This window comes from Sphingomonas sp. DMC8, from assembly GCF_056314185.1.
This window is the reverse complement of the sequence record NZ_JBQUYV010000002.1, coordinates 1-57,671: the sequence shown is the minus strand read 5'-3', so window position 1 is coordinate 57,671 and position 57,671 is coordinate 1. Positions and strand designations below refer to the sequence as shown.

Sequence of the window (57,671 nt, the reverse complement as noted above, 5' to 3'; positions counted from 1 at the left end):
CAAAGCCGTCGAAATGCCACTCGTCGCGCAACACGGTGCGCATCAGCCAGGGATTGCCGGTCGAAGGAACGCCCGAAATTTCGTTGAACGAGGCCATGAACGACCCCACCCCGGCATCGACCGCCGCCTTGAACGGCGGCAGATATACTTCGCGCAGCGTCCGCTCCGACACGTCGACGGTGTTGTAATCCAGACCGCCCTCGCCCGCACCATAGGCCGCGAAGTGCTTGGCGCAGGCCAGTACCGCGTCCGAAGCCTTCAGATCCTTGCCCTGGAATCCGCGCACGCGCGCGGCGGCGAAAATCTCGCCGACCAGAATGTCCTCGCCCGCGCCTTCGACGCCGCGCCCCCAGCGCTGGTCGCGCGCGATGTCGACCATGGGCGCGAAGGTCCAATCGATCCCGGCCGCAGCGGCTTCAAATGCGGCCATCCGCGCAGTGCGCTCGGCCAGGTCGGGTTCGAAGCTGGCGGCCTCACCCAGCGGCACCGGGAAGATGGTGCGGTGGCCGTGGATCACGTCCCCGGCAAAGATCAGCGGCACCTTGAGGCGCGACTGCATCGCCGCGCTCTGCATCCGCCGGGCCATCTCCGCGCCATTGCCGTTGAACACGCCGGTGATGCGGCCCTGCCGGACTTCCTCGAGCTGCGCATCGAAGCTCGGCCCGGCGGTGGGCGGGTTCAGCGCGGTCGCCGCGCCGCCGCCCCAGGCACTCGGCATCAGCGTCAACTGCCCCGCCTTTTCGGCGAGCGTCATGCGGGAAACCAGCGAATCGACAAAGGCAGGCACCGGCAGTGCACCCGCGCGCCACAGCATCGCGCGCGCCGGACTGTGCATCCAGGCAGCGATCGCCCCCGCGCCGAGCAGCGCGGCACGCCGCGAAATCCTGGTATCGACCATCCTGTTCAACCCTCTCCGTCCCGCCAGTGCCTTACCCCGGCGCTGGTTTGCTCTCTCCCGGCCGTGGCTTTCGCCAGGCCTGCGTAACCGGTTACATAGCCGCGGGGGTACAGGGATTGCAATCGCCGATGCGGCCTGAAACAGTCGATCGCGCGCGTATCGGGGGGAGTAAGTACATCATGGGCGAAGCCACGATTCGGGATGTCGCCAGCCTCGCCCAGGTTTCGGTTGCCACGGTCTCCCGGGCTTTGAATGGCCTGGACAATGTGCACCCGGATACCCGCGATCGCATCCTCGCGGCAGCGGCGACGCTCGGCTATGTGCCGCATGCTGCGGCGCGCAGCCTCAGCATGGCGCGCGCCAACGCGATCGGCGTGGTGCTGCCCGATCTGCATGGCGAATTCTTCTCGGAATGCGTGCGCGGCATGGATCGCGAAGCCAGTCGACACGGCTATCTGCTGTTGCTTTCCAACATGCATGACGACCGCGATCAGGCGATGAGTGCCATACGCGCCATGCGCGGCCGCGTCGACGGGCTGCTGGTCATGGCGCCGCGCCTGTCGCTCGAGGTGCTGGCCCAGGCGTTGCCCCCAACCCAGCCTGTCGTGTTGATGAACTGCACGGCGGCGCCGCCGGGGCGGACCAGCTTCCGGCTGGATAACAGCGGCGGGGCCGAGGCCGTGGTCGCGCACCTGGCTGCGCGAGGCTATCGTCACATCCTCCATATTGCGGGGCCGATCGGCAATGTGGACGCGCGCGAGCGCTCCGAGGGCTATTGCCGGGCGATGGAACAGTATCTGCCGGGCATCGAACCGCGCATTCTCCAGGGCGACTTCAACGAGGACAGCGGCGAGGAAGCGGCCCGGGACATCCTCTCCCGCAACCTCCCCTGCGATGCGATTTTCGCTGCCAACGACATGATGGCGCTGGGCTGCATGCATGGGTTGCGTGGCGCCGGGCTGGCCGTGCCGGGCGACATTGCGATCGCCGGTTTCGATGACGTGCCGCTGGCCCGCTATCTCGACCTCACCACCGTGCAGGTACGGATCGCCGAGATGGGCGCCCGCGCGGTGGGCCGCCTGATCGATCAGCTGGAGGGGGAACGAGCCGCCCCCGAAACGATCCGGATCGCGCCCGATCTGGTCGTCCGCAGCACAACGCCCCTGCGAACCGATGCGGCGGCCCTGCATGCCCGACCGACGGAATAAGGTTGCCCCGCATTTCCCCTTATTTGTTTAAGGTCCGAAATGGCCCCATCTCTCAGACATGGTGCGGCCGGTAACCAGGCCGGGCACTTCGGGATGGGGGCAAAACCGGCGGGTGCGACAAAAACCTCTCCAAACACGAGTAACTTTCCTTTCAATCAAAAGGACTAGCTGATGGTGGGCAGGCTTTTTCCCGGATTGGATCGCAATGGTTAGCCCCCATCGATCACCGCGGGCGGACGGCAGCATTGTTGCGATTCACGGATCAATATCTTGCAAAGGATCGCCGCCCTCCTGTACGGCCGCCTCTCGACCGTCCCCGGCCGGGCGGTGCGGAATTGCCGATGAGGTTCACGCCGGGTTCATTTGAAAAGGCATGATTTTGCCGGAAAAAAGATCGATGGCAGATCCGCGATTTCTTATTTCGGGCACGTGACAACCTTTTAGCAAATCGAACGTTGCCAAGGGTCTACAAGGGGAAAAGGCCGCATATGAAATTGCTCGCTGAGGCTGAGCCGCTGGAAAGTGAAGCGGTGGTGCTGCGTGGACGCGAGGTGGTGCGTATCGAGCGGGAGGCGCTTGGACGGCTCGAGGAATGCCTCGACGAGAGCTTTGTCGCCGCATGCTCCCTTATCCTGAACGCGACGCGTCAGATCGTCATCACCGGCATGGGAAAATCGGGTCATGTTGCCCGTAAGATAGCGGCCACCTTTGCAGCTACCGGCACCCCGGCGATCTATGTCCATCCCAGCGAGGCCGGTCACGGCGATCTGGGGATGCTCGCGCGCGGCGACGTGCTGCTGGTGCTTTCCAACTCCGGCGCCACGCCTGAACTGCGGCCGATCATCCAATATGCCAAGCGAACTGGAATTCCCGTCATCGGTGTCGCATCTCGCAAGAAGTCGATCGTGATGGATCAGGCCGAAGTCGGCATTCTTCTTCCCGACGTGCGTGAGGCCTGCTCCGCCAATGTCGCCCCCACCGCGTCGACCGCGATGCAGCTTGCGTTGGGCGATGCGCTGGCGATGACGGTGATGGACATGCGCGGCGTGTCGAAAAATCACCTCCGCAAGCTGCATCCGGCCGGCAATATCGGCCTGGCGCTAACCCCGGTTTCGGACATCATGCACGGGCCGGACGAAATGCCCCTGGTCGACATGCGTGCGCGCATGCCGGAGGTAATTTCTGTGATGACGTCGGGCCGCTTCGGCCTGGCCGGCGTCATCGATGGCACCGGAGCATTGCTGGGCATCATCACCGACGGCGACTTGCGGCGCCATTTCGACGTACTCGCAACGGCCTGCGCGCACGAGGTGATGACGCGGGGGCCCAAGGTAATCGTCGGCGAGATTGCAGCGGCGGACGCGCTCTTGTTCCTCAACGAAAACGTCATCACCGCCGCCTTCGTCGTCGATGACCCGACCGTAAGCCAGCCCCGTCCCGTCGGCATCGTCCATATCCACGACCTGCTTCGTCACGGCCTGAGCTGATCGGGTCATGACCGATTTCGCTGTTATCATCCCGGCGCGGTTCGCGTCGCAACGCTATCCGGGCAAACCGCTGGCGCTGCTTCGTGGCGCCGACGGCGAGCCGCGCAGCCTGATCCAGCGCACCTGGGAAGCTGCCCGGACCATCACCACGACGGACCATGTCTGGGTCGCCACTGACGATGCACGGATTGCCGAGGCCGTTCAGGTCTTTGACGGCCAGGTGGTGATGACACCTGCCGAATGCCGCAACGGCACCGAACGTTGCGCTGCGGCGCTGGATATTCTGGGCGACGTCGCCCCCGTGATTGTCAACCTCCAGGGCGATGCGCCGCTGACGCCAGCCTTTGTCGTTAATGATCTGGTCGCCGCGCTGGCCAGCGATGCCGATGCGGCAATGGCGACACCGGCGGTACGCTGTTCCCCAACGCTGTACCGCCATCTCGTCACCGATCAGGCTGAAGGCCGCGTTGGCGGCACCACGGTCGTGTTCAACCACGAGCGCCGCGCCCTGTATTTCTCGAAGCGCGTGCTCCCCTATGTCGATGCCGAAGTGGCCGATGCGCATCGGCATGTGCACTTGCATCTTGGAGTCTACGCGTATCGCCCGGCCGCCCTGCGGGCCTATGCGGCCACCCCGCCGTCGCCGCTCGAGGCGCTGGAAGGGCTCGAACAACTGCGTTTCCTCGATACGGACGCGCCGATCCGCATGGTGCCGTTCGAACCGCTCGACTGGGATTGCATAGAACTCAACAATCCTGAAGACGTCCCCGCTATCGAAGCGGTTTTACGCGAAAGGGGAATGCGCTAGGCGCGCCCGATGCACAGCTCCGTTACCCTGGAAGCAGGTATTCGCTTCGCCAATGACGCGCCTTTGGCACTGGTCGGCGGCATGAATGTCATCGAGGATCGTGAAACCTTGCATGAGGTTGCGGCGCATATGGTGCGGGTGACAAACGCGCTTGGCATTCCCTATGTTTTCAAGGCCAGTTTCGACAAGGCCAACCGTTCCTCCGTTCATTCCTTTCGTGGGCCAGGCTTGGGGGAAGGATTGAAGGCCCTTGCCGAGATCAAGGAGCGGTTCGGCGTCCCCATTCTGACCGATGTGCACGAACCCGATCAGGCAGCACCTGCTGCAGAAGTCGCCGACATTCTGCAATTGCCTGCCTTTCTGGCGCGCCAGACGGATCTGGTGCTGGCGCTGGCGCGCACCGGCCGGGTCATCAACGTCAAGAAGCCGCAGTTCCTTGCACCGCAGGAAATGCGCCATATCCTCACCAAATTCCATGAGGCAGGCAACGACCGCATCCTGTTGTGCGAGCGCGGCACCAGCTTCGGCTACAACAATCTGGTCGTCGACATGCTGGGCATCGACCTGATGAAGCCGATGGCGCCGGTGCTGTTCGACGTTACGCATGCGTTGCAAAAACCCGGTGCCCGCCCCGACAGCGCCGACGGGCGCGGCGAGCAGGCGGCGGCGCTAGCCCGCGCCGGCGTGGCGGTCGGCATTGCCGGCTTGTTTCTGGAAGCCCATCCCGATCCCGCCAAGGCCAAGTGCGACGGCCCCAGCGCGCTGCCGCTGGCCGAGCTGGAGCCGTTCTTGCGCCAGCTTTTGGCCATCGACACAGCCGTCAAGGCCTGACCCGTGGCGGCACCGCCTGCCCTCCCTTTCCTGCGCATCCCGCCCTTCCCAGGGCATCGCGCTGCTCCCCTCGCTCGCCCCGGAACGACGACGGTGGACGCGGAGCAGATTGCGGACGCGCTGGTGCAAGAGCGAGTCGGCGGCAGCTTCTGGGGTGCCCAACCGGACTTGCCCGCAGGCTGTACCCTGTTGCTAGCCCCAGACAGCAATGCTCAGCTTCACGAAATGCTGGCTGCTGCCAAAACGGAACAGCCTATTCTCCTCGCAGCAAAGGGCATTCGCGCGCCATCGGGCATCCCTAGCATCGGCGGCGATGTCGATCCGTGGCACCTCGCGAACGCAGCGCCCGCGATCTGGGCTGGCGCGGGCCAGGAACTCGCGCTGATAGTGGCGCTCGCCGGCAAGGCGGTGCGCGTGTTCGGGGAAGGCGCCTTTTCCGGTTGCGATACCGACCCCGCCGCAACACTCGCTCGCGTCGTAGGAGCCTGCCGCTACGCCGACCCGTTTCACGACAACGAATGGTCCGTCGCAGCGGCAATCGCCCAACTTGGGGCGTGGCGCCGCCTGATCGACAGCAATCGCAGCGTCGACACAGTATATGGCGTCGCCGGCTGGAAGCGCATTACGCTGGATCCTCTGCTCTGGAACGGGCAAGGACCAGTCCCGCATCGCCGCACCCAAATCGGAAGTAAGGCGCCGCCACGCAACGCTTTGGCGTGGAAATCGCGCACTTCACCGGACCTGCTGAACGCGCTTGAAATTCGACAGGTACCGCTCGGCGAGATCGAGGACGGTTTCATCCGCTCGGTGGGCCTTGGTGCAAATTGCGTTCCGCCGCTTTCGGCCATTGTTGACCATGCCGGCGTCTATTTCGACCCGGCGAAGCCGAGCGATCTAGAAAATATATTGCAATATAGCGAAATTGACGACGACCTTTGCCGGCGGGCGCGCGGGCTTCGCGAGCAAATCGTTTCGGGCGCAATAAGCAAGTACGCCCAGGGCACTGTGACATTTGAACGACAGGTTAACAAAAAAAGACAGATTCTTGTCACCGGCCAGGTCGAAGATGACCGCTCGATTCTTAGCGGCGGCGGAAATGTAAGCAATATACGCCTTCTTTCGCAGGTGCGACATCTAGAAGGCGACGCTTGGATCATCTATAAGCCGCATCCGGATGTGGAAGCAGGTCACCGCAAGGGCCATGTGCCAGAAGTCGAAGCGCTTCGTTTTGCCGATGAGGTTCAGCGTGATGTTCCCATCACCGCGCTCATCGACGCCGTTGACGCGGTCCATGTCATCACCTCGCTCGCCGGATTCGAGTCTCTCTTGCGGGGAAAGCCTGTGACCACGCATGGCGTACCCTTCTATGCGGGCTGGGGCCTGACGCGCGACTTGGGCCAGGTGCCGGCACGCCGCACCCGACGACGCTCGCTCGAAGAGTTAGTGGCAGCCACCTTGCTGCTCTATCCCCGCTATATTGATCCGGTGACGCACCTTCCCTGCCCCGCCGAAATCCTGGTTGAACGCATGGCTGCGGGTGCAGCTGCAATTTCCTCGCCACTGGTGCGCCTGCGCACCTGGCAAGGCCGGCTCAACGCGCTCCTGCACCGTTCGGTGAACCGATAATGCTGCATACGCCGCAAACTTTCCGTCGCGAGTTTCTGTTCCTCCAGGGGCCACCGGGACCGTTCTTCCGGGCACTGGCGACGGCGCTTCGCGAACGCGGCGTAGGCGTGCACCGCATCCACCTGTGTGGCGGCGACCGGTATGACTGGCCCGGCGAAGGGATCGACTACCGCGGCCCCATGGGCAAATGGCCGATCTTTTTCGACCGGTTCGTGCGCAACCATGGGATCACCGATCTTGTCCTGTTCGGCGATTGCCGGCCGATGCACAAGACTGCCGTTCGGCTCGCACAGCTGCGCGGCATCCACATCCATGTGTTCGAAGAGGGCTATATCCGGCCCGATTGGATGACGCTGGAACGCGACGGCGTGAACGGCCATTCGCCGATGGAACGCGATCCGGAAGTGATCCGGGCCATGGCGCGATGGCTGCCGGACGTGCCGAAGCTCCCTCCCATCACGGCAGACTTCAAACGCCGCGCCCGCGATAGCTATTGGCATTATCACTATGTGGTGACGGGCAAGCTACGCTTCCCCTACTATTCCAGCCACCGCCAGGGATCGCTGATGCTCGACGGCATCGGCTGGGCTTTCAAATTCCTGCGTCGCGGGCTCCGGGAGCGGCAGGCCAAGGCGACATTGGCAGCCATCGCGAACCGCAACTACTTCCTGTTCCCGCTGCAGCTTACGGGCGATTACCAGATCCGGGCGCATTCCCCCTTCGGATCGATGGCTGTCGCGGTTGAATATGTGCTTGAGAGCTTCGCCCATTTCGCGCCCGAGGACGCAATTCTGGTCGTGAAGGAGCACCCCCTCGACAGCTCCTATCGGAGCTGGCGCGCGCGCATTGTACGGATGGCGCGGCGGCTCGGCATCGCCGATCGCGTACTGCACATCGATGGCGGCGACCTTGTCAGCCTCGCCAAAGACGCCCTGGGTATGGTGTGCGTCAACTCCACGTCCGGAACCCTCGCACTCGAAGTGGGCACGCCGGTAGTGGTGCTGGGAGAGGCCGTATATGACGTGCGCGGCGTTACCCATCAGGCCGGGCTGGACAGCTTCTGGCAGTGGCCCGAAAAGCCCGACCTTGAACTATATGCGGCGTTCAAGCGCATGCTGCACGCGAAATGCTTGGTCCGCGGTGGCCTTGCCAGTCAGTCGGGCGTCGAGATTCTTGTTCGCAACAGCGTTGACCGGCTGCTGTCCGAAGATGAGGGCGCGCTGAGCCGGCGGGCCGCGATGCTCGCCCAGATTGGGGCGGTCAGGGCGAGGGAATAAGACCTGCGTCAATGAGCTTCCCGCGCGCGCGAAGGTAGCGAAAGAGGCGATTTACCAAAGGGTTGGACCAGCCACAATTGGTAGCGAAATCGCGTTGCAATGTGTCGTGGTGGATTTGATGAGCGGCCGGCGTCATCAATAGCCCGATACGGCGCATGCCGCGGATATACCAAGGGTTGTTGCGGCGATGGAGCTCGCCGTGGAAATACTGTGCAAAGCCACCCCCGATCAGGAACGCGGCCAGCCCCGCCATCATCCAGCCGGGCACCAGATCGAACCCGCCGGCGATGTTGCCGACGATCGACAGCGGCAAGGCCGCGATGATGACCGTCGATCCGATCAGCCGCCACAGGGGCCGGCGCCCCAGCGCGTCGGGCCGGGGATGGTGGTTCTTGAAGTCATAGGAGATGCGCTCGAACGGCCCGATACTCGCCATGCGCGCGCGGAACATCGCCAGATATTCGTCCGACTCGCGCGAGCCTTCGTAGAAGAACAGGTCGCTCAACCGCTTGCCGGGCGTGCACGGGCGGTAATCCATGTACATATGGATCAGCCCCGACATCAGATCGGCGAGATACCAGGCGAGCAGCATCGCCGGGATCGCCAGCCAATGCGGGTGTCGCAGGGCAAACCAGGCATTTGCCGCAACCGACAGCAGAAATACCGTCAGGATCGCGCGCTGGCGAAGCATCGTGCCACTCCTCGTCCGAAGCCGGCGGCAGCCCGGCCGACACTATAGCCCGCTGCCTCACTCGCTCAAGCGATGCTTGTCAAGCCGCCGGCAATGCCGCATGGCCGCGCCTCAATGTCCACCCGCCCCTTCCTGTTCGACGTCAGCCGGCTGATCTGGCGGATCTGGAGCGGCCGATTACCCACCGGAATCGACCGCGTCTGCCTGGCCTATATGGAGCATTACGGCCCGCGTGCGCTGGCGTTTGTGCAACGCGGTGAGCACCGGATCGTCCTGAATGCGCGTTCGAGCGACCGCCTGTTCGCGCTGCTGGCAGCCGGCCCGAACGGATTTCGCCCCCGGTTCCTGCGGCTTATGGCCGGCGCGCTGCTGCAACGGCAGCCGAAGCTGAAGCCGGGCATGCTCTATCTCAACATCGGCCATACAGGCCTCAACGCAGCCGGACTTCCCGCCTGGCTGCATCGGCACGCACTGCGCCCGATCTACCTGATCCACGATCTGATTCCGATCACCCACCCGCAATATTGCCGCCCGGGCGAAGCGGAACGCCATGCCGACCGGATGCGTAATGTGCTGGCCAGCGCCGCAGGCATTATCGGCAATTCCGCAGCGACACTGGACGCACTGGCAGCGTTTGCACGGGCAAACGGATATCCGGCGCCGCCACCTGCCGTCACTGCCTGGCTGGCAGCGAGCCACCCCGCCGAACCCGCGCCGGTCGACCGGCCGCAGAACCCCTATTTCGTCGTGATCGGTACGATCGAAGCGCGCAAGAACCACCTGCTGCTGTTGCGTCTTTGGGAAAAGCTGGTCGACGAGCGCGGGGCCGAGGCGCCGGTGCTGCTGCTGATCGGCCAGCGCGGCTGGGAAGCGAACGACGTGTTCGCGATACTCGACCATGCCAGCCCGGCGATGAAGCGGCATGTCATCGAACTCGGGCGGTGCAGCGACGGTGAAATGGTCGGCTATCTGGATGGCGCCCGCGCGCTGCTTATGCCCAGCTTCGTCGAAGGCTTCGGCCTGCCGGTGATCGAGGCATTGCAACGCCGGATACCGGTGATCGCCAGCGACCTGCCCGTCTATCGCGAGATCGCCGGGGAGATACCGCTCTATCTGGGTGCAGACGATCTGCCTGCCTGGGAACATGCGGTGCTGGACTATTGCACCGATTCCCCCGGACGGGCCCGGCAGATTGCGGCCGCGGCGGACTTTCACGAACACGAATGGCCGGAGCATTTCGCCATCGTCGACACCTGGCTCGCCGAACACTTCCCGGGCGCTTAAGGACGGTACCGGAACCTGTATTCCTGCTAGCAATCTCCGGGCCAAATGCTTATGTACCGCTCGTTATGAAAACCGCAGCCTGTACCGTGTCGAAGGGCCGCCCCCGTGAGTTTGACGTCGACGAGGCGTTAACCGCTGCGCTCCGCGTATTCTGGAGCAAGGGCTATGAAGGCGCCTCGCTGACCGACCTTACCGAGGCAATGGGCATCACCCGGCCCAGCCTCTATGCCGCCTTCGGCAACAAGGAAGCCTTGTTTTGCAAGGCGCTGGACCTCTATGAGCGCGAGAAGCTCTGTTATATTGGCCGCGCGCTCCAAGCGCCCACAGCACGCGGCGTTGCCGAAAATCTGCTCCGCGGCGCGCTGGAGCGGCAACGCGACAGCAGTGACCCCAAGGGCTGCATGGGCGTTATCAACTCGGTCGCCTGTGGCGTCGAAGCCGAGTCGATCCGCGAGGAAGTGCTCAAGCGTGGCGAATCCGCCAAACGCGCGCTCGTAGCCCGCTTCGAGCGGGCCAAAGCCGAAGGCGATCTGCCAGACCATATCGATGCGGAGGGCCTGACGGCTTATCTGGTCGCGCTGATGCAGGGAATCGCGCTGCAGGGCGGTGCCGGTACCTGCTGCGGCGAGTTGGAGCGGCTTGTGCAAACCAGCCTTTCCCTCTGGCCGACCCGGTAAACTGCGCAAACACGCAATTAAAACGGGCTCTTGCGCACAAAAATACCGCCCGGTATAAAAAAGACCGTTGACGCGCCGCAGCACGACTTATATACCAATCGGTACGAAACATGCGCCGAAGGAGACAGTCGCATGGCAAGGTCAGCTTTCAGTCCGGAGTTTGTCTGTCGCTAGGCTGCGGGTGAGCCCCACCCCTAGCCCGCGGTAAACGCCCGCAACCATTTCCACGCAGTCGCACGACGCTGCATTCGCAGCGGTGGCGTCGTGCGCCCTGAAGACACCGAACCGGCAACCGCAGGCGACAGGCGCCGCGCGGAAGGGCGGAGCTTTGCTCCCCGCCGGCACCAACAGAGGGAGAACGATCATGGCCTATCTTGATCTCACCGAAATGCAGCACAACGCCGTGGTGCTGCCGATCGTCGCCCGCGTCGAGACCGCTGACGAGGGCAAACTCTCCGCGCTCGAATGGCAGGTGGTGGCGATTGCCCAGCATGATCGCCTGTCGTCGCTCGAAGCGCCGAGCCGCCTGTCGATTGCGCTTGGCGTGATTTTCGGGGGTGAGCGGCCCAATCCGCGGCTCGCGGACCCGAGGCTCGAAGCGCTTCGCCGCGTGGCGGTGATTGCCTGGCATCGCGGCTATCGCGTGCCGCAATCCGAAATCCGCGCCTTTCATGAGGCGGGCTACTCACCCGCCCAGCTCGAGACGCTGCTTGCCAGCATCAGCCGCGGTCGCGCGGCACTGAATCAGGGGAAGTTTCATGAACATGCACGCGCCCATTGAGGGCGATACCGCGGCACGCCGCCGCACCACCCGGCTGCAAGGCTGGCAAAAGGCCGCGCTGGTCGCCGTGCCGCTGGGCGCCGTCGCGATCGGCTTCGGCATCAGCGGTCGCAACACGCCTGCCCATGCCGCGCCGCCGCCGCCCGTCGTCACCGTAGCCACGCCACTGGCCCGTGAAGTGAATGAATGGGATGATTATGTCGGCCGCTTCGAGGCGAGCCGCACGGTGGAAGTGCGCCCGCGCGTCTCGGGCGCTGTGACGGCCATCCACTTCAAGGACGGCGCCGTGGTGAAGCAGGGCCAGCTTCTCTTCACCATCGATCCCCGCCCCTTCACCGCAGCTCTGGCCGAGGCCAAGGCCGGACTGGCCAGCGCCCAGAGCGATCTGGCGCTGGCTCGTTCCGACCTCGACCGCGCGCAGCGGCTGGTAAGTGTCGAGGCCGTTTCGAAGAGCGATGTCGAGCGGCTGCAGGCCCGCGTCCGCGCCGCGACTGCGGCGGTGGCGGCAGCACAGGCACGGGTTCGCGCCCGGGCGCTCGATGTCGAATTCACCCAGGTGCGCGCGCCGATTTCGGGCCGCATCTCCGACCGTCGCGTCGACCCGGGCAATCTGGTTGCCGCCGGTGAAGGCCAGGGCGGCACGTTGCTGACCACGATCAACGCGCTCGACCCGATCTATTTCACTTTCGACGGATCGGAGGCGCTGTTCCTCAAGGCCAAGCGCGCTGCGGGATCGGCGGCCAGCCCCGTAGAAATCCGGCTGCAGGACGAAACCGATTATCGCTGGCAGGGGCATATCGACTTCACCGATAACGGGCTGGACCCCAAGTCGGGTACGATCCGCGGCCGTGCGGTGCTGTCGAACCCCGACATGTTCCTGACGCCGGGGATGTTCGGCAACATGCGGCTGGCAGCCGGCGGCAAGGCCCGCGCGCTGCTGGTGCCCGACGCTGCCGTGCAGACGGACCAGGCACGCAAGCTGGTGATGACGGTCAATGCGGACGGAACGGTGGTGCCCAAGCCGGTGGTGCTCGGTCCGGTCGTTGACGGGCTGCGCATCGTCCGCTCCGGCATCGGCCCGAACGACCGCGTGGTCATCGCCGGGACGCAAATGGCACAGCCCGGCGCCAAGGTGCAGCCGAAGCCCGGCAGCATCACGCCGACCGCTTCGTCCGGCACCCCCGTGGTTTCCGCTCCGGTTACGGGCCAGGCAACCTTCGCCCGCTGACCGAACTGCCGCCGGGCTCCCCCATCCCCCCAAAGCCCGGCGGCAGGCAGTTTTCGCTCGGCCCGCCCGCGTGGTCCCACGCGGGCGCGACTGGCCGCGTCCGCTCGTAAGAAGGAGAAGGCCATGCGCCTCTCGCGCTTTTTCATCACCCGCCCGATTTTCGCGGCAGTGATCGCGATCATCATCACGATCCTGGGCGGCATCGCCTATTTCGCGCTGCCCATATCGCAATATCCCGACATTGTGCCGCCCACTGTCACGGTGACGGCCAGCTATCCCGGTGCGTCGGCGGAGACCGTCGCGGAAACCGTCGCGGCGCCGATCGAACAGGAAATCAACGGCGTCGACGACATGCTCTACCAGTCGTCGCAATCAACCGGCGACGGCAATGTCACCATCACCGTCACCTTCAAGTCCGGCACCAACCTCGATGCCGCGCAGGTGCTGGTGCAGAACCGCGTCGCGGTTGCGATCCCGCGCCTGCCCGAGGAGGTGCAGCGCCTCGGCGTCGTCACGCGCAAGACCAGCCCCGACTTCCTGATGGTCGTCAACCTGATCTCGCCGGACAACTCGATCGACCGCAGCTACATTTCCAACTACGCCCTGACGCAGGTGAAGGATCGCCTCGCCCGTCTGGAAGGCGTCGGCGACGTGCGCATGTTCGGTGCGCGCGACTATGCGATGCGGGTGTGGATCGATCCCGGCCGTGCCGCCGCGCTGAACCTCACCGCCGGCGATATCGTCCAGGCGCTGCGCGGGCAGAATATCCAGGTCGCGGCGGGCTCGCTCGGCCAGCCGGGCTCGCAGCACAGCGGCAATGCCTTCCAGCTCAATGTCGAGACGCAAGGGCGCCTGAAGACCCCGGCGGAATTCGGCCGCGTCGTGATCCGCACCGATGCGCAAGGCCGTCAGGTGCGCGTGAGCGACGTGGCGCGCGTCGAACTGGGCGCCGCCGATTATTCCTCCAACACCTATCTTTCGAACCAGCCCACCGTCATCCTGGCCGCGTTCCAGCGCCCGGGCTCCAATGCCCTCGCCGCCGCCGAACGGATCAAGGCGGAGATGGACACGATCTCCAAGACCTTCCCCAAGGGCCTGGAATATCGCGTGATCTACAACCCCACCGCCTTCATCGCCCAATCGATCGACGCGGTGTACCATACGCTGGGCGAAGCCGTGCTCCTCGTCGTCCTCGTCGTGATCGTATTCCTTCAGAAATGGCGAGCGGCGATCATCCCGGTCGTGGCGATCCCCGTTTCGCTGATCGGCACCATGGCGGTGCTGCTGCCGCTGGGCTATTCGCTCAACAACCTGTCGCTGTTCGGGCTGGTGCTCGCCATCGGCATCGTCGTCGACGACGCGATCGTCGTGGTCGAGAATGTCGAACGCAACCTGGCGCATGGCATGACGCCGCTTCAGGCCGCGCGCACCTCGATGGACGAAGTGTCGGGCGCGCTGGTCGCGATCGTGCTGGTACTGTTCGCGGTGTTCCTGCCGACCCTGTTCCTCAACGGGCTGTCGGGCGCCTTCTACAAGCAGTTCGCGGTAACGATCTCGGTCGCGACCGCGATTTCGCTGCTCGTCTCGCTGACGCTGTCGCCGGCACTGGCCGCGCTGCTGCTCAAACACCATGCTGGCGAGGCAAAGGGCGGTATTGGGCGCTGGCTCGGGCGGGCTGCCAATGGCTTCAACCGCGGCTTTGAGCGGATGAGCAACGGCTATGCCCGCCTCACCCGCAAGCTGGTGACGCGGCCGAAGCGGATGATGCTCACCTATGCCGGGCTGATCGCGGCGACCGTCGCGACCTTCTGGGTGACGCCGGTGGGCTTCATCCCGGCACAGGACCAGGGCTATTTCCTCACCGTGATCCAGTTGCCGCCGGGCTCCTCGCTCGAACGTACCGACGCGGTGATGCGCGAGGTGGTGGCGCGAATCCTGCCGATCCCGGGTGTCAAAGGCTCGGTGATGCTGGCCGGCTTTGACGGTCCTTCGCAGACGCTCGCCCCCAACAGCGCCGCCGCCTATGTGCCGCTGCAAAGCTTTGAGGAGCGGCAGAAGCTGGGCGTCAGTCTGGCCAGCATCATGGCCGAGGCCCGCAAGCGCACCGCCGACATCAACGAGGCCATGCTATTGGTGGTGCCGCCGCCGCTCATCCAGGGCATCGGTTCGGCCGGCGGTTATCGCCTGATGGTCGAGGATCGCGGCGAGCATGGCTATGACGCGCTCGGCAAGACGGCCTTCGGGCTGATCGGCCAGGCGAACCAGACGCCCGGGCTCGCCCAGGTCTATACCTTCTTCAACACCGCCACGCCGCGCGTTTTCGCCGATATCGACCGGCGCAAGGCGGAGATGCTAGGCGTGCCGTCGGAGCGGGTGTTCGAGGCGCTGAACGTCTATCTCGGTTCCACCTTCGTCAACGACTTCAACATGCTGGGCCGTACCTATCGGGTGACAGCGCAGGCCGATGCGCCGTTCCGGGCAACCGAGGCGGACATCGCCAATCTGAAGACGCGGTCCGACAGCGGCGCCATGGTGCCGATCGGCTCGGTCGCGACGTTCGAGAACAAGACCGGGCCGTATCGCGTCACGCGCTACAACCTGTTCCCGGCGGTGGAAGTCGATGGCGATACAGCCCCGGGCTACAGCTCCGGTGCGTCGCTGGCGGCGATGGAGAAGCTCGCCGCGCAGTTGCCGGCCGGATATGACGCCGAATGGACCGGCATCGCCTTCCAGCAGAAGATGGCGGGCAGCACGGCGGGGCTGGTGTTCGCGCTGGCGGTGCTGTTCGTCTTCCTGGTGCTGGCGGCGCAGTATGAAAGCCTGACGCTGCCGCTGGCGATCATCCTGATCGTGCCGATGTGCCTGCTGGCGGCGATGGCGGGCGTGAACCTGCGCGGCATGGACAACAATGTCCTGACGCAGATCGGGCTGGTCGTGCTGATTGCGCTCGCCGCGAAGAACGCGATCCTGGTGGTCGAGTTCGCCCATCAGGCGGAAGTCCGCGATGGCCTGTCGCCCGTCGACGCCGCCGTGCGGGCGGCGCAGGACCGGTTGCGGCCGATCCTGATGACCAGCTTCGCCTTCATCCTCGGCGCAGTCCCGCTGCTGATCGCCAGCGGCGCCGGTGCGGAGCTGCGCCAGGCGCTGGGCACGGCGGTGTTCTTCGGGATGATGGGCGTCACTGGCTTCGGCCTGCTGTTCACGCCGACCTTCTACGTGGTGTGCCGCGCACTGGGCGCGCGGCTTGCCGCACGGCGGAGCGAGGGCGGTCTTTCGCCGCAGCTTCAGCCCGCCGAATAACGAGCAGGAGATTACGCATGCAACGCATTGCATCCATGATGGCCGCAGTCTCGGCGCTGGCGCTTTCCGCCTGCGCCGCCGGCCCGAACTATACCGCCCCCGCCCGCCCGCAAAGCGCGGCAGGTGCGTTCCTCTCCACCAGCCCGGCCGTCACCACCGCGCCGGTGGAGGGAGACTGGTGGCGGCTCTACAACGATCCCGTGCTCGACCGGCTGGTCGCAAAGGCACTGGCCGCCAATACCGACATCCGCGTCGCCGTCGCCCGCATCGAGCGCGCCCGGGCAGCACTGCGCGGCGCCACGGCCGATCGTCTGCCCCAGGTCGATGCGAGCGCCGGCGCCAATTATGGCCGCGTGCCGGCAAGCCAGCGCCCGGTCGGTGCCCCGATGGACGACTGGCAGGTCGATACCGGACTGAGCGTCAACTATGAGGTCGATCTGTTCGGCCGCGTCCGCCGCAATGTCGAGGCGGCGCGCGGCGATGTCGCCGCCGCCCAGGCCGATGCCGATGCCGTGCGGGTGATCGTCGCCGCCGATACCGCGCGCGCCTATGCCGATGCCGTCTCCGCTGCCGAGCGGCTGGCCGTGGCGGAGCACATCGTCGCGCTGCTCGACCAGTCGATCGACCTGACCCAGCGCCGCCGCAATGTCGGGCTGGCGACCCGGCTCGATGTCGCGCGCATCGCGGCACTGCGCAACCAGCGCCAGGCCGACGTGCCCGCCTTCGCCGCCGCACGCGACGCGGCGCTGTTCCGCCTCGCCACGCTGATCGGCAAGACCCCCGCCGAGCTGCCGCCGGAAGCCCGCGAGCGCCGCACGACACTGCGGCTCGACCAGCCGATTCCCGTGGGGGACGGCGCGACCTTGCTTGCCCGCCGTCCCGACATCCGTGCCGCCGAACGCCGGCTTGCCGCCGCCACGGCCAGGATCGGCGTCGCCACGGCCGATCTCTATCCGCGGATCACGTTGGGAGGCTCGGGCGGATCGACCGGCAACGATTTCGGCAACATCTTCGGCGCAGGTCCGCTACGCTGGCTGCTGGGCGGACTGATCAGTTGGTCGGTCAATCCCGCCCCTGCCCGTGCCCGCATCGCCGCCGCGCAGGCGGACACGCAGGTCGCGCTCGCGACCTTCGACGGCACGATGCTGACAGCGCTGCAGGAAACCGAGACGGCGCTGTCTGCCTATGCGCGCGCGCTCGAACGACGCACTGCGCTGCAAGCGGCGCTGAATGAGGCGGAAGCGGCCGTGCGCATCGCCCGCGCGCGGCAGGCAGAGGGCGACATCAACTCGCTCGACCTGCTCGATGCCGAACGCACCTTCGCTGATGCCCAGGCTTCGCTGGCAGCCGCAGATGCGGCGATTGCCGAAACCCAGGTCGACCTGTTCCGCGCACTCGGCGGCGGCTGGCAGGCGCGAGCGTGAAATAGGGAAGATGCCCCACTCTCTTCAGTAGCAGGACATGCTTTCGCATCTTTCGCTCCCCTCCCTGCAAGGGAGGGGAAGCGATTTTCAGTCCGCGCGGGACAAGCCCCCTCTACAGCGACCGGATGATCGCCGAAAAGTCCAGGCCCCCCTGCCCGGCCGCTGCGAAGGCTTCGTAGAGTTCGCGGGCGCGGGTGCCCATCGGCACCTGCGCACCGACATCGGCGGCGGCTTCGGTCGCCAGCGTCAGATCCTTGAGCATCAGCGCCGCCGCGAACCCGCCCTGATAGCCATTGTCGGCCGGCGATTGCGGGCCGACACCGGGTACCGGGCAATAGCTGGTCATCGACCAGGACTGGCCCGACGCCTTGCTGGAAATGTCGAAAAAGGTCTGCAGGTCCAGCCCCAGCTTTTCGGCCAGCGCAAACGCCTCGCACGTCGCGATCATCGTAGCGCCGAGGATCATGTTGTTGCAGATCTTGGCCGCCTGCCCTGCCCCGCTGGCACCGGCATGGATCACCGCCTTGCCCATCGCCGACAGGATGGGTTCGGCCCGGTCAAAGGCCTGGGCGGAGCCGCCGACCATGAAGGTGAGCGTACCCCCGTTGGCCGCGGCAATCCCGCCGGAAACGGGCGCATCGACCATCGCATGCCCCGCCACCTGCGCCGCCTCCGCCACGCGCCGTGCGGTGGCGACATCGATGGTCGAGCAGTCCAGCAGCAGCGCATGGGCCGGCGCATGGCCGATCACCTCTTCGGTATAGACCCGCTCGACGATCGCACCATTGGGCAGCATCGAGACCACTGCCTCCGCATCCACAACCGCTTCGCGCACCGATGCGTGCGTCGCGCAACCATTGGCGCCGGCGCGGTCCAGCGCTTCTGCGGACAGGTCGAAGGCATGAACGTCATGCCCGGCCTTGGCCAGGTTCGCGGCCATGCCGCCGCCCATATTGCCCAGCCCGACGAACGCGATCCTCATACGGCCATCCTTCCAGTAACCCGACCGCTTACAGCGGCTTCCATTTTTCCTGCGCGGGCAGCGGCGCGAAAATCGCGTCGATCTGCTCGGCCGTAACCGCCTCCGGCGTCGCCGGATCCCAGCGAGGGGCATTGTCCTTGTCGAGGATCACCGCACGGACCCCCTCGGCGAAATCGGGCAGACGGCAGACGCGGGTGGCGACGGCATATTCCTGCGCCATCTCGGCCGCGAAATCAGGCATGGCACGCCCTTCGCGTACGATACGCAGCGACACCTTGCAGGCCTGGGGTGATTTCGTGCGCAGCGTGGCAAGGGTGGCGGTGGCCCATTCGCCGCCATCCGATTCCAGCGCGGCGAAGATCGCCTCTACCGTCTCGTCGGCGAACAGCCGGTCAATCGCCGGCTGTTGATCGAGGATTTTTGCCGCAGGCGCCTGCGCGGACAGCCCGGTCAGGATCGACTCCACCTGTTCGGGATCGGCGAGGATGGCGGCTTTGGCCGTCTCCAGCGCCTCTGCCGGCAGAAAATGCGTCGCCAGCCCCAGCGCAAGACATTCGGCACCGTCAAGCCGGTGGCCGGTCAGTGCCAGATACTCACCCATATGGCCTGGCAGGCGCGACAGATACCAGCCGCCGCCCACATCCGGGAACAGGCCGATGCCGGTTTCCGGCATGGCGAACTTCGTGTTCTCGGTGGCGATGCGACAGCGGGCGGGCTGCGAAATCCCCACGCCGCCGCCCATCACGATACCGTCGGCAAAGGCGACGATCGGCTTGGGATAGGTGAACAGCCGGTGGTTGAGGCGATATTCGGTGTGGAAGAAGTGCGCGGCCGCCGCGCCGTCGCCCGCACCGCTCTCCGCGATCAGCCGGATGTCACCGCCGGCGCAGAAACCGCGGCCTTCGGCATGGTCGAGCAGGACGATGCGGATCGCCGGGTCATGCTCCCACGCATCGAGCGCATCGAGCATCGCCTGGCACATCGCGGTGTTGAGCGCGTGCAGCGCCTTCGGGCGGTTGAGGCGGATACGCCCGGCCGCGCCGTCGGTTTGGGTGAGGAGGTCAGTCATTTCAGTATCTCACGCGAAGGCGCGAAGGCACAAAGAAGAAGGAAGTGGTTCGCTCCGAAGCGAAGCCCCTCCGCCGCGCCAGCGGCGTAAGATCTAGGTCTGATAGGCGGCCGCCGCCGCCCCGAGTTCCAACATCTCTGCGTCCTCTGCGCCTCTGCGCGAACGAAATCTTCGTGCCTTCGCGCCTTCGCGTGAAAACCAAAGCTCCCCCCGCTCATTCGCGCACCAGATCGCGGCCGACGATCATCCGCATCACCTGATTGGTGCCCTCCAGAATCGAATGCACGCGCAGGTCGCGCCAGAAGCGCTCGATCGGATAATCCATCAAATAGCCGTATCCGCCATGCAACTGCAGCGCGCGGTCGACCACCGACGAACCGGTGTCGGTCGCCAGCCGCTTGGCCATCGCGGCGAAGCGAGTCTTGTCCGGCGTGCCCGCCGTTACCTTGGCAGCAGCGAAATAGAGCAGCGCCCGGGCGGCCTCCAGCTCGGTCGCCATGTCGGCGAGCGTGAACTGGGTGTTCTGGAAATCGGCGATCGCCTTGCCGAACTGCTTGCGCTCCTGCGTGTAGCGGATCGCCTCGTCGAGGCAGCGCTGCGCGCCGCCCAGCGAGCAGGCGCCGATGTTCAGCCGCCCGCCGTCGAGACCCATCATCGCGATGCGGAAACCTTCCCCCTCGGCGCCGACCAGATTCTCCACCGGCACCCGAACGTTATCGAGGATGACCTGCGCGGTCGGCTGCGAGTGCCAACCGAGCTTGCGCTCCTGCGCACCGAAGCTGACGCCGGGCATGTCCTTTTCGATCGCCAGACAGGAAATGCCCTTCGACCCGTCCTCCCCGGTGCGAACCATGGTGAGGTACAGGTCGTTCTCGCCGCCGCCCGAGATGAACTGCTTCGAGCCGGTCACCACATAGTGATCGCCGTCGCGGACCGCGCGCGTCTTGAGCGCTGCCGCGTCCGAGCCCGAGCCCGGTTCGGTAAGGCAGTAGCTGGCAAGCCGGTCCATGGTGACGAGGCTGGGGAGATATTTGTCCTTCACCGCCTGCGCGCCGAACCGGTCGATCATCCAGGCGGCCATGTTGTGGATCGAGATGAACGCGCTGGTCGACGGGCAGCCATAGGCCATCGCCTCGAAGATCAGCGCCGATTCCAGTCGGCCCAGCCCGATGCCGCCCGATTCCTCCGAGACATAGATCGCCGCGAAGCCGAGCTCGGCCGCCGCCTTGATCGTCTCGCGCGGGAAGATGTGCTTCTCGTCCCACTCGGCCGCGTGCGGGGTGATCGCATCAGCGGTGAACTTCTGCGCCATCTCCTGGATCTGGCGCTGGTCGTCGGTGAGGTCGAACTGGTGGGTCATCGTGCCTGTTGTCTCAAGCTGTCATCCCGACGAAAGTCGGGATCCATTGGGGGTGCCGACGCGGCTCTTGCTGCGACCGAGTGGCGAATGGATCCCGGCTTTCGCCGGCATGACGGTGGAGGGAGGAATGGAAAAGTTGCCCTGCGTCTACATCCTCGCGAGCAGACGCCATGGCACGCTCTATACGGGAATCACGTCGGACCTGATGGGCCGCATCCACCAGCATCGCACGGGTGCCATCCCCGGCTTTACCAAGCGCAACGACGTCAAACGGCTGGTGTGGTACGAAGTCGGCGGCGATATGACGGCAGCAATCCGACGCGAGAAACAAATCAAAGAATGGAAGCGCGACTGGAAGGTGGCGTTGATCGAGAAGGCAAACCCGTTCTGGGAAGACCTCGCCATCAGCCTTGGCTTTCCGCCGCTGAATGCCATTGAACCTTGAGGCGTCATCCGAGCGAAAGCCGGGATCCATTCGCCACTCCGCCGGGGCTGGCGCCGCTACGGCGACCCCAATGGATCCCGGCTTTCGCCGGGATGACAGACATGGAGAGAGGGACGCCGCCACCCCCCGTCACCCCATCGTCGGGATTACGAAGGCGTTGCTGCCGTCGCCGGCACCATCGGGCCAGCGGGCGGTGACGGTCTTCACCTTGGTCCAGAACTTCACGCCTTCCATCCCGTGCTGGTTGGTATCGCCGAATGCCGAGCGCTTCCAGCCGCCGAAGGTGTGATAGGCGACCGGCACCGGGATCGGCACGTTGATGCCCACCATGCCGACATTCACGCGCGCCGCAAATTCGCGCGCGGCATGGCCGTTGCGGGTGAAGATCGCGACGCCATTGCCATATTGGTGCTTGCTCGGCAGCGTCAGCGCTTCCTCGAAATCCTTGGCCCGCACCATCTGCAGCACCGGCCCGAAAATCTCGTTGCGATAACTGTCCATGTCCGGCGTCACATGGTCGAACAGCGTCGGGCCGACAAAGAAGCCGTTCTCATGCCCTTGCAGTGTGAAGCCGCGCCCGTCGACGACCAGCTCGCCACCCTCGTCGACGCAGGTCTGGATCCAGCGTTCGATATTCGCCTTTTGCTGTGCCGTCACCACCGGGCCGTAATGGGCCTGCGGATCGGTCGAGGTGCCGACCTTCAGCGCCTCGATCGCGGGGATCAGCTTGGCCTTCAGCCGCTCTGCTGTCTCGTCGCCCACCGGCACCACCACAGGCAGCGCCATGCAGCGCTCGCCCGCCGAACCGAACGCCGCGCCCGACAGGTCGTTGACCACCTGGTCGAGGTCCGCGTCGGGCATGACGATGCCGTGGTTCTTGGCCCCGCCCATCGCCTGAACGCGCTTCCCCGCCGCAACACCACGCTGGTAGACATAATGGGCGATGTCGGACGAGCCGACGAAACTCACCGCGCCGATCGCGGGATGGTCGAGGATCGCGTCGACCATTTCCTTGTCGCCGTGGACGACCTGGAAAATCCCCTCGGGCAGCCCCGCCTCCAGCCACAGTTCGGCCAGTCGGTTGGGCAGCGACGGGTCACGCTCGCTGGGCTTCAGGATGAAGGCATTACCCGTCGCCATCGCCACCGCGCCCATCCACAGCGGGATCATCGCCGGGAAGTTGAACGGCGTGATGCCGGCGCCGATGCCGATCGGCTGGCGCATCGAATAGACGTCGATGCCCGGCCCTGCCCCTTGCGTATATTCGCCCTTCAGCGCGTGCGGGATGCCGCAGCAGAATTCGACCACTTCCAGACCGCGCTGGATGTCGCCCCGGGCATCGGCGAACACCTTGCCATGCTCGATCGAGAGCATGTGCGCCAGCGCATCCATGTTCGCTTCAACCAGCGCCTTGAAGGCGAACATCACCCGCGCGCGGCGCTGCGGGTTGGTCGCCGCCCAGCCCGGCTGCGCAGCCTGGGCCGCCGCGACGGCACGGTCGAGCGCGTCCTGTCCACCCAGCACCACCTCGGCCTGCACAGCGCCGGTATTGGGATCGAACACCGGCGCCTTGCGGCTTGCGGCCAGTCCGGCAGTGCCGCCGACGATGACGTGATCGACGATATGCATGGCAATCCTCTCCAAAAACCCGCCTTGCTTTGCCCGATTGTAGGAATATGCATTTTCGCTCGCAATGACGAAGAATGCAGGGAGCATCTGCAAAAATGCAGGCAATGGACTGGCGCGATCTGCAAACCTTCCTGGCGCTGGCGCGCACCGGCCAGATGGGCCGCGCCGGCAAGGTGATGGGCGTCAACGCCACCACGATCGCGCGACGCCTTCGCCGGCTGGAGGCAACGCTGGGCGCGACGCTGTTCGAGCAAACGCGCGAAGGCCAGATACTCACCGAGGCGGGCGAGGCCCTGCTGGCACGCGCCGAGACGATCGCCCTCGCGGCAAACGAGATCGAGGCCCATCGCGGCGATCGCTTTCCCGGCATATCGGGCACGTTGCGGATCAGCGCGCCAGAAGGATTCGGCAGTCGCCTGCTCGCCGGGCAGGCCGCCGCCTTCAGCGCGCTCCATCCCCGCCTGACGCTCGACCTTGTCGCGAACAGCGGCTTTCTTTCTCCCTCGAGGCGCGAGGCGGACATTGCCGTCATGCTATCCCGCCCGCGTGCGGGGCCAGTGATCGCGCAGAAACTGTCGGACTATGCGCTGCAGCTGTTCGCAACGACCGCCTATCTGGAGACATTCGGCACCCCCCGCATGCCGGCGGACCTGCGCGAGGGGCATCGCTTTGTCGGTTATATTCCCGACCTGATCTATGCGCCCGAGCTCCATTATCTCGACGAATTCTGCGAGGGGCTGACGCCGCACCTGCGCTCCTCGAGCATCAATGCACAGTATCGGATGGTCAGCACCGGGGTCGCGATCGGCGTGCTCCCGGCCTTTATCGGCAGGGCGGATCCGGCGCTGGTGCCGGTGCTGCCCGAGCGCCGCATCCTGCGCTCCTTCTGGCAGGTGACGCACAAGGATTCGCACCAGCTCGCCCGCGTCCGCGCCGGACGCGAGTGGCTGGCGGAGGCCGTGCAGACCTATCGCACGCTGCTCCTGCCGCCCGAATGAAGGGCTGCGCGGGTTCGCATCCGTCCTGATCGCAGTTCGCGCTGGTCCAAGACGATCGGCCGATACGCCGCTAGCCTCCCCGTCAAGCGCCAAAAGGTGCAGTTCACAAGGGGAGAGGATATGCGCATTCGTTTCGCAACGGTCTTGCTTGCGTCCACGGCATGGGCCGCGCCCGCATTCGCCCAGTCGACCGAGCAGCCTGCCGCGCCGGCACCGGCAGCCCAGTCGGACAGCGGCATCGCCGAAATCGTCGTCACCGCGCAGAAGCGCGCGGAAAATGTTCAGGACGTGCCGATCGCCATTTCGGCCTTCAGCGCCAACACGCTGCAGGAACGCGCGGTGGGCAGCGTCGCCCAGCTTTCGGCCATCGCACCCAACGTCAATCTCGATGCCGGCACGCCCTTTTCGGGCTCCCCCGCGGTACTTTCGGCCTATATCCGCGGCATCGGATCGGATGACTTCGCGTTCAACATCGACCCGGGCGTCGGCCTCTATCTCGACGGCGTCTATCTGGCCCGCACCGTCGGCGCCAACCAGGATCTGATGGACGTTTCGCGTGTCGAAGTGCTCAAGGGCCCGCAGGGCACGCTGTTCGGCCGCAATACCATCGGCGGCGCGATCTCGATCGTCACGCGCGATCCCGGCAAGGAGTTCCGGGTGCAGGGCGATGTGACGACGGGCAGCTACAACCTGCTCCAGGCCCGCGGCGCGGTCGACATTCCCATTGCCGAGGGGCTGGGTTCGATCCTCAGCTTCGGCGTCAAGACGCGCGACGGCTTCCTGCAGCGCATCCCCTATCCCGATCCCCGGGCGAATAATTCGCCGTCCTACACGGGGTTTGCCGCAGCCGGCTATGGCAACAGCAGTCGCGAAGGCGGCAACGACAACTGGAACCTGCGCGGCAAGCTGAAGTGGAACCATGGGGGACCGCTCACCCTGACGCTGTCAGGCGACTATAGCCGCGACAAGGGCACCAGCGCCAACAAGCTGCTTGGCACGGCAGAGACGGTGCCCGGCAATTTCGCCGGCACAGCGGACCTGCCCGGCACGGCATTCGATCCCACCGGCACCACCGGATTCCTGTTCGCCGGACTGTACAATTTCTGCATCGGTGCGACGCAGCAACAGATCGCCGCGCGCAATGCCCAGGCGCTGTGCGGCGTGTCGGGCACGCAGTTCAACCCGCGCTGGCGCCTTCCCAGCTATGCCGGGGTGAATGTCGACAACAATCCTAACAATGATCGCCTGCCCTGGGACAGCCGCTACCTGATCGCCGATCCGGACAAGAGCTATGCCACCGGCAACAGCTTTTCGGACCTGAAGAACTGGGGCTTTTCCGGCGTCCTCGACTATGATCTGGGCAAGTCGATTTCGCTGAAGTCGATCACGGCCTATCGCGAACTGAAATGGGCGGCCGGGCTCGATGCCGATGGTTCCCCTTTGAACTTCCTGCAGCTCAGCTTCACCATGCGCCAGTGGCAGTTCAGCCAGGAAGTGCAGCTGCTGGGCAAGGCGCTGGACAACAAGCTGAACTACGTCCTTGGCGGCTATTATTTCAAGGAAGCCGGCAATCTGCACGACTATGTCACCTTCGCCGAAGGACTGGTGCAGGTGGACGGCCCGAACCGGCTGGAGACCGAGAATTTCGCGGCGTTCGGGCAGATCGATTATCGCCCGATCGACCTGGTCGGCATCACTGTCGGCGGCCGCTACACCAATGAGAAGAAGCAGTTCGAAGGCGGCCAGCAGGAACTGAACGGCTTCAACTACAAGCTGTTCGGCTGCACCGACGCCAATGGTAACATCACCCCGAACGGCCCCTTCCCGCTCGCGCCCGTGACGTGCCAGACCGGGCTCGGCTATCCCGATCCCAACAATCCGGTGCGGGTCTATGTGCCCGGCGTGAACCACAAGAGCTTCAGCAATTTCTCGCCGAAGCTGGGCCTGCAATTGCATCCGCAGGACAATGTGATGCTCTATGCAAGCTGGTCGAAGGGCTACAAGACCGGCGGCTGGACGACCCGCCTGACCAACCCGCAAGGCGCCGTAGCGCCGGACTTCAACGAGGAAAAGGCAACCACCTGGGAAGCCGGCATCAAGTCGACCCTGCTCGACCGCAAGCTGCAGCTCAACGCCGCCGCCTTCACCACCGATTACAAGGACATCCAGCTCAACATCCAGATCGGCACCTCGCCGACCATCGCCAATGCCGGTGACGCCCGCATCCGCGGGTTCGAAGTGGAGGCCGTGGCAGCCCCGGTGCGCGGGCTGACGATCAATGCCTCGCTCGGCTATATCGACGCCTATTACACCCGGGTATCGGCCACGGCGGCGGCGGTGAGCGGCCCCAGCCCCTTCCAGGCCGGCGCGGCGGTCGGTGCGCCGCTCCCCAAGACGCCCAACTGGAAGACCAGCGTCAGCCCCCGCTACGAAACACGGCTGGCCAATGGCGGATCGGTGATCCTGCTGGCCGACTGGAGCCATGCCAGCGGCGTCTGGAACGACACCGCGCGAACCTATCTGCTGTACCGTCCCGCCTCCGATCAGGTGAATGCCAGCGTCGGCTATGAGGAGCCGAATGGCCGCTGGACGCTGACGGTGGGCGGCACCAACCTTACCGACAATCGCTACCTGACCTCCGGCAATTCCAATGTCTCGGTCGGCGCGTTCTTCGGCACCTATAACCGCCCGCGCGAATGGTATGCGCGGTTCGGCTTCAAATTCTGAGGAGCCTTTTTATGGAAATCGCAGCAGCCGTCACCGAACAAGCGGGCGGCCCCTTCCGGATCGAACGGTTGCGGATCGATCCACCGGGAGGCGACCAGGTGCTGGTGCGGATCGTGGCATGCGGCGTGTGCCACACCGATATGGTGATGCGCGACGGCGCGCTCCCGGTGCCCTTCCCTGCTGTATTCGGGCATGAAGGCGCCGGCGTGGTCGAAGCGGTGGGGCCGGCAGTTGCCGGCCTCGCCCCCGGCGACCGGGTGCTGCTCAGCTTCGACAGCTGCGGCACCTGCCCCGCCTGCCACGATCACCAGCCCGGCTATTGCCCGGAATTTTTCCCGCGCAATTTCCTCGGTGCGTTAGGCCCCAATCAAGGCGGCCTGTGGCGCGGCCAGGCGCGGGTCGGCAGCAATATCTTCGGCCAGTCGGCCTTCGCCACGCATGCCCTGGCGCATCAGCGCAACGTGGTGAAGGTGGATGCAGACCTGCCGCTGCACCTGCTGGCACCGCTCGGCTGCGGCATCCAGACGGGCGCGGGCACAGTGCTGGAAACGCTGAAGGTCCAGCCGGGGCAGGCGATCGCGATCTTCGGGGCGGGCGCCGTCGGTCTCGCCGCGGTAATGGCGGCCGTTATTGCGGGCGCGGGCCGCATCGTGCTGCTCGATCGGCATCAGCATCGGCTGGCACTGGGCGAAGCGCTGGGGGCCACGGAATCTGCAACCAGCCTCGATGCGCTGGCAGGGCCGTTAGATTATATCGTCGACACAACCGGCGTTCCCGCCTTGCTTGCGCCCGCCATCGACCTGCTCGCCGGGCGCGGCACGCTGGCACTGGTCGGCGCCTATCCCTCCGATCCGAAGCTCGCCATTGATGCCTCGGCCATCATGAGCATGGGTCGCCGCATCGTCGGCGTGGTGGAGGGAGGCATCGATCCGCAGCGCTTCGTGCCCGAACTCATCGCACACTATCGGGCCGGGCGACTGCCGATGGAACTGCTGGTCAAGACCTACCCGTTCGCAGACATCGAGCAGGCGGTGCACGACTCCGAGACCGGCGCCGTCATCAAGCCGGTATTGCTGATGGAAAACGAAGGCTGAGCAGCGCAGGGCTGCCCGGCCGTTACCGCGACCGGGCAGGCCGCAACAGAATGGCCCCATCCTGGCGCTGCGCCTCCAGCCCGAACAGCGCGCCGATCAGCGCGGCGCTTTGTTCGGGCGTATCCAGCCGGAAACGGCCGCTGAAGCGGCTAGCGCCCCGCGCGGGATCGGCGAGGCGGATCGGAACGGCACTGTACCGGCCGATCCGCTCCAGCGCGGCGTCGAGCCGCATCTGGTCTGCGTTCAGCCAATAGTCGCTCCAGCTGTCGTCGCTCTTCGCGTCGAAGTGCGCAATCCGCGCCGGGGTGGACCCGATGCGAAGCCATTCGCCGCCCGTTACGACCAGCGGCGCGCGCCCCGCCTGATCGACCCGCACCCGCCCGCGATAGACGTGCAGTTCCACAGCATCGGCAAGCGTATCGACGCTGAAATTGGTGCCGAGCGCAGTGAAGCTTGCGCGCGAAGTCGCCACCGAAAAGGGGCGGCTGGCATCGTGCGCAACTTCGAACCGCGCCGCACCTTTCTCCAGCGTAACCGGGCGGGCACCGGCCGCGAAAGCGACCTGCACGGCCGAAACCGCGTCAAGCGTCATGGTCGACCCATCCGAAAGGCGGATCACTTCACGCTTGCCCACTGCACTGGCAAAGCGCGAGACTGCAGCGACCGGAGCCGATGGCGGCGTCGCTTCCCGCAGCAGCACCGGCACGGCAATTGCCGCAGCCAGCCCCGCCGCCACCGCCGCGACACGCACCCCGCGGACACGGCGCAGCACCGGCCGGAGCCGACGGTCGCGCGCCGATCGCGGCGCCACCGGTTCCGGCAAGGGCGCGGGCGCCATCGACACGCGCCTTTCAGCCTCCAGCACCTCCAGCACCTCCAGCAAGGCCGGGTCCTGCAACACGGTGCACATGCGCGAAAACGCCTGAAGGTGCGCCTCGGACTGGTTGAGCCAGCCGATCAGCGCGCGGCGTTCGGCCGCATCCAGCTCAGGGAGACGATCCGCCCAGTCGGCGGCCGTTTCCAGCACCTCTTCTTCAACCATGTCCGACATCCTCTCCGGCCACGTCTTCGTTCAGGGCGACGTAATCCGAAAGGTCGACCATCGCGCGTACCAGATGTTTTTTAACTGCTTCCAGGCTCAACCCCAGGTCATCGGCAATTTCGGCGCGCGATTTGCCGTCGAGATGGCGCTGGACGAATACCGCGCGGCGCAGGGGCGGCAGCGACGCCAGCCTTGCCTCGAACCGCGACAGGCGGCGGCGATAGTCCAGCACTTCCTCCGGCAGCGGCAGCGTACAGGCGATTTCGGGATCGAGCGGCTCGGTCGGCCGCGCTCCCTTGCGGGCGCCGGCATAGACGATCGAATCCGCCACTCGAAAGGCATAGGCGAGCGGCTGGTCGATCTGCTGCCGCCGCTCCTGTTCCACCACGCGCACAAACGTCTCCTGCACGATGTCGTCCGCCTGCTCCGGATCACGAAGCCGCCTGCGGACATAGGCCGTCAGGCGCAACCGATGTTCGGCGAGCGTTTCTGCCGCCCCCATCAATCGCATCTTTCCGGCAACACCGTCACCTGAGGGAAGAGTGCGCGCAGACGGGAACGGGGACAATCAGCGGCGCCCCTTCCCGTTTGGCAGTCAAAAGGCATAGCGAATCCCCGCACTCACCACCCGTCCGCTATGGGTATAGGCGAGCAGCCGGCGCGCGTCGCGATCGGCATATTGGATCACCGGCGCGTTGGTCAGATTCTGCCCCTCCAGCACCAGCTTTGCGCGACGCCCGAGCGCGATATGCGCGGCGGCGTCCAGTGTGGCGCTGGGGGCGATCCACTCGCCGATATTGCCGCTATTGCCGATCGCGGTGCGATAGCGGTCGCGATAGGCGAGCGAGGCGCGGACGTCCCAGCCGTGCCCGGTGTAATAGAGCGTGGCGTTGCCTTGCCAGCGCGACAGATCAATCAGCGTCAGCCGCACCGGCACGGCGCCATAGACCACGTCGGACCGGCCATCGGCATAGGTGCCGTTCAGTTGCACACCCAGCCGGTCGAGCGGCGCCGGCAGAAACCGCAGTTCGCGCTGCACCGTCAGTTCGGTCCCCACTATCGATGCGCCGCCACCATTGAACGGCCGGATGACGTTGAACAGCGTACCGGCGCTTTGCCCCGGGAACAGAAAGGCGAGCGGATAGCCGGTATCGGCATAGCGCTGCACCGTCGTCACCGAGGTAATGAACGAATCCATATGCTTGTAGAACAGTCCGAGCGCGATCAGCCCGCCGCCGCCATACTGTTCCAGCGCGAAGTCGAGCGACTGGGCGCGGAACGGCTTCAGGTCCGGATTGCCGGTCGTGATGGTACCGCCAAAGGGCGATACCGAGACCACTGCTGCGGCCGCCAGATCGCCGACATCGGGCCGATTGACATTCTGGCTGGCCGCCAGCCGCAACAACAGGTCGCGGCGAAGCCCCAGCCGCACCTCCAGCGAAGGCAGCCAGGCGCGGCTGATGCTCCGGCGCGAAATGGGCGCTGCCAGCGCATCGCTGCTGGCGGTGCCGGTCGACCGCGTCAGCACGGCCTCATACCGCAGTCCGGCGCGCACCCGCAGCGGCATCGCGCCCGCCTCCCCGTCCCAGTCGAGCAGCGCAAAGGCCCCGCCATTCTCCTCGCGCAGGCGGTAATCGGTGCCCGGAACATTGTCGCTGGCATTCAGATCGCGACGCTGGCCGGTCGCGGCATAGGTCGCATCGACATCGGCGACGATATAGGGCGCCAGCGTCGGCCCGCTGAACAGGGTCGTTACCGCTGCCCCTCCATCGGGATAATCGACGCGCGTTCGCCGCTGATAACCGCCGTTTTCGAACCGGCGCCAGCTGCCGCCGGCCCGCAAGCTGAGCCCGGGTGCAAGCGTCCGCTCGAGTGTCAGCCGTGCCTGGGCATTGCTGTTGTCGATCGCGTCCTCGCGCGCATCGGCCCGCATCAGCCCCCATACCCCCGGATCGGCGGGATCGAAGCCGTACCAGTTGCGCGGCGTCGCGCCGGTCGAAACGGTCGCAAAGTCCCGATTTTTCGACTGGAGAAACACCTTGTCGAACACCGGGCCGCGGAACGCCGAGTGATTATAGCCGGCCAGCAATTCCACCACCGTCGCCGCGCCCAGCGGCTTGCGCAGCGACAAGGTCGCCTGGTCGAACTGCGTCCGGTCCTCGCTCCGCTTCGCTTCGGTGCGCAGGTCGACGCCCGAATAGCGGGCGGCGGCCAGTGTGTTACCGACAATCGTTGCCGATAGCAGCCGCTGGGTACCGACGACATCGCCGCTCAGGCCGTTCGCGCCTGCCGCCGCCAGCGAATATTCGTGCCGATGGTCCGCCAGCGCCGCATGGACCCAGTCCAGCGCCACGGCAAAGCCATCGTCGCCCCGATACTGGACGGCACCGACCAGGTTGAGGCGTTCCAGCCGGTTGATCCAGCTCGAATAGGTCGCAGCACGGGGACCGTATACCGGAGCGCCGGCGGTGCCGGTCAGCCGCGCGCGCTGGTCGGCTGGAATGTCCGGCCCGATATTGGCCGCACCGAAGGTGATCGGCGCCCAGTCCCAATTGCGATAGCCATATTCGGCAACAGCGTTGCTGCTGTAGGATAGTGCCGCCAGCACGCCCCAATGATCGCCGCGCCGCGACACTTCCGCCGTGGCTTGCGGCGTGATCGCCATGCCATTGCCGCCGGCGCGCGCGCGCAACGACACTAGGGTTTCGCCGCCGGGCCGGTCGAACGGCCGCACCGTCTGCAGGGCGACCGTGCCGCCGATGCCGCCCGCGTCCGCATCGGCCGCCCAGCTTTTCTCCACCACGGTCTGCGACAACAGGCTGGCCTCGAACACCGAATAGTCGAAGCGGCGCTCGCGGCTGACCGATCCGCGATTGTCGAGGCCGGACGCCGTGGTAGCGAGCGCATCGATGCCGTTCAGCGTGGTGCGCGTGAAAAGCGGCCCCAGCCCGCGCAGCGAGACCTGGCGCCCCTCGCCATTGTCACGGCTGATCGCGACGCCGGGCAGGCGCTGCAGCGCATCGGCAACGTTGCGGTCGGGAAAATCGGCAATATCCTCGGCGCGGGTCGCCTCGCGCACCCCGACGCCGCGGCGCTTGAGCGCAATCGACTGGTGCACCGCATCGCGATAGCCGGTGACGACGATCAGCTGCGGCTCGGCCGGTTCAGATGGGACAGCGGGTATTGGCGGCGGCGCTATGGGGGCCGCCAGCACGATATAGCCGTTGCCTGCGGCCCGCATGGCAAGCGGCAAACCGGCAATGGCGCGGGAGATCGCCGCCGCCGCCGACATCCGGCCCCGGATCGGCCGGACGACACGAAGCGTTGTCCCCTGGGTAGTGACGATCTGGATGCCCGCTTGCCGCGAAATGGCGCGCAGCACGTCCGGCAAGGGGCCGGGTGCGATGTCGAAGCGGATGGAAACGCGCCCAGCGGCGATCCGCGTCTGGCACGGCGCCGCAACGGGTGAAAGCGATCCGACGATCAGCGCCACCCCCGAAATCCACCGGTACGGTTGCCGACACCCGCGCAGACCTTTTGCCTCCGCAGGCGCGGCTATCAGCGCAACATGACAGAATGTTGAAACGAACCCGGGTGGGGAGGAACGGCCGCACCGTTCCTCCCCCGGTGAAGTTTAGAAGGAGATGCGGACGCCACCCATCACCGTCGTGCCCGAACGGGTGACGACATAAAGGCGCTGGGTGCTGTCCGAATATTGCTTCTCGCGCTGGTTGGTCAGGTTGATCGCGTCGAAGGTCAGCTGGATCTTGTCGGTCAGGTTGTAATGCGCCGACGCATCGACATAGGTGGTCGGCGCATAACCGGTCAGGTCCTGATCCTTGCCGAGGCTCGTCGAAACCGGCGAGGCGCTATAGACATAGCCGCTGCGATAATTGACCGAGACGCGCGCGTCGAACTTGCGGTCCTGGTAATAGAGCGTCGCATTGGCGTTGACATGGCTGAGGCCTTCCAGCGTCGTGCGGGTCGCGTCCGGGCCATAGATCTTGGTGTAATCATATTTGGCGTCGAGATAGGTGAAGTTGCCGCTCGCGCCGAAATGGTCGAACGGGGCCGGCAGGAAGGTGAAGTCCGCCTGACCGGCCAGCTCCATTCCCACCAGATCGGTGCCGTCGAGGTTCACCGGGATCGAATAGCTGGTGATGATGGTGTTCGGCGTCAGGTTCGGCGCCAGCGTGGTCGGCTGACCGGTGACGCTGTACGGCACGTTCGACAGCGTCTTGGTGGCGATGAAGCCGTCGAGATGCTTGTAGAAGCCGCCCAGCGCGACATAGCCGACCCGGCCGAAATAGCGTTCGAGCGACAGGTTGAGGTCGGTCGACTTGTACGGCTTCAGCGCCGGGTTGCCCACCGAGACGCTATAGGTGCCATCGTCATTGAGCGAGACCGAAGCATTGGCCGCCAGCGCGCTCAGCGTCGGACGGTTGATGTTCTTGCCCGCCGAAAAGCGCAGCTGCAGGCCCTTCTGCAGCTCCAGCGTCAGGTTCATCGCCGGCAGCACGCCGTCATAATGCTTCTTGATGCTGGCGGTGCCGCTGCCGAGCGGACCGCTCGACACGCCGCTCGAGGTCAGATCGGTGCGATAATAACGCAGGCCGATATTGCCGCGGAACGGCAGGCTGCCGAGCATATGGTCCCAGTCATATTGGGCAAAGCCGGCGCCGGTACGCTCTTCGACCGCGAATACGCTCAGCTTCGGCCCCAGATAGGCATTGCGATCGATGCCGAGCTGGCTCAGCGCCTTGTTGTAATCGACCACGACCCAGTTCTGGCCGGTATAGCCGGTATAGACCTGGGCATAGTTGGCGATGTTGGCGCTGACCTTCCCGGTCTGGAATTCGGTCTGGTAGACGTTGACCTGCCCGCCGCGGCTGTAGCCGCTATTCTCGAACCGGCGCCATTCGCCGCCGAATGACAGCTTGTCGTCGGGGCTCAGCGTATATTCGAAGCGGCCCTTGGCCGTGTCGAATGCCGAGTCCTGATAGTTGGACGAGATGATCAGATTGTGGGCATGCCACAGCGCAGGGTTGCCGGTGTCCCACTTATAGGTGTTGACCAGCGAATAGGTGCCGCCGCGATAATCCGAAATCACGTCGCCATAGGATTCGAGATAGAATTTGTCGCTGATCGGCATGTTGTAGCTGGAACGCTCAAGACCGGCGGTGAAGAAGAATTTCAGCTTGTCGTTCAGCTCGGCATCGCCGCTCAGCACCAGCTGCTTGAAGATGTTCTTGGTCTTCTGCGTGCGGGTTTCGGTGGCAGTGTTGGCCTGCGATACGTCGAGATAGTCGACTTCGTTCTGGTCGTTCCAGTGGATCGCGTTGATCTTCGAGTTCTTGTACACCACGCCCGCAAAGGTCTGCGCGCCGCCCAGCCAGGTCGAACCGCCGCCGCCGCGCGAGGCGAGGTGCGTCTCGAAGCGATCGCCCTTGAACTCACCGTACAGGCCGTCGAGCGCGAGGTTGATCTTGTCGCTGGGCTTCCACTGGATCGCGGCGGTCAGGCCCAGGCGATCCTGGGTGCTGTCCCACACCGACAGGCGGTTGCCGCGCGCAAACCGCAGATCGCCCGAATTGACCTTCGCCTGCTGGTCCGGCGTCAGCGCGGAAATGTCGCTGCCGTTCGACTTGTTGCGGCGCCAGCGATAGGTGTCGAAGCCCTCTTCGCGCGTGTTGCGGTGGCTATAGGCGCCCGAAATCAGGATGCCGAAATTGCCCCAGTTCTTGGAAAGCAGGCCGGTGAAGCGCGGCTGCGCGTCCTTGGTCAGCGTGTTGGTGCCGAGCTGGGCGGAAACCACCGCCTTGGTACCCGTGTAGTCAAACGGCCGGCCGGTGTGCAGGCCGACAGTGCCCGCCAGACCGCCTTCGGTCTGGATCGCCTGGTACGACTTCTCGACATCGACGCGGTTAAACAGTTCGGCGGCGAACAGGTTGAAGTCGAAGGCGCGGTCGCGCGAATTCTGGCCGCGGCTGTCCTGCGGCGAGTCCACGTTGCCCAGCACTTCCATGCCGTTCAGCTGCACGCGGGTGAAATCGGGGCCGAGGCCGCGCAGGCTGATGCGACGGCCTTCGCCGGCTTCGCGGTTGATCGCGACGCCCGGCAGGCGCTGGATCGCTTCGGCGAGGTTGAGGTCCGGGAAGGCAGCAATGTCGTCGGCCGCGATCGAATCCTGGATGATCGCCGACTTGCGCTTGATGTCGCGGGCCTGTTCCAGGCTGGCGCGATAGCCGGTGACGACAACTTCCTGCGGTGCATCGGCGGCGGGCTGCTGGTCCTGGGCAAGGGCCGGCTGCGCGGCGCAGCCGAGCGCCGTCGTCACCAGCCAAAGGGTGCGGTTGTTCAACATGATCTGGATAACCCCCTAGAATTTGGTCGCGCATGTCCCGCGCAGGAAGCGCGGTTCGACGGGGAAGAGGGGTTTTCTTCCCCAACGGGGACAGAAGAATTTTGTTAAACTTTCGTGACTTTTATTACTATATTGTTACGAATCACAAACCCATCGAAGGATTGGATTTTTAGAGAAATATAACCCAGCGCCACTCGCCGCGTGCACCGGTCTATATTTCTGGATGACACGCAGATTACGAAACAGCCCCATCCAAATAGAAAATTTTACTTGTTGTCGCCGCGCCGGGTCGTCGCAAAATGCAGCGTTACCGCGAACCCCTCTTCTGTCGCTATCGCCAATCGGCCGCCGTGCAATTCCGCCACGGCTTGCACCAGGCTTAGCCCCAGCCCGTTGCCGGGGGTGGTGCGGCTTGCACTCCCCCGGAAGAAGCGCCGGGTGAGTTGCGCCCTTTCCTCCGGAGTGACGCCGGGGCCATTGTCGGAAACCGTGACGGCGATGCCGCTGTCATCGGCGCGCAGGCGGAGCGCAACATGCGTGCCGACGGGTGTATGGAGGATCGCGTTGTCGAGCAGATTGGCCAGCGCCTGTGCCACCAGCTCGCGATGGCCAAACAGCGTGGCGCCGGGCGTCACATCCACAGCGAAGCTGCGCCCGCTGTCGACGATTGCTGCCTCGAACGTCTCCGCAACCTCGCACGCCAGCGCGGAGAGATCGAAGGGAACAAAGTCGCTGGCCAGGCCGCCGCCTTCCACTTCGCTGATCCGCAGGATCGCCGCGAAGAGCCGCAGCAATTCGTCGCCCAGCGCGATCGCGCGCTCGGCGGCGCCTTCGACCCGGCCGACCTGATCGAGCTGGTTGCGCAGGCGAAGCAGCGGCGTCCGCAGGTCATGCGCGACATCGCTCGAAACCTGGCGCAGGTTGGTCATCAGCCCGCCGATCCGGTCGAGCATCGCGTTGAGCGCCAACGCCACATCGTCAAACTCGTCGCCGCGCCCGGCCACCGGCACGCGCGGGCCGAGGTCGCCGGCCATGATCGCGCGGGCGGTATCATGGATCGGCGCGAGCCGGTTGCGCAGGTAGCGGCCGAGCAGCAGCGCCCCACCCAGCCCCAGCGCGACAATGCCCGCAAAAGCGAAGCCGAACAGCGTCAATATCGTCGCGTCGATCGTTTCGATGGTTTCCGAATCCACTGCCACCACCAGCCGGCTGCCGTCACCGAACGCCACTGTCTGCGCGCGGGCAGTGTCCGGTCCCTCCACCGGATCGCGGAACGTTATGAGGCCAAAGCCCGGCGGCGGTGGCGCAGTGTCGAGCGAACCGGCGATACGGCGGCCGCCCGCATCGAACAGCGCATAGGCAAAGGCGCGCGGCCCCCGTGCGGCTTCACGCGCGGCGATCTCGTCGCGCAAATGGCCGCCGCGCCCTTCATTGACCAGGGTAGCAACTTCCTCGACGATTGCCTGATCGCGCGTACGACGGAACTCCGCATCGGCAGCGAAATAGACCGCGATGCCCAGCACCAGCATCGCCGCAGCAAAGGCAGCCGAATAGATGAAGGCGATACGATAGGCCGCGCTCGGCCGGCGCTCAGCCATCCGCCCGCATCCGGTAGCCAAGGCCGCGCACCGTTTCGATCGGGTCGCTGGCGAAACCGTGGTTCAGTTTGGCGCGCAGCCGGCTGAGATTGCTTTCAACGATGTTCGTGGTGGGGTCAAAAGTGAACCCCCATACCTGTTCGAGCAGCATCGTGCGCGTCACGATCCGCCCCGCATTGCGCATCAACTGCTCAAGCAGCGCGAACTCGCGAGGCTGGAGCGCAATCGCCCGCCCGCCCCGCAAGACCTCACGCCGCAGCAGGTCGAGCGTGACTTCGCCTACCTCCAGCCGCATGCTCGCCTCTGCCGGCGTCGCGCGGCGGGCAAGCGCGTGCAGCCGTGCGACCAACTCGGCGATGGCGAAGGGCTTGACCAGGTAATCGTCGGCCCCAGCTTCCAACCCCTCGACCCGGTCGGCAATGCCCCCCAGCGCCGTCAGCAGCAGCACCGGCGTGCGCACATGCACCGCGCGCAGCCGCTGCAGCACCGCCACGCCGTCCAGCCCCGGCAGCATGCGATCGAGCAAGATCAGGTCGAAGGCGCTTTCGAGGCCCGTAGCCAGCGCGGCATCGCCGGTTGCCGCACGAACCACATCATGCCCCAGCCCGCACAACTCGGTGGCGAGAAAGGCCGCAGTCTCGGCGTCGTCTTCGGCGATCAACAGGCGCATGCGGCGCTCTTGTTGCGCCGCGCCCGCGCGCTCCGCCAGCCCCCGACGCACGCCACGAACATTATATTTTCCCAATGTCGCCCCGGGCGCTGGTTAGGGCGCCCCAATCATTGCAGATACGACGCATCCCTTGCCCGGAGATGCCATCATGTTGCGGTTCGCTTCAGCGCTTGCCCTGCTCGCCTTTGCCGCGCCTTCGACACCCGCCTATCACCTCACTGCGCCGATCGCGGGGCCGGATGGCGGCTGGGACTATGCCCGTGTCGATCCGGCCAGCGCGACGCTGTATGTCGCCCGCACCGACGCCGTCACCGCAGTCGATCTGCGCACCGGCACTGTCCGCTCGATCGGCGCCGTCGCGCGCGGCCATGCCGTGCTGCCGCTGCCCGGCGGCCGGCTGCTGGTGACGAGCGGCAAGGACGACAGCGTCCGTATCCTCGATACGGCCAGCGGCACGGAGCGCGCCCGGATCGCCGTCGGCAAGAAGCCGGACGCCGCCATTCTCAACGCCGATGCCAGCCGCGCCTATGTGATGAACGCCGTCGGCGGCAGCATTTCGGTGATCGACATTACGACAGCCAAAGTCGTGCAGACGATCGCAGTGCGGCCGGGGTTGGAATATGCGGCGCTCGCCGACGGGAAACTCTACGTCAACAACGAGGATGCCAGCGCCATCGAGGTCATCGACCTTGCCAGCGGCAAGGCGCTGGCGCCGATCGCCCTGCCCGGTTGCGAGGGGCCGACCGGCCTTGGCTATGATGCGCAGCACGACCGGCTGATCAGCGCCTGCGCCAATGGCAAGGCTGCGATCGTCGCGGTCGCCGCCCGGCGACTGACCGCGCTGGTGCCGATCGGCCATGGGCCGGATGCCGTTATCGTCGACGATGCGCGCGGCATCGCCTTCATCCCTTGCGGCGAAGACGGGGTGCTCGATCTGCTGTCGCTGGGCTCCGCCGAAGCCGTGACGGTTGCCGGCCGGGTCAAGACCGAAGTCGGCGCCCGCACCGGTGCGGTCGATCCGGCAAGCGGAATCGTATATCTGCCCAGCGCGCGCTTTGCCGGTCCGGCGCCGGCCACGGGCCGGCCGGTGCCGCTGCCCGGCTCGTTCCACATCCTGGTTGTCCAGCCTTCGTGACGGCGATCCGCCCCGCCCTGATCCTGCCTGCGCTCGCGCTGCTGGCCGGTTGCGCACGCTATACGCCCGCCCCGATCGCGCTGGAACAGCGGGTGCAGGCACGCGCCGAGGCGCAGTTCGACTCCGCTGCCATCGCCGCAATTGCGCAGCGCATCGCCCCGGACGCGGCGGCTCCGGCCGGCCTTGACCGGCTCGCACTGTTCGCGGCGCTGCTGACGCGCGATCCCAAGGTGGCGCAGGCCCGCGCTGCCATTGCCTCTGCGCAGGCCGAAGCACGTGCGAGCCGCCACGCTGCAAGCCCCGGCTTCACGCTCAGTACCGAATATGCCAACGATCGCAGCGCCAGCTCGCCCTGGCTGCTGGGCGGCGCGTTGACGTTGCCCATCGACCGCGGGCAACGTCGACAGGCACGCCTCGACCGCGCCGATCTCGCGGTGCTCATCGCGCGCGACGACTATGCCGAGACGCTGTGGAGCGAACGCATGGCGATGCGCCGCGCGCTGATCGACAGTGCGATTGCCGCCCGACAGGTCGCGCTGGGCGATGCGATCGGCACGCTGCGCGCGCGCCAGATTGCCGCGATCGAGCGCCAGATCGCAGCCGGCGCAGTGCCGGGGGCAACGCTATCGCCCTACAAGGCACTGCAGGCGCAGGAGCGCCGCGCGACCGAAGATGCTCGCGCGCGCATACTCGCCGCGCGCACGACGATTGCCGGCCTCCTCGCCATCCCGGTCGCTGCGCTGGGCGATACCGCGTTTGTCTGGCCCGACTTCGATGCGCCCGCCGCCGAGCCCGCCGCAGCCGTTACGCCGGCGATGCGACAACAGGCCGTAACCAGCCGGGCCGACGTGCTGCGTGCGCTCGCCGCCTATGACCAGACCGAAGCGGATGTGCGGCTGCAGATCGCCCGCCAATATCCAGACATCAGCATTGGCCCCGGCTATACCTGGGAGCGCGGGCTGGTGAAGCTGCCGCTCGCGTTGAACCTCACCCTCCCCAGCTTTGACGGGAATCGCGCCGCGATCCGCACCGCGCTCGCCAAGCGCGACGAGGCGGGGGCGGCGATCGAGACGGTGCTGGCGAATGCGGCTGCGGAAATCGACGCGGCGCTGGTCGAACGACGCGCGGCAATGGCGGCGCTCAATCGCCTGCAGACGAGCGAATTGCCGGCCTTGGACAGCGCTGCGGCCCAGGCCGAGGCACGGCTTGCCCGGGGGCAGATCGGCCGCGCGGAATGGGCCGATGCCCGGATTGCGGCACTGACAACGCGGCTCGCGGCGCTCGACCTGCTGGCTCGCGTGCAGGCAGCCGATGCCGCGCTCGAAAACGCGATGCGGCGCCCGCTGGAGGGGCCGGAGACGAAGATCAGGCCCGAGCGGCTGGAGGAAGTGCGATGAAAGGCTGGACGGCCGCAATCTGGGCTGCGGGAGGCGCCGCGATCGGCGCGATGCTGATGGCCATGGCAACACCGCTATTGCACGACGCCGACGATGACGCGCGGAAGCCGGCAGCTGAAGCCTCCGCGCCCGCAAGCGGCAGCAAGCCGCTCGACGCGGCCGCCCAACACGCGGCAGGGATCGTCGTCGGGCCGGTAAGCGCCGCCACGCAACACGGCGCCGGCGGCACGGGCTATGCCCGCGCGCTCGACCTGAGCCCCCTCGCCGCGCTGGCAGCCGATGCCGAGACTGCGCGGGCAGCGGTGGCGGCCTCCGCGCGGCAAGTCACGCGGCTCGCGGCGCTGGCCGGGCAGGACCAAAGCGCAGCGCCCCGCGATGTCGAGGCTGCCCGCGCCCAATTGGCTGCCGACCGCGCGCGGCTGACGCTGGCCTGCCGGCGTATCGGGCTCGATTTCGGCGCCGGACTCACGCGGATCGGCTGCGAGGGGATTTCGGCGCTGGTACATGCCGCCGCTGCCGGACAGGCGGCGCTGGTACGCATCGACGCGCCCGCGGGCGCGCTGCCCGCCAGCGGTAGCGTGATGCTGGGCAACGGCGGCGACGCTGTGGCGGCGCAGATTCTCGGCCCGGCGGCCACGGCCGATGCGCAGTTGCAGTCGGCGGGGATGCTCGCGCTGGTGCGCGGCCCGGCCGCGGCACGACTGGGCGTAGGCCGGGTGGTGCCGGTCATGCTTGCCGGTACAGGCGGGGCGAGCGGCATACTGGTCCCCCGCACGGCGTTGATGCGTGCGGACGGCGGCCAGTTCGTCTATCGCGCCGAGGCTGACGGGCGCTTCACCCGGGTCGCGCTCACCGGCGGCACGCCCAGCGCCGGCGGCTGGTTCTTCCCGGCCGGCGCACTGCACCCCGGCGACCGCATCGTTCTGTCCGGCGCAACCACGCTCCTCGGGCTGGAGCGCGCGCCGGTACCGGCGGACGAGGACTAAGCGATGCTCCACTGGATCGTCCGCCAGTCGCTGCGGTTTCCGTGGCTGGTCCTGTTCCTGTCCGGCTTGCTGCTCGTGTTGGGCGTGCAGACGGTCCGCCATGCCGCCTATGACGTGTTCCCCGAATTCGTGCCGCCCCAGGCGGTGGTGCAGACCGAGGCCCCAGGCTATGTCGCCGAGCAGGTCGAGGCGCTGGTAACGCGCCCGATCGAGGCGATCGTCGGCGGCACCAACGGCGTCGAGACGGTGCGGTCGGAAACGATCCAGGGCCTCTCGGTGCTCACCCTGACCTTCAAGGCGGGCGTCGATCCGTTCCGCGCCCGCCAGCAGGTGGCCGAAGCGCTGGCCAATGCCGCCGGCCAGTTGCCCGCCGGCGTGGGCGCGCCGGTGATCACCCCGCTCACTTCCTCGACAATGGATCTGGTCAAGATCGGCTTCGTCAGCGACCGACTGAGCCCGATGGACCTGCGCGACCGCGTCCAGTGGACGGTGCGGCCGCGCCTGCTCGCCGCGCAGGGCGTGGCACGCGCCAACATCTTCGGCGGCGAGCAGCGCCGGATCGAAATCCGCGTGCGCCCCGCCGATCTAGTCGCCCGCCACGTCACCGTCGGCGACGTCGCCAACGCCGCCCGCCACGCGCTGACGATCAATGGCGGCGGCTTCGCGGATACGCCCAACCAGCGCATCCTGATCGAACCCGACAGCCGCAACCTGTCCGCCACCGCCATCGCGCATACGGTGCTGACGGCCGCCAGCGCCGGCGGTGCGCTGCGTATCGGCGATGTGGCCGATGTCGTGGAGGCCCCCGCCCCTGCATTTGGCGACTCGCTCATCATGGGGCGCCCGGGCGTGCTGATGACGCTCTCCAGCCAATATGGCGCCAACACGCTCGACACGACCCGCAATGTGGAGGCGGCGCTGGCAGAGCTGCTGCCCGCGCTGAAAGCGGAAGGCATTGCCGTCTATCCGGCGATGCATCGCCCTGCCAATTTCATCGAAACGGCGCTGGCCGGCATCGCCCGCGACCTGTGGATCGGCGCGGCGATGATCGCCGTGGTACTGCTGCTTTTCCTGCGCGACTGGCGGGTGGCGGCGATCACCTTTCTGTCGATCCCGCTGTCGCTGCTCGCCGCGCTGACCATCCTCGATGCGACTGGCCAGACGATCAACACCATGACGCTGGGCGGCCTCGCCGTCGCGCTGGGCGTGGTGATCGACGACGCCATTGTGGACATCGAGAATATCGTCCGCCGCCTGCGCGAGGCGCCTGCCGATACCGATCGCCGCGCGCTGATCGCCGATGCCTCGGTCGAGGTGCGCGGGCCAGTGGTCTACGCCACTTTCGTGCTGGCACTGACGATCCTGCCGATCCTGTTTCTCACCGGCCTGCAAGGCGCATTCTTTTCCCCCCTCGCCCTCGCCTTCCTGCTCGCGACGCTCGCCTCGCTGGTGGTGGCGATGACGGTCACGCCCGCGCTGGCGCTGCTGCTGCTCGGCCGCGGCGCGCCCCATGCCGAACCGCGCCTGCTCGCACGCTTCAAGGACTGGCATGGCCGCCTCACTGCCCGGCTGCTACGCTTTCCTGCCCGCATCGCCCTGGTGACGACGGTGCTCGGCCTGGCGGCGCTGCTCGGCGCACTGCGATTCGGCGGCGAGCTGCTGCCCTCATTCCGCGAACGCCATTATGTCGTGCAGGTCACTGGCCCGGTCGGCGCCTCAATCGACTGGATGCGCCGCAGAGGCACCACCCTGTCGCGGCAATTGCTGGCGCTGCCCGAAGTGCTGAGCGTCGAGGAACAGATCGGTCGCGCCGAAGCGGGAGAGGATACCTGGAGCCCCAATCGCGGTGAATTTCATGTCCGGCTGAAACCCGTCAGCGGTGCCGGCGAAGACACGGCGCTGGCAAAGATCCGCGCCATCCTGGAGCACACGCCGGCAGTGCAGAGCGAAGTCACGACCTTCCTCGGCGACCGGATCGGTGAATCGCTGTCGGGCGAAACGGCAGCCGTGTCGGTAAGCGTGATGGGCGGCGATCTCGATACGCTGGACAAGGTGGCCGATCAGGTCGCCGCCCAGCTCCGCGCAACGCCGGGCGCCGCCGATGTGCAGGTAAAGGCCCAGCCCGGCACGCCGATCCTGCACGTCGCGCTCGATGCCGAGGCGATGGCGCTGCACGGCGTCGACCCCGCCGATGCGGGTGAGGCGATCGACACGCTGTTCGAAGGCGTGCCTGCCGGCCAGCTCACCCTCGCCGATCGCACCGTGCCTGCAGCGGTGGTGGTCCCGCCGGCGCTGCGTGCCGATCCCGAAGCGGTCGGCGCCATGCTGGTGCGCGGCGCTGCCGGCCAGGCCGTTCCCCTCGCCAGCATCGCGACAATCGGGCTGGAGGAAGGCCGCGCCCTGATCGCGCATGAAGGCGGCCAGCGTCGCCAGGTGGTGACAGCGAATGTCCGGACGGCGGACGTGTCCGGCTTCGTCGCGGCGGCGCGCGCGCGGATCGCCGCCAATCTGCCGCTGCCGCCGGGCGTCTACCTCTCCTGGGGCGGCGCGGCCGAGGCGCAGAAGGCAGCCGAGGCGCAGCTTGCAGGCCATGTCGCGCTGGCGGCGCTGGCAATCCTTGCGCTGCTGATCCTCGCATTTCGGGGCGTGCGGCCGGCGCTGCTGATCGTCGCAGGCATGCCGATGGCGCTGGCGGGCGGCGTTGCGGCGGTGGCGCTGGGCGGCGGTGTGCTGTCACTCGGCGCGCTGGTCGGCTTCGTCACGCTGTTCGGCATTTCGGCGCGCAACGCCATCCTGCTGGTGGCGCATGCCGACCACCTGGTCGAGCAGGAAGGTGCACCCTGGAATGCCGAAACCTTGCTCCGCGCCGTGCGCGAGCGGGTGACGCCGATCCTGATGACCGCGCTGATCACCGCCTTCGGCCTCGCCCCGCTCGCGCTGGAAAGCGGCCAGGCCGGCCGCGAGGTGCAAGGCCCGATGGCAGTGGTGATCCTTGGCGGCCTCGCTAGTTCACTGGTGCTGACGCTGCTGCTGCTGCCCGCGCTGGTCTGGCGCTGGCGGCGGTAGCAGCCGCGCACGATCCCGAACGAGGACCGCACTGATCGGAAAGTGATCCGACGGGTAGCGATCACCCTGATGCGTAGTGAGAACCTCTGCAACAGCAGGCCGGAAACCCTTGACCATGATATAGTCGATCATCGCCTGAGGCTTACCCGTGAAATCGTGGAACGTGCCGACTGGTCCCGCGCGCGATGCCGCATTTTGCCAGACATCAGTCAGGACGCCAGCAAGCCGCTTATGGGCTTCGCTATCGGGCGTCGCGTTCATGTCCGCCGTCAATATGATCGGCAGGTTGCCTGCGAGCTTTGGCAGGCGCTTGGCGATCAGTTCGGCAGAATGGCGCCGTGCCTGTTCGTCTTCGTCGTCGCGGTTGGCGAAATGCGTATCAACCATCAGGAAGCGTAGCCGAGCCTTGCCGCGGGTTTCGAAAACGCCCCAGTTGACCATCCGGGGCAGTGTCGCGCCCCAGCCCATGCTGCCGATGGTGGCCGGCGTCTCGGACAACCAAAAGTCGCCTTTGCGGATCAGGCGCAGACGATCGGTCCGGTAGAAAATCCCCATATGTTCGTTGGCATGGCCACCGAAGCGATCCCGGCCGAACCAGCGATAGCGGGGCAGTGCCCGGACGATATCGTCGCCTTGCGACTGGAAAAGCTCCTGTGTTCCGATCAGGTCGGGATTCGCCTTCCGGACGGTTTGCACGAAGACGTCTCGCCGGTTGGCCCAAATATTCGCGCCATCGTCGGGGTTGGGATAGCGGACGTTGAACGTCATCACCCGTAGCGTCTGGGCCTGAGCAGACTGCGGTGCCAGGAGCGAGATCAAGCCGAACGTAAGTGCCGTCAAACACGCGATGCGCATATCAAAACCTTTGATACTGGTGAGATGCCTGTGTCGCCGGATCGTAACCGAGGCTGGATACGGGTCGGCCGTGACACGTTTCGTCTCCATTCCCGACCGCACGGACCGCCTGTTCTTCCGGCTGGCGGGGATGGAATTGTGGGAGCGCTTTTCCCTGCACGGGATGAAGGCGCTGTTGACCCTCTATTTGATCCAGGACGTCCTGGCACCGAACAAGGCGATGCCCTGGGGAGTGGCGGCGCTGCGACACGGGGTGGAGAGCGTGTGGGGGCCGATGACGCCGCTGGCCTTTGCGTCGCAGATCTTTGGCCTTTACGCGGCATTGGCCTATCTCGCCCTGCCAATCGGCGGGCTGATCGGCGATCGCGTGATCGGTCGACGCGACGCCGCGCTTGCCGGCGCGATCGCGATCGCTTCGGGACACGCATGCCTGACCGTCCCGGCGCTGCTGCTGCCAGCCTTGGTGCTGCTGGTCGCCGGGACGGGCTTGCTCAAGGCGAACCTCGCCGCCCTTGTCTCTGACTTGTTTCCGCCAACAGATCCTCGCCGGGGCACCGTCTTCGCGCGCTATCTGGCCTGCCTCAATGCTGGGTCCGTTGGTCTGCGGCTGGCTGGCGCAGCAGTTCGGCTGGGCCTATGGTTTTGCCGGGGCGGGCGTGGCGATGCTGGCCGGCCTCGCAATGTTCGTGGGAATGCCGGCGATCACGCCAGTCGCACGCCTTCAAGCCATACGCGACACCGACCGCTTTCCGGCAGGGTCGATCGGCCCGGCGGTCGGCGCGATCCTTGTCACGGTGCTTAGCTTCAGCGCCTATGAACAGGTGTGGAACTTGTTTCTGGTTTGGGTCGAACGCGCGATCCGACTCGATATCGGTGGATTCGCCATCCCGCCCGCCTGGTTTTTGACGGCGGACGGACTTCTCACCATTATCATGGTGATCGCCACGATCCGGATCGATTGGCTGGCGCGATTGCAGCATGGTGATCGTCTGTTGCTGGGGAGTGCCGTGATCGTCCTCGGCTATGCCTTGTTGTCGTTTTTCAGCATGATCGGGCTGCATTCCGTCATCGCGCCGCTCATCGTCCTTGCGTTTCTCGATTTCGGCATCGCCCTGCTTTGGCCCGCCGCCCTGGCGATCGTCACCAGCGTGACACCCCGCCGCATGGCAGGGGTGACCGTAGGAATCTTTTACCTGCACGGCTTTTTCGCCAACCTGGTGGTTGGCGTTCTGGGAGCTCTGTATGAACGCATGCCGACGCCGCTCTTCTGGTTGTGTCATGCCGGCATGGCGAGCCTAGCGGCCGTCATCGCGATGCCGACGCGCCGGTGCTTGAGCCGTTTCTGCGACCGGCGGACATAAGCCGCCCCCGCGCCATCCCGCGACCAGCGCCGATGCCAACGAACGTCGAACGGATTCCACGCATTTAGGATTGCCCCACAATCAGAGCGTGGCGCATCCGATCGCGTTGCGGCCGACCCGTGCACAGCCCGCGCCCGGGCGCCGATGGCGCGCAAGCGGCGCTCGGCCACGCTCCGTCGATCGAGGCGAGTCTGCATGTGTTCGCAGTAGCGTTCCGATAGGCTGTGGGCAACCGATATTGCCGGATTCCCCGACAAAAATGATGGTATTTAGACCGAAATGAAAATTTTCGGTCAAAATCCCCTCATTAAAATTCGATTTATCACATAAAATTCACAACAGGATCCTATCGGCCCGGCAGCAAGGTTCAGGCAACAACACTAAATTTAAGGGGTCTTATGAACGCCATCGAATGGGCGTGCGCTGCCGCGCGCGCGTATGCTCCCAAGCCGCGTCTTTTGAACGGCACAGCGTGTTCGGCCATCGTAGTCGGCGCACTGCTTCTGCCGCCAGTCGCCTATGCGAACGACGATACTGCGCCGCAGGCCCAAACCGCTGCGCAAGCAGTGACGGTCGAACAATCCGATGTCGCCAAGACCCGCCAAGGCGAAGACATCATCATCACGGGCCGGGCCTCGAAGAAGGCTGAGATTGAATCGACCGGCACGACTAGCGTTATGTCGAGCGCCGACCTGCAGCGTCAGCCGACAGTCAGCGTCGTCGACGCACTTGCGCGCCTGCCCGGGATTTCCGTCGCGCCGACCGATTTCTTTGGATCTCCGTCTTCGGGCAATCACGGTGGACTGGATGGCGCGGCACGGGGTGGCGAGAGCTTTGTTTATCTCCGCGGTCTCAGCGGCTCCTATAACGTCAACCTCGTCAACGGTGCGAACGCGGCGCAGGGCATGCCCTATTCGCGCCAGATCCAGCTCGACTTGCTGCCGCCGGTAGGGCTTTCAGCCGTCGTCGTCAGCAAGACCTCGACCGCGGACATGGATGGCGATGCAATCGGCGGAACCATCGATTTTCGCCCCCCCTCCGCCTATGACTTCGACAAGAAAACGCACGTCGGCCTCTATCTGCGCGGCGGGCTTAGCCAGTATGCGATGGATTACGGCACGCCAGCGGGCAATGTAATGGCACAGGCCGAAATCTCGCATAAGTTCGGCGACAATGATCAGTTCGGTGTCTATGCCACCGGCTATTACGGCAAGCGCAACTTTGCCTCGACGATGGTCGATTTCCAGGCGGGTCAGTGGGAGTTCGCGGTCTCTCAGGGCGAGCAAGGGAGCAATCCTCCTGGCTTTGCCAAGAAGGACAACCTCCTGCTGACTAGTACCAATGCGCAGTTCACCGAAGGCAATCAGGTGAGTTATGGTGGTGCTCTGGGACTGGATGCACACATGGGGGCGACCAAGCTGTACGCGCGGGGTACCTTCGCCGTCTCGAACATCCAGCAGAACGTCTACCAGAAGAGCATCCAGGCGGACGGTTATTCCGCAGCGGTTGTCCGCCCGGACGGTCTGTACCAGAACGCGGAAAGCGACGGCGAATATCACGCCTGGTTTGAGACGGCCCCCGCCGAATCGGCCCTGGACTCGGCCGTTTTCGGCGGCACCACGGATGCGGGACGGCTCACGCTTGGCTACAGTGCGTTCTGGAGCTGGGGCAAGAGCGCGGCGCCGGATCACGCCGAAATCACGTACCAGACCTTTGCGGGTAACCAGCTGAACGGCCCGTTCGCCGTTAGCTATCGCAATGGTTATCCGCTGCCACTGATGAGCGCGGCACAGCTCAGCCGCTTCAATAATAACGCGCTTTATGGCGTCCAGCAGGATAGCGGCGAATTCACCAACTCGCGCAGCACGGCATCCAAGGTTGGCGGACGTTTCGACGCCACGTACAAGATCGGCTCGTGGATCGACTCGATAACCGCTGGTGTTAAATTCGTTCGCAGCGCGCGCAACAGCTACTCGCGCGACTATAGCAACCTCAACTTCTTGCCGGCTGGCCAGTCCTGGTCGAGCAGCCCCTTCTCGCGGAACGAAGTCGCTTCGATCGACCAGCAATATTACCCCTATACGTTCCTGCGTGGCGACGGCGCAAAGCTGACCGATGCAGCGCGCACCGCCGCCAACGCGGTCACGCTCTCTCCGAACGATTACAACAAGAACACGCTATCGGGGCATGAGAACGTGTTCTCCAGCTATGTGCTGGCGAAGCTCGAATTCAGCGGTCTTGAATTGCAGCCCGGGCTGCGCTTCGAACATACCGCCATCGACGATGTGTTCTGGAACTCGGTCAGCGGAAGCGGCACCACCAGCCCCGCTTTGTCCCAGGGGTTCCAGTCGAGCAAAAGCGAATACGACATCCTGCTCCCCAGCCTCCATGCGAACTATCGCCCCGATCGCGAAAGCGTGGTGCGTGCCGCGATCTGGCGCAGCTACACCCGCCCAGCCTTCTTCCAGCTGGCCGGCGGCAGCCAGACGTCCATCAACTCGGACGGCTCGATCAGCGTGACGGAAGGCAACCCCGACCTGAAGGCGGTCAAGTCGTGGAACTTTGACGCCAGCATCGAACATCAGCATCGCGGGTTCAGCGCCTCCGTCGCCGGGTTCTATAAGGCGCTGAGCGACTATCTGTACGATCGCGGCACAAGCTTCCGCGCGCAGCAGATCGCACAGAACGGCGTCGCTTCCATCTCCAAGCCGGTGAACGGTGGCACGGCCGGGATGTACGGCGTCGAACTGGCCGCGCGGTATCAGCTCGTCGATTTGCCCGGCTGGGAATCTGGCTTCGGCATTTCGGGGAACCTCACGCTTCAGCACAGTTGGGCGCATCTCAACGACAGCTCGACCGACGTGACCCAACAGATGCAGGGTACACCGAACCGGCTCGCCAACGCCGCGCTGTTTTATGAGAAGGGGCGCCTGTATGCAAACCTATCGTATCGCTACAATGGGCCTTTAATCGCCGCCTACCGCTTTGGCGCATATGGCGGCAAGCAATTGAACGATACCCAGCGCGCAACTAGCAGTGTCGATGCGACCCTCGGCTACACGCTGCCGCACGACATTCGGGTGGTGCTCGCCGCGACCAACCTGCTCGACAATGTGAGCTATTACCGGACCGTCGGTCCCGACAGTTATCAGGTACCCCAGATCGTGCGTTGGGGCCGGACCTACAGCATCACCTTGACGACGAACTTCTGATTTCCCTCAAGGGCGAATCCCAGGCGCCCATTTTCCGGCCCGTCGATCTTTTGGATCGGCGGGCCGGTTTGTCTGGGTTGTGGACTAGAATTCTCTTTGGCCCCTGGCCCAGATCCACGCCATCGCGACCTCGGGACGCTTGACCATCGGCTCTTTCCGGCTAGCCCATTTCCCGCATCAGGATGCTATCGAACAAACAAGAGAGGCTGGATGCTGAAGAGATCCAAACGACAGCGCGAGATCGTATCCCGACTGCGCTCGGGCCTGAGCGTCTCGGTTACCGAATTGGCGGGCGAACTCGATGTTTCGGACGAGACGATCCGTCGAGAGTTACGTGCGTTGGAAGAGAGCGGTATCCTCGTTCGCGAACATGGTGGAGCCAGATTGGCCAATCCGACGCTCGAGGGCCCGTTGAACCAACGGATGAGCATGAATACCGAGGCCAAGATGCGGATCGCCCGGGCCGCAGCCGAACTGGTCGACGACGGCGCCATCCTTTTCATCGATTCCGGCACGACCTCCTGCTTCATCGCCAAGCAATTGGTCGAGCGCCGCGCGTTGACGGTTATCACCAATTCGTTCCAGGTCGCGACCGACCTTGGCGGGATCAATGATAACACGCTGTTTCTGGCCGGTGGGCAAATGGACTATGCGTACCACGCCTTTTCGGATCATGTCGCGCAGGCCTATGTACGGCAGTTTACCCCACATTTGGCGATCCTGTCGGTTGGCGGAATCTGCCTCGAACATGGTTTGACCGATTTTCATCCGGGCGAAGCGGCAATGAGCCGAATCGCGTATGAGACGTCGAGACGTGTTGTGCTCGGCGCGGACGCATCGAAGTTCGGCCAACATGGCATACACCGAACCGCGCCGTTTAGCGGCGTCGATGTGCTTGTCACCGACCTACCCTTATCGGAAGACTACGCAAAGGCATTTGCACATGCCGAAGTGATCGTCGCCTGACCACCGCGCGTTGCTCTGAAACGTGGCAAACTGAACTGCGGTTCAGATCGCAAGCCCCCCACACCCAGACCGCATCCTCCGTATCAAGGCTGTCCTTGCCCTGACCGGCCTCACTCGCTCCACCCTCTACCGGAAGATGGAAGCCGGCCCCCTCCCAAGAACATCCGGATCAGCACTCGAGGCTCCCAACGATCTTTCACACCGCCCCCCAGCGTCGACTTATTCGGATAGCACAAACCCGTCTGCTGTTCGGCTACAGGTGGGACGAAGCTGCCATTCGGGCACTCGGCCGCGGATGACAGCTTCCAGCGGAAGTGGGCGTTCATCCGATCCCCGATGTACACCCACCCCGCAAACGATGGTGCCTTGCGAAAGCCGACCCGCCGCGCGAACCGATTTCGTGCCGTGCCTTAGAAGCGAAACATCGCGCCGATATAATAGGCGCGGCCGTTTTCCAGTTCCTCGCTCAACAAGCCAAAGCCGGGCCCCGTGACCCGCATCGGGCGATTGTCGGAGAGGTTCTTGCCCTGGGCCACAACGGTGATGGCTCGCGACAGTCGGACGCGAACCTGCGCATCGAAGACATCGCTGGCCTTGTACCTAACGTCCTGGGTCGGGTCGGTGGTCGACACGGTCAGCAGGAGTGGTGCCAGGTGGTTCCACGCGCCCTGCACCGTGACCGGCCCGATTGTGTAGAAGGCGCGAACGTTTCCGACGACGTTCGCGCTTTCGACCAGGCTCGACAATTGACGGCGTGTGCCATTCGTCATCATCACCGACGGCGGAGTCGGGTTCAGCAGGGTGACGTTGGCGGCAATGCCCAGTCCGTCCAACGGACGCGGCAGGAACGAGAAGCGGGTGACCACCGCGTTCAGTTCGACGCCTCGGATCTCCGTGCCGCTGGCGTTGATCGGCTGGGTGGTGGTGACCTGCGTCATGACTCCGTTATACGGTTGGAGCGCGGTGTTGCTGACCGTCAGGATTTCGTTCCGAACGTTCTTGATGAAGCCTGCCACCGAGAACAGCACGTCCCGATTGGCATAATATTCAAGGCTTACGTCATAATTTTCGCTACGCCGTGGCTGCAACTGCGCATTGCCGCTCGTGATCGTGACAAAATTGGTCCCGGAATTGATGGCGATGGCCTGCCGTCCCGCCAGATCGCTGTAATTCGGTCGCGCGAGGGTCCGGCTGAACGCAGCGCGGGCGCGGAGCTTGCTCGTCACATTCCAATCGAGTTCCGCCGACGGCAGCCAATCGTGATAGTGCTGCCTCTGCTGCCCATAGGCTGGCGTCGTCGTTTTGCCGATCGTGGTGAAATTGTAGGACCCAGTCGTCAGATCGGTGCCCTCGTACCGGATGCCGGCGATAAGTTGGAGGCTGTCGAGCGCATAGCGGCCCATCGCATAAGCCGCCTTGATGTCTTCGGTCAGCGTATAATCGGATTGCAGGCTGGCCTGTGCGTTGGTGGCATTCGCAACGAACTTGGCGGGGTTGGCATTGAAGAACGCCGTGACCGCGGCGGGATCGAAGAACATCACGGTCTGGCCGCCGCTGTTATAGGGCGTATAGCTCTGCGGCGTGGCGAAGGTCGACAACCGCGCAGCCCCGGCGATCGGGGCATAATCGCTGACGGTGCGATCGTACCGACGATCTACGAAGCGGGCGTACAGTCCCGTTGCAACGCCAAAACCGCGACCTTCTCCGTCCATGTTTATCCGCAGGTTCGCCCGGCCGGTCAGCGCCTTTTCCTTCTGGTCATCGGGCGTGATCTGATAATCATAGAAATTGTAGTTTGCGGGATTGAACACATCCCCTGGATTGACGAAGTTGAACTGGGGAAAATGCCCGGGCGTGACCGTATAGGCATAAGCGAGGTTGGCACCGGCCGGAATGCGGAATACCGCAGTCGTCGCGTCCTGATGATAAGTAGCGATCGCGTAGTTCACGCCCAGATCGGCCCGGATATGTTCGCCCGGGCTCAGTTCGCCGTGAAAGTCGGCATATTTGATGCCGCGCTTCTGGAAGTAACGGGAATCGTCATCCTGTGCATAGTTTCCGCTGGTGACCGTGCCGCCGGCGGGGGTGAAGCCGGTGATATTGGTGTATTTGTTGGTCGCGGCGGTTACCGCGGTGTTGGGGGTCACACTATTGGCCTGCCGATCCTCGTCATTGGTGTGATAGAAATCGGCAAAGGTCAGCGCGCCTTTGAACATCACATGATCGTCAAACTCCAACTTGGCGAGGCCGCCGTAGCGCTGACGCAAATTGTCATAGTGCAGCCAGCGACGGACTGAAGGCACGACAGCGGCGTTGCTGACATCGGTCGTCGCCGAGCTCAATTTCTGGCCGGTGGTCGGATCAACGTAGAGCGGCGTCGTGCTGGCAGAATCGAGTGAGGCACTGACGCGCCGGAAATAGCTGCCCGCGACGACCACGCCGAACTTGTGGTCGGGACCGAAGGTGGTCGCGCCGACCAGCTCGGCCTGGCCCGATGGGGTGTTGCCGCCGCGCACACGCTGGAAATCCCAGCGACCAAGATCCGCACGACCGCCCAGATAGGGCTTGCCGCCATTGTCGAACGCGCTGCGCGTGCGGAGATTGGCGATACCACCGATCGCATTTCCGTTCATCGTCGCATCCATCGATTTGTAGACGTCAACCCGTGCGGCCAGCGACGACGGGATGACATCCAACGAAACGTTGCGGCGGGAGATTTCGTTGGCCGGCAGCGGCACGCCGTCGATCTCGACGAGGTTATAATCGGCATTGAGGCCGCGGATCGAAAGGAATTGCGCCTCGCCGCGACCGTTATTTTGAACGGTGGAGATGCCCGGAACGCGGGTCAAAGCCTCGCCCAGACCGAAGTCCGGCAGCGTGCCGACCTCGTCCGAGCTGATGCTGTCGGAGATGACCGAGATCTCGCGCTTGGCGGCAATGTCCTTTTTCGCCTGCAGCCGCGCGCCGGTCACGACGATGTCGCCATCCTTTTCGGAACCGGCGAGCAGCGACGCTTCGGGGTTGGCCGTCTGGGTGGGCGCGGCGACACTCTGCGCAAAGGCGCTGCACGGCAGCGACGCCGACAGAAGCAACAGCAAACGAAAACTGGATCGAAACGACATGGAGAATCCCCCTTTTGGATGACATGATCACGTCATTTAATCACTATAGGTGACATAAACGTGACGATGCATCGCAGGGATGCGTCGACGGCTTTACGGGAAGAAAGCGTCCATGTTCTTTATAGGGTTGGCGGCCATCGCCGCATCGGCAACGACACCGGATCACCTATATGCCTGCGGCGACGATCAAGTCCGCGAACTGCGGATCGAGAGCGATCGAGCGACCGAATCGTGGCATTGGACGGCGCGTGAGGCGACCGATCTGCCCGGCGAGTACAGGGCGACGCTGCTGGCGCATATCGATGACTGCAAGCCGGTGGACGATGGTCGCAAGCTCCTCGTCACCGCCTCGACCGGCGCAACGGTGCTGATCGATCGAGCGACCGGCAGGGTGCTATTCCGCGCGAAGACGCCGATGGCGCATTCGGCGGCGCTGCTGCCGGGCGGGCTGGTCGCGGTCGCGCTGTCGATTGATCCGGTGGGGAACCGGCTCGAACTCTATAACGTCCACCGCAACGAGATGCCGCTGCAGAGCGTGCCGCTGCCGTCCGGGCATGGCGCGGTCTGGGATGCCAAGCGTGCGCGACTGTTTACGTTGTCGCACGATCTGGTCCAGGCGTTCCGGCTTACCCCGACCGCCCAAGGTTCCCGTCTCGTCGAGACCGCGCGCTGGCCGCTGCCGGGTCGGCGCGACGGGCATGACCTGTCGCTGGCGCCGAGTGGCGACTATACCGTCACCACTGATGACGGCGCTTGGTCCTTCAACCCCGATGACAGCAGCTTCAAGGCCATCGCCCCGCTCAATCCCAAACTGCGCGTCAAGGCCGTGAGCGCGATGGGCGACCGCATCGCCTGGGTGCAGGCCGAGGAGAGCTGGTGGGCGCACGGCTTCACCGTTATGACCGCGCAAGGCGCCGACCCGCGCCGCATCCCGATTGAAGGGCTCCACCTCTACAAGGTCCGATGGATCCGATGACGCTGTCCCCGCGCGCCGTGCATAGCGCCTATTACGCGGCCCATACCGGCAAGAGCCTGTTATGGACGGCGAGCGACCTCGTCGCGATCTATGCGCTGGTCAGCCTGCTCGGGGTCGATCCAGCGCTCGCGGGTTGGCTGTTCCTGGGTGGGCTTGCGGCGAACGCGCTGGCGGACCTGTGCGTCGGCGCGTGGTTGGACCGCCATCCGCGGCAAACGCGACGGGTCGCCGGCATCGGCCTCACCGGGGCAGCGCTGATATTCCCGATGACGATTCTCGCCGCGACATCTGGCAGTGCCGTGCTGATCGCAGCGACGCTCGCCTTCCGCCTTTGCTATGCAGCCTATGACGTGCCGCACAACGCGATGCTGACCCGGCTGGCGGCAACTGCGGCCGGCACGGCAACACGCCTGTCGCGCGGGCGCACGATTGGCACCGGCATCGCTGCAGGTGCGGTCGGGCTCGCTTTGTCGCGGTGGCGCGACGCCGCGTCGCTGCCGGTGATGCTTTGGCTGCTTGCCGGGACTGCGCTGATCCTCGGAGCCGCCTTGCTGCCGCTGATGCCTCGCGCCACGGCTTTGCGGGCAGTGGCAGCGGTACCGATCGGTCCAGGGCTACCGCGCGGGTTTCTGGTCGGTAGCCTGATCGGCATCGTCGCGCTCGGTGCGCTGACCAAGGCGATGCTGCAATTACCGACCACGATCGCCCATCCCGACGCCGGGACGACCGTCCTGCTGCTGACAGGCGGCCGAATGCTCGCCGCGCTGGTCCCGTTGGGCGTCCGGGATGCCCGTCGCGGCCTGATCTTGCTGGCGTCGCTGTACCTGATCGCTATCCCCGTCGTGGCCGTACTGCTACGGCTGGAGGGATGGCCGTTGATCATGGTCACCGGCATGCTGCTTGGCTGCACCAATTTGGTCGACTGGGCGCTGCTGCCACTGCTCGCCCGCGGCGCGCGCAGCTATGGCTTCTACACCATGGCTGCCAAGCTAGCGCTTGGCGGGGCCGGGCTGGCAATGACTGCTGCGCTCGACGACCATGCGACATTTGCGCCCGATGCCTTTACGAGCTTCGTTGCTACGCTGCTGATCGCCTGCGCGGTTGCCGCTTGGTGCGTTTGGCCGCCACGGCGTATCGCGCCTATCAATCCGAGGGACGTCCACGCATGAGTCATGGCTTCGCGGGCCAGTTCGCGCCCGCATTTCTACGTGAAGACGGGCGCCGCACCGCGACCGAAAACGAACGCGTCGTGATGGCGCTCCTCCATCGCACCGGCACAGCCTCGCGCGCCGACCTCGCCCGCGCGACTGGCCTGACCGCGCAATCGATCACCCGTCTCGTCGACCCGCTGATCGACCGCGGCCTGCTGGTCGAGGGCGCCCCCCAGATCGCCGGCCGCGGCAAACCGAGCGCCAAACTCAGCCTCCTCGCCGATGCCGCCTTCTCGGTGGGTGTGTCGGTGATGACCGACGCGGTGTCGCTGGTGCTGATGGACCTGACCGGCGCGATCCGGGCGCGCGCCGACGCACCCCTTCTTAGCACTGACTTCGCGCGGGCGGCGGCGCAAATCGCTTCGCTGATCGACGCGACCGTGACCAAGGCTGCGCTCGATCCGGCCCGACGGATCGGCATCGGCGTCGGCGTGACCGGCTATTTCATCGGCGATGGCGCGCGGCTGAACCCGCCCGCCCAGCTCGACCCATGGGCGCTCATACCGATCGACACGATGCTGGCCGAACGGATCGGTGGCCCGGTCTGGGTCGACAATGACGGTAACGTCGCGGCGGTCGGTGAAGCGATGCTGGGCGCGGGTCGCACCACACGAGACTTCGCCTATCTGTATTTCGCCGCCGGGTTCGGCGGCGGAGTCATCGCGGGCGGCGCGCAGCTGCGTGGCAGCCACGGCAATGCAGGCGAGTTCGCCTCGGTCCTGCCCGAGGGCTGGCCACAGCCCAATCTCGAGAATCTACGCCTCTATCTCGCGGCCAACGGGCAGCCCTATGACGACCTCCATGCGATGCTGGCCGCATTCGATCCTGCCGATCCGCTGATCGACGGCTGGCTGGATGTCTGCACGCCGTCGTTCAACCTGGTCGCCTCGGTCATCTCGGCTGCCCTCGACCCCGACCTGATCGTGCTCGGTGGTCGTTTGCCGCCCATACTCGCCGAGCGGATCATAGCACGCGTCCGGTTCACCAACCCCGAGCGGCGCGGCCATCATCGCCCCGCGCCTCGTATCGCGCCATCGGCGATTGGTCCTGATGCCGCGGCAATCGGTGCCGCCATGCTGCCGTTGCGTACGGCATTCTTTGCCTGACGGTATCCAGTGAAAGCAAACGGTAGCAAAGCGATAGATCTGGCTGACATGCTGCTTAATCCGCCGGCTGACGTCGAGCGCGCCGCGCGCTTCCACGGTCCGCACCATGGCCAGCACGTCCGCACTGGTGATAGACCGAAGCGGCCGATCGCCAAGCACCGGAAAGGCATCGCGTTCGAGCCGCGTCATCAGCCGCTGGGCATGGCCTCCGTCGAGATTGCCCTCGCGGTTCTCATGCCACGCACGCGCCGCCTGTTCGAAGGTCTTGCCGGCTGGCGACTTGTTGTTGGCGCCGGGGTCCCTGCCCTGCCCCAGCGCCACCCTCGCCTCGGCGCGGCGCAGCCGCGCCTCTGCAAGGCTTAGGTCGGGATAGCGCCCGAAGGAGAGCCGCTTCTCCTTGCCGTCGAACCGATACTTCATACGCCAGAGCTTCGAGCCATTGGGCCGGACGAGGAGGTACAGGCCCTCACCGTCGGCGAGCTTGTAGTCCTTCTGCCGCTTGGTCGCGTAGCGGACTTCGAGTTCCTTGAGCGCCATCTGGGGGTACTCCGCTGGGGTTGCGGCGATTACCCCGGAAAATACCCCCAAAAGCAAATCGACGTCCTGGCGTTCGGTGGCGTCCAAAGAGGCGCGTTGAGACGATGCGACTCGGGAATAACCCACGGAAAACAGGGACAAAAAACCGCCTAAGGATATCCTGAAGCGGTTTGGTGTGTGTGTTGGATTGGTTGCGGGGGCAGGATTTGAACCTGCGGCCTTCAGGTTATGAGCCTGACGAGC

39 protein-coding genes and 3 pseudogenes (1 of these 42 running past the window's edge) are annotated in these 57,671 nt (G+C 65.4%); 27 read left to right on the top strand and 15 right to left on the bottom strand.

The features are described 5' to 3' along the window. Positions 1–898, bottom strand: the 5' portion of a protein-coding gene (locus ACT53K_RS04320; RefSeq protein ID WP_476227327.1) for a glycoside hydrolase family 3 N-terminal domain-containing protein. It extends 1,391 nt beyond the left edge of the window; 898 of the gene's 2,289 nt are visible here — the first part of the coding sequence; it begins with the start codon at positions 896–898; its stop codon lies off the left edge, out of view. Positions 899–1,077: 179 nt separating this feature from the next. On the opposite strand from ACT53K_RS04320, the gene ACT53K_RS04315 reads away from it, so the two are divergent. The 6 genes from ACT53K_RS04315 to ACT53K_RS04290 all read left to right on the top strand — a co-directional run bounded on the left by ACT53K_RS04315 (position 1,078) and on the right by ACT53K_RS04290 (position 8,135). Next, positions 1,078–2,106 carry a LacI family DNA-binding transcriptional regulator gene (locus ACT53K_RS04315; protein WP_476227326.1) on the top strand — a complete coding sequence of 343 codons (1,029 nt, stop codon included), beginning with the start codon at positions 1,078–1,080 and terminating at the stop codon, positions 2,104–2,106. 494 nt (positions 2,107–2,600) lie between these two features. After that, positions 2,601–3,593, top strand: coding sequence for a KpsF/GutQ family sugar-phosphate isomerase (locus ACT53K_RS04310; protein WP_476227325.1), 993 nt, complete (start codon positions 2,601–2,603; stop codon positions 3,591–3,593). A 7-nt stretch (positions 3,594–3,600) separates the two neighbouring features. Continuing rightward, positions 3,601–4,401, top strand: coding sequence for a 3-deoxy-manno-octulosonate cytidylyltransferase (locus tag ACT53K_RS04305; RefSeq protein ID WP_476227324.1), 801 nt, complete (start codon positions 3,601–3,603; stop codon positions 4,399–4,401). Positions 4,402–4,410: 9 nt separating this feature from the next. Then, the gene (kdsA, locus tag ACT53K_RS04300) at positions 4,411–5,232 is read left to right on the top strand and encodes a 3-deoxy-8-phosphooctulonate synthase (RefSeq protein ID WP_476227323.1); all 822 of its coding nucleotides are present in this window, start codon (positions 4,411–4,413) and stop codon (positions 5,230–5,232) included. Positions 5,233–5,325: 93 nt separating this feature from the next. Then, positions 5,326–6,858 carry a capsular polysaccharide export protein, LipB/KpsS family gene (locus ACT53K_RS04295; protein ID WP_476227322.1) on the top strand — a complete coding sequence of 511 codons (1,533 nt, stop codon included), beginning with the start codon at positions 5,326–5,328 and terminating at the stop codon, positions 6,856–6,858. Further along, a complete protein-coding gene (locus ACT53K_RS04290; RefSeq protein ID WP_476227321.1) occupies positions 6,858–8,135 on the top strand; it encodes a capsule biosynthesis protein in 1,278 nt (425 codons plus the stop codon). The genes ACT53K_RS04295 and ACT53K_RS04290 overlap by 1 nt, the downstream gene beginning before the upstream one ends. On the opposite strand, the gene ACT53K_RS04285 is transcribed toward ACT53K_RS04290, so the two are convergent. Continuing rightward, a complete protein-coding gene (locus tag ACT53K_RS04285) occupies positions 8,119–8,826 on the bottom strand; it encodes a fatty acid desaturase CarF family protein (protein WP_476227320.1) in 708 nt (235 codons plus the stop codon). The two genes, ACT53K_RS04290 and ACT53K_RS04285, sit on opposite strands and share 17 nt — an antisense overlap. 114 nt (positions 8,827–8,940) lie before the next feature. Between ACT53K_RS04285 and ACT53K_RS04280 the strand changes: the two genes are divergently transcribed. The 6 genes from ACT53K_RS04280 to ACT53K_RS04255 all read left to right on the top strand — a co-directional run bounded on the left by ACT53K_RS04280 (position 8,941) and on the right by ACT53K_RS04255 (position 17,520). Continuing rightward, the gene (locus ACT53K_RS04280) at positions 8,941–10,110 is read left to right on the top strand and encodes a glycosyltransferase family 4 protein (protein WP_476227319.1); all 1,170 of its coding nucleotides are present in this window, start codon (positions 8,941–8,943) and stop codon (positions 10,108–10,110) included. A 65-nt stretch (positions 10,111–10,175) separates the two neighbouring features. Further along, entirely contained in the window at positions 10,176–10,787 is a 612-nt protein-coding gene (locus ACT53K_RS04275; RefSeq protein WP_476227318.1) for a TetR/AcrR family transcriptional regulator, read from the top strand. Between the two features lie 364 nt (positions 10,788–11,151). Next, complete coding sequence (locus ACT53K_RS04270) at positions 11,152–11,568, top strand: hypothetical protein (protein WP_476227317.1); 417 nt, start codon at positions 11,152–11,154, stop codon at positions 11,566–11,568. Beyond that, entirely contained in the window at positions 11,546–12,796 is a 1,251-nt protein-coding gene (locus ACT53K_RS04265) for an efflux RND transporter periplasmic adaptor subunit (RefSeq protein WP_476227316.1), read from the top strand. The genes ACT53K_RS04270 and ACT53K_RS04265 overlap by 23 nt, the downstream gene beginning before the upstream one ends. 123 nt (positions 12,797–12,919) lie before the next feature. After that, positions 12,920–16,096 (top strand): efflux RND transporter permease subunit, encoded by a 3,177-nt coding sequence (locus tag ACT53K_RS04260; RefSeq protein WP_476227315.1) that lies wholly within the window; start codon positions 12,920–12,922, stop codon positions 16,094–16,096. A 17-nt stretch (positions 16,097–16,113) separates the two neighbouring features. Continuing rightward, a complete protein-coding gene (locus tag ACT53K_RS04255) occupies positions 16,114–17,520 on the top strand; it encodes an efflux transporter outer membrane subunit (RefSeq protein WP_476227314.1) in 1,407 nt (468 codons plus the stop codon). 112 nt (positions 17,521–17,632) lie between these two features. Here ACT53K_RS04255 and mmsB read toward each other — a convergent pair whose 3' ends face one another. The 3 genes from mmsB to ACT53K_RS04240 all read right to left on the bottom strand — a co-directional run bounded on the left by mmsB (position 17,633) and on the right by ACT53K_RS04240 (position 20,931). After that, positions 17,633–18,502 carry a 3-hydroxyisobutyrate dehydrogenase gene (mmsB, locus tag ACT53K_RS04250; protein WP_476227313.1) on the bottom strand — a complete coding sequence of 290 codons (870 nt, stop codon included), beginning with the start codon at positions 18,500–18,502 and terminating at the stop codon, positions 17,633–17,635. 28 nt (positions 18,503–18,530) lie between these two features. Then, a complete protein-coding gene (locus ACT53K_RS04245) occupies positions 18,531–19,571 on the bottom strand; it encodes an enoyl-CoA hydratase/isomerase family protein (RefSeq protein WP_476227312.1) in 1,041 nt (346 codons plus the stop codon). A gap of 214 nt (positions 19,572–19,785) precedes the next feature. After that, on the bottom strand, positions 19,786–20,931 hold the full coding sequence (locus ACT53K_RS04240; protein ID WP_476227311.1) for an acyl-CoA dehydrogenase family protein: 1,146 nt from the start codon (positions 20,929–20,931) through the stop codon (positions 19,786–19,788). Positions 20,932–21,058: 127 nt separating this feature from the next. Here ACT53K_RS04240 and ACT53K_RS04235 point away from each other — a divergent pair, with 127 nt between their 5' ends. Further along, entirely contained in the window at positions 21,059–21,376 is a 318-nt protein-coding gene (locus ACT53K_RS04235; RefSeq protein ID WP_476227309.1) for a GIY-YIG nuclease family protein, read from the top strand. 129 nt (positions 21,377–21,505) lie between these two features. Here ACT53K_RS04235 and ACT53K_RS04230 read toward each other — a convergent pair whose 3' ends face one another. Next, positions 21,506–23,005: a CoA-acylating methylmalonate-semialdehyde dehydrogenase gene (locus ACT53K_RS04230; protein ID WP_476227308.1), complete on the bottom strand. Its 1,500-nt coding sequence runs from the start codon at positions 23,003–23,005 to the stop codon at positions 21,506–21,508. A 104-nt stretch (positions 23,006–23,109) separates the two neighbouring features. Between ACT53K_RS04230 and ACT53K_RS04225 the strand changes: the two genes are divergently transcribed. From ACT53K_RS04225 to ACT53K_RS04215, 3 genes are all read left to right on the top strand, one after another. After that, complete coding sequence (locus tag ACT53K_RS04225; protein ID WP_476227307.1) at positions 23,110–24,003, top strand: LysR family transcriptional regulator; 894 nt, start codon at positions 23,110–23,112, stop codon at positions 24,001–24,003. 120 nt (positions 24,004–24,123) lie between these two features. After that, complete coding sequence (locus ACT53K_RS04220) at positions 24,124–26,730, top strand: TonB-dependent receptor (protein WP_476227306.1); 2,607 nt, start codon at positions 24,124–24,126, stop codon at positions 26,728–26,730. Positions 26,731–26,741: 11 nt separating this feature from the next. Beyond that, positions 26,742–27,824 carry an NAD(P)-dependent alcohol dehydrogenase gene (locus ACT53K_RS04215; protein WP_476227305.1) on the top strand — a complete coding sequence of 361 codons (1,083 nt, stop codon included), beginning with the start codon at positions 26,742–26,744 and terminating at the stop codon, positions 27,822–27,824. 22 nt (positions 27,825–27,846) lie between these two features. Here ACT53K_RS04215 and ACT53K_RS04210 read toward each other — a convergent pair whose 3' ends face one another. The 6 genes from ACT53K_RS04210 to ACT53K_RS04185 all read right to left on the bottom strand — a co-directional run bounded on the left by ACT53K_RS04210 (position 27,847) and on the right by ACT53K_RS04185 (position 37,498). Next, complete coding sequence (locus ACT53K_RS04210) at positions 27,847–28,866, bottom strand: FecR family protein (RefSeq protein WP_476227304.1); 1,020 nt, start codon at positions 28,864–28,866, stop codon at positions 27,847–27,849. Next, a complete protein-coding gene (locus ACT53K_RS04205; RefSeq protein WP_476227303.1) occupies positions 28,859–29,368 on the bottom strand; it encodes an RNA polymerase sigma factor in 510 nt (169 codons plus the stop codon). The genes ACT53K_RS04210 and ACT53K_RS04205 overlap by 8 nt, the downstream gene beginning before the upstream one ends. Before the next feature lie 93 nt (positions 29,369–29,461). Beyond that, on the bottom strand, positions 29,462–32,359 hold the full coding sequence (locus ACT53K_RS04200) for a TonB-dependent receptor (RefSeq protein ID WP_476227302.1): 2,898 nt from the start codon (positions 32,357–32,359) through the stop codon (positions 29,462–29,464). Between the two features lie 141 nt (positions 32,360–32,500). Further along, positions 32,501–35,230 carry a TonB-dependent receptor gene (locus ACT53K_RS04195; protein WP_476227301.1) on the bottom strand — a complete coding sequence of 910 codons (2,730 nt, stop codon included), beginning with the start codon at positions 35,228–35,230 and terminating at the stop codon, positions 32,501–32,503. 266 nt (positions 35,231–35,496) lie between these two features. After that, a complete protein-coding gene (locus tag ACT53K_RS04190; RefSeq protein WP_476227300.1) occupies positions 35,497–36,828 on the bottom strand; it encodes a sensor histidine kinase in 1,332 nt (443 codons plus the stop codon). Then, complete coding sequence (locus ACT53K_RS04185; RefSeq protein WP_476227299.1) at positions 36,821–37,498, bottom strand: response regulator transcription factor; 678 nt, start codon at positions 37,496–37,498, stop codon at positions 36,821–36,823. Before ACT53K_RS04185 ends, ACT53K_RS04190 begins: the two co-directional genes overlap by 8 nt. 148 nt (positions 37,499–37,646) lie before the next feature. Between ACT53K_RS04185 and ACT53K_RS04180 the strand changes: the two genes are divergently transcribed. From ACT53K_RS04180 to ACT53K_RS04165, 4 genes are read left to right on the top strand one after another with little or no spacing between them, the layout of a single operon-like run. After that, entirely contained in the window at positions 37,647–38,633 is a 987-nt protein-coding gene (locus tag ACT53K_RS04180; protein WP_476227298.1) for a YncE family protein, read from the top strand. Then, positions 38,630–40,030: a TolC family protein gene (locus ACT53K_RS04175; RefSeq protein ID WP_476227297.1), complete on the top strand. Its 1,401-nt coding sequence runs from the start codon at positions 38,630–38,632 to the stop codon at positions 40,028–40,030. The genes ACT53K_RS04180 and ACT53K_RS04175 overlap by 4 nt, the downstream gene beginning before the upstream one ends. Beyond that, the gene (locus tag ACT53K_RS04170; RefSeq protein ID WP_476227296.1) at positions 40,027–41,016 is read left to right on the top strand and encodes a hypothetical protein; all 990 of its coding nucleotides are present in this window, start codon (positions 40,027–40,029) and stop codon (positions 41,014–41,016) included. The genes ACT53K_RS04175 and ACT53K_RS04170 overlap by 4 nt, the downstream gene beginning before the upstream one ends. Before the next feature lie 3 nt (positions 41,017–41,019). Beyond that, a complete protein-coding gene (locus ACT53K_RS04165) occupies positions 41,020–44,082 on the top strand; it encodes an efflux RND transporter permease subunit (protein ID WP_476227295.1) in 3,063 nt (1,020 codons plus the stop codon). On the opposite strand, the gene ACT53K_RS04160 is transcribed toward ACT53K_RS04165, so the two are convergent. After that, positions 44,026–44,937, bottom strand: a complete 912-nt coding sequence (locus ACT53K_RS04160; RefSeq protein WP_476227294.1) for an endonuclease/exonuclease/phosphatase family protein — start codon at positions 44,935–44,937, stop codon at positions 44,026–44,028. The two genes, ACT53K_RS04165 and ACT53K_RS04160, sit on opposite strands and share 57 nt — an antisense overlap. On the opposite strand from ACT53K_RS04160, the pseudogene ACT53K_RS04155 reads away from it, so the two are divergent. From ACT53K_RS04155 to ACT53K_RS04140, 4 genes and pseudogenes are all read left to right on the top strand, one after another. Then, positions 44,930–46,298 (top strand): annotated as a pseudogene (locus ACT53K_RS04155) (MFS transporter). The gene ACT53K_RS04160 and the pseudogene ACT53K_RS04155 overlap by 8 nt on opposite strands. A 398-nt stretch (positions 46,299–46,696) precedes the next feature. Further along, positions 46,697–49,510: a TonB-dependent receptor gene (locus tag ACT53K_RS04150; RefSeq protein WP_476227293.1), complete on the top strand. Its 2,814-nt coding sequence runs from the start codon at positions 46,697–46,699 to the stop codon at positions 49,508–49,510. 210 nt (positions 49,511–49,720) lie between these two features. Next, positions 49,721–50,476, top strand: coding sequence for a DeoR/GlpR family DNA-binding transcription regulator (locus ACT53K_RS04145; protein ID WP_476227292.1), 756 nt, complete (start codon positions 49,721–49,723; stop codon positions 50,474–50,476). Positions 50,477–50,522: 46 nt separating this feature from the next. Then, positions 50,523–50,636 (top strand): annotated as a pseudogene (locus ACT53K_RS04140) (AlpA family phage regulatory protein); the annotation flags it as partial. A 250-nt stretch (positions 50,637–50,886) separates the two neighbouring features. On the opposite strand, the gene ACT53K_RS04135 reads toward ACT53K_RS04140, so the two are convergent. Beyond that, positions 50,887–53,598: a TonB-dependent receptor gene (locus tag ACT53K_RS04135; RefSeq protein ID WP_476227291.1), complete on the bottom strand. Its 2,712-nt coding sequence runs from the start codon at positions 53,596–53,598 to the stop codon at positions 50,887–50,889. Between the two features lie 112 nt (positions 53,599–53,710). On the opposite strand from ACT53K_RS04135, the gene ACT53K_RS04130 reads away from it, so the two are divergent. Genes ACT53K_RS04130 through ACT53K_RS04120 form a run of 3 tightly spaced genes read left to right on the top strand, consistent with a single transcriptional unit; the run spans position 53,711 to position 56,891 of the window. Next, positions 53,711–54,574, top strand: coding sequence for a DUF6528 family protein (locus ACT53K_RS04130; protein ID WP_476227290.1), 864 nt, complete (start codon positions 53,711–53,713; stop codon positions 54,572–54,574). Further along, on the top strand, positions 54,571–55,743 hold the full coding sequence (locus ACT53K_RS04125; protein ID WP_476227289.1) for an MFS transporter: 1,173 nt from the start codon (positions 54,571–54,573) through the stop codon (positions 55,741–55,743). The genes ACT53K_RS04130 and ACT53K_RS04125 overlap by 4 nt, the downstream gene beginning before the upstream one ends. Then, positions 55,740–56,891 (top strand): ROK family protein, encoded by a 1,152-nt coding sequence (locus ACT53K_RS04120; protein WP_476227288.1) that lies wholly within the window; start codon positions 55,740–55,742, stop codon positions 56,889–56,891. Before ACT53K_RS04125 ends, ACT53K_RS04120 begins: the two co-directional genes overlap by 4 nt. A 78-nt stretch (positions 56,892–56,969) precedes the next feature. On the opposite strand, the pseudogene ACT53K_RS04115 reads toward ACT53K_RS04120, so the two are convergent. Beyond that, positions 56,970–57,428 (bottom strand): annotated as a pseudogene (locus tag ACT53K_RS04115) (tyrosine-type recombinase/integrase); the annotation flags it as partial. Positions 57,429–57,671: the final 243 nt, after the last annotated feature.

Bases quoted from the DNA above. Each gene is read 5' to 3' on its own strand.
- ACT53K_RS04215 (WP_476227305.1), top strand. From the start codon at position 26,742: ATGGAAATCGCAGCAGCCGTCACCGAACAAGCGGGCGGCCCCTTCCGG.
- ACT53K_RS04205 (WP_476227303.1), bottom strand. From the start codon at position 29,368: ATGGGGGCGGCAGAAACGCTCGCCGAACATCGGTTGCGCCTGACGGCC.
- ACT53K_RS04285 (WP_476227320.1), bottom strand. From the start codon at position 8,826: ATGCTTCGCCAGCGCGCGATCCTGACGGTATTTCTGCTGTCGGTTGCG.
- ACT53K_RS04135 (WP_476227291.1), bottom strand. From the start codon at position 53,598: ATGTCGTTTCGATCCAGTTTTCGTTTGCTGTTGCTTCTGTCGGCGTCG.
- ACT53K_RS04190 (WP_476227300.1), bottom strand. From the start codon at position 36,828: ATGGCTGAGCGCCGGCCGAGCGCGGCCTATCGTATCGCCTTCATCTAT.
- kdsA (WP_476227323.1), top strand. From the start codon at position 4,411: ATGCACAGCTCCGTTACCCTGGAAGCAGGTATTCGCTTCGCCAATGAC.
- ACT53K_RS04125 (WP_476227289.1), top strand. From the start codon at position 54,571: ATGACGCTGTCCCCGCGCGCCGTGCATAGCGCCTATTACGCGGCCCAT.
- ACT53K_RS04235 (WP_476227309.1), top strand. From the start codon at position 21,059: ATGGAAAAGTTGCCCTGCGTCTACATCCTCGCGAGCAGACGCCATGGC.
- ACT53K_RS04290 (WP_476227321.1), top strand. From the start codon at position 6,858: ATGCTGCATACGCCGCAAACTTTCCGTCGCGAGTTTCTGTTCCTCCAG.
- ACT53K_RS04315 (WP_476227326.1), top strand. From the start codon at position 1,078: ATGGGCGAAGCCACGATTCGGGATGTCGCCAGCCTCGCCCAGGTTTCG.
- ACT53K_RS04275 (WP_476227318.1), top strand. From the start codon at position 10,176: ATGAAAACCGCAGCCTGTACCGTGTCGAAGGGCCGCCCCCGTGAGTTT.
- ACT53K_RS04195 (WP_476227301.1), bottom strand. From the start codon at position 35,230: ATGTTGAACAACCGCACCCTTTGGCTGGTGACGACGGCGCTCGGCTGC.
- ACT53K_RS04145 (WP_476227292.1), top strand. From the start codon at position 49,721: ATGCTGAAGAGATCCAAACGACAGCGCGAGATCGTATCCCGACTGCGC.
- ACT53K_RS04120 (WP_476227288.1), top strand. From the start codon at position 55,740: ATGAGTCATGGCTTCGCGGGCCAGTTCGCGCCCGCATTTCTACGTGAA.
- ACT53K_RS04165 (WP_476227295.1), top strand. From the start codon at position 41,020: ATGCTCCACTGGATCGTCCGCCAGTCGCTGCGGTTTCCGTGGCTGGTC.
- ACT53K_RS04210 (WP_476227304.1), bottom strand. From the start codon at position 28,866: ATGGTTGAAGAAGAGGTGCTGGAAACGGCCGCCGACTGGGCGGATCGT.
- ACT53K_RS04180 (WP_476227298.1), top strand. From the start codon at position 37,647: ATGTTGCGGTTCGCTTCAGCGCTTGCCCTGCTCGCCTTTGCCGCGCCT.
- ACT53K_RS04245 (WP_476227312.1), bottom strand. From the start codon at position 19,571: ATGACTGACCTCCTCACCCAAACCGACGGCGCGGCCGGGCGTATCCGC.
- ACT53K_RS04255 (WP_476227314.1), top strand. From the start codon at position 16,114: ATGCAACGCATTGCATCCATGATGGCCGCAGTCTCGGCGCTGGCGCTT.
- ACT53K_RS04225 (WP_476227307.1), top strand. From the start codon at position 23,110: ATGGACTGGCGCGATCTGCAAACCTTCCTGGCGCTGGCGCGCACCGGC.
- ACT53K_RS04220 (WP_476227306.1), top strand. From the start codon at position 24,124: ATGCGCATTCGTTTCGCAACGGTCTTGCTTGCGTCCACGGCATGGGCC.
- ACT53K_RS04240 (WP_476227311.1), bottom strand. From the start codon at position 20,931: ATGACCCACCAGTTCGACCTCACCGACGACCAGCGCCAGATCCAGGAG.
- ACT53K_RS04265 (WP_476227316.1), top strand. From the start codon at position 11,546: ATGAACATGCACGCGCCCATTGAGGGCGATACCGCGGCACGCCGCCGC.
- ACT53K_RS04170 (WP_476227296.1), top strand. From the start codon at position 40,027: ATGAAAGGCTGGACGGCCGCAATCTGGGCTGCGGGAGGCGCCGCGATC.
- ACT53K_RS04160 (WP_476227294.1), bottom strand. From the start codon at position 44,937: ATGCGCATCGCGTGTTTGACGGCACTTACGTTCGGCTTGATCTCGCTC.
- ACT53K_RS04280 (WP_476227319.1), top strand. From the start codon at position 8,941: ATGTCCACCCGCCCCTTCCTGTTCGACGTCAGCCGGCTGATCTGGCGG.
- mmsB (WP_476227313.1), bottom strand. From the start codon at position 18,502: ATGAGGATCGCGTTCGTCGGGCTGGGCAATATGGGCGGCGGCATGGCC.
- ACT53K_RS04270 (WP_476227317.1), top strand. From the start codon at position 11,152: ATGGCCTATCTTGATCTCACCGAAATGCAGCACAACGCCGTGGTGCTG.
- ACT53K_RS04260 (WP_476227315.1), top strand. From the start codon at position 12,920: ATGCGCCTCTCGCGCTTTTTCATCACCCGCCCGATTTTCGCGGCAGTG.
- ACT53K_RS04130 (WP_476227290.1), top strand. From the start codon at position 53,711: ATGTTCTTTATAGGGTTGGCGGCCATCGCCGCATCGGCAACGACACCG.
- ACT53K_RS04185 (WP_476227299.1), bottom strand. From the start codon at position 37,498: ATGCGCCTGTTGATCGCCGAAGACGACGCCGAGACTGCGGCCTTTCTC.
- ACT53K_RS04305 (WP_476227324.1), top strand. From the start codon at position 3,601: ATGACCGATTTCGCTGTTATCATCCCGGCGCGGTTCGCGTCGCAACGC.
- ACT53K_RS04230 (WP_476227308.1), bottom strand. From the start codon at position 23,005: ATGCATATCGTCGATCACGTCATCGTCGGCGGCACTGCCGGACTGGCC.
- ACT53K_RS04150 (WP_476227293.1), top strand. From the start codon at position 46,697: ATGAACGCCATCGAATGGGCGTGCGCTGCCGCGCGCGCGTATGCTCCC.